This window comes from Pseudomonas syringae group sp. J309-1, assembly GCF_032582135.1.
GTDB classification, from domain to species: Bacteria; Pseudomonadota; Gammaproteobacteria; order Pseudomonadales; family Pseudomonadaceae; genus Aquipseudomonas; species Aquipseudomonas quasicaspiana.
In genome coordinates this window covers 1-47,553 of sequence record NZ_JAWHNU010000033.1, presented here as the reverse complement: position 1 = coordinate 47,553, position 47,553 = coordinate 1, and the positions used below count along the sequence as shown (strand labels likewise).

General features: G+C 56.5%; 45 protein-coding genes and 1 tRNA gene. 19 read left to right on the top strand and 27 right to left on the bottom strand.

Going from position 1 to position 47,553, the window contains the following annotated elements:
- Positions 1 to 205: 205 nt before the first annotated feature.
- The 8 genes from RX972_RS17785 to RX972_RS17750 all read right to left on the bottom strand — a co-directional run bounded on the left by RX972_RS17785 (position 206) and on the right by RX972_RS17750 (position 9,574).
- Positions 206 to 1,090 carry an ABC transporter permease subunit gene (locus RX972_RS17785; protein WP_027900691.1) on the bottom strand — a complete coding sequence of 295 codons (885 nt, stop codon included), beginning with the start codon at positions 1,088 to 1,090 and terminating at the stop codon, positions 206 to 208.
- Positions 1,087 to 2,007, bottom strand: coding sequence for an ABC transporter permease subunit (locus RX972_RS17780; protein ID WP_122397864.1), 921 nt, complete (start codon positions 2,005 to 2,007; stop codon positions 1,087 to 1,089). Before RX972_RS17780 ends, RX972_RS17785 begins: the two co-directional genes overlap by 4 nt.
- Entirely contained in the window at positions 2,004 to 3,146 is a 1,143-nt protein-coding gene (gene potA, locus RX972_RS17775) for a polyamine ABC transporter ATP-binding protein (protein WP_027900693.1), read from the bottom strand. The genes RX972_RS17780 and potA overlap by 4 nt, the downstream gene beginning before the upstream one ends.
- A gap of 56 nt (positions 3,147 to 3,202) precedes the next feature.
- On the bottom strand, positions 3,203 to 4,297 hold the full coding sequence (locus RX972_RS17770; RefSeq protein ID WP_122397865.1) for a polyamine ABC transporter substrate-binding protein: 1,095 nt from the start codon (positions 4,295 to 4,297) through the stop codon (positions 3,203 to 3,205).
- A 233-nt stretch (positions 4,298 to 4,530) separates the two neighbouring features.
- Positions 4,531 to 5,628 (bottom strand): polyamine ABC transporter substrate-binding protein, encoded by a 1,098-nt coding sequence (locus tag RX972_RS17765; protein WP_027900695.1) that lies wholly within the window; start codon positions 5,626 to 5,628, stop codon positions 4,531 to 4,533.
- A gap of 195 nt (positions 5,629 to 5,823) precedes the next feature.
- The gene (locus tag RX972_RS17760; protein ID WP_316877500.1) at positions 5,824 to 7,188 is read right to left on the bottom strand and encodes an aspartate aminotransferase family protein; all 1,365 of its coding nucleotides are present in this window, start codon (positions 7,186 to 7,188) and stop codon (positions 5,824 to 5,826) included.
- A 216-nt stretch (positions 7,189 to 7,404) separates the two neighbouring features.
- Positions 7,405 to 8,763 (bottom strand): glutamine synthetase family protein, encoded by a 1,359-nt coding sequence (locus RX972_RS17755; RefSeq protein ID WP_027900697.1) that lies wholly within the window; start codon positions 8,761 to 8,763, stop codon positions 7,405 to 7,407.
- A 34-nt stretch (positions 8,764 to 8,797) separates the two neighbouring features.
- A complete protein-coding gene (locus RX972_RS17750; protein WP_316877509.1) occupies positions 8,798 to 9,574 on the bottom strand; it encodes a gamma-glutamyl-gamma-aminobutyrate hydrolase family protein in 777 nt (258 codons plus the stop codon).
- A 275-nt stretch (positions 9,575 to 9,849) separates the two neighbouring features.
- Here RX972_RS17750 and RX972_RS17745 point away from each other — a divergent pair, with 275 nt between their 5' ends.
- Both RX972_RS17745 and RX972_RS17740 read left to right on the top strand, forming a co-directional pair.
- Positions 9,850 to 11,226: a glutamine synthetase family protein gene (locus tag RX972_RS17745; RefSeq protein ID WP_099267909.1), complete on the top strand. Its 1,377-nt coding sequence runs from the start codon at positions 9,850 to 9,852 to the stop codon at positions 11,224 to 11,226.
- Positions 11,227 to 11,437: 211 nt separating this feature from the next.
- Positions 11,438 to 12,082 carry a TetR/AcrR family transcriptional regulator gene (locus tag RX972_RS17740; protein WP_316877499.1) on the top strand — a complete coding sequence of 215 codons (645 nt, stop codon included), beginning with the start codon at positions 11,438 to 11,440 and terminating at the stop codon, positions 12,080 to 12,082.
- Between the two features lie 3 nt (positions 12,083 to 12,085).
- On the opposite strand, the gene RX972_RS17735 is transcribed toward RX972_RS17740, so the two are convergent.
- Complete coding sequence (locus tag RX972_RS17735) at positions 12,086 to 12,973, bottom strand: LysR family transcriptional regulator (protein ID WP_316877498.1); 888 nt, start codon at positions 12,971 to 12,973, stop codon at positions 12,086 to 12,088.
- Between the two features lie 733 nt (positions 12,974 to 13,706).
- On the opposite strand from RX972_RS17735, the gene RX972_RS17730 reads away from it, so the two are divergent.
- Entirely contained in the window at positions 13,707 to 14,546 is an 840-nt protein-coding gene (locus RX972_RS17730) for an alpha/beta hydrolase (RefSeq protein ID WP_316877497.1), read from the top strand.
- Between the two features lie 275 nt (positions 14,547 to 14,821).
- On the opposite strand, the gene RX972_RS17725 is transcribed toward RX972_RS17730, so the two are convergent.
- From RX972_RS17725 to RX972_RS17695, 7 genes are all read right to left on the bottom strand, one after another.
- Entirely contained in the window at positions 14,822 to 15,037 is a 216-nt protein-coding gene (locus tag RX972_RS17725) for a molybdopterin-binding protein (RefSeq protein WP_020291765.1), read from the bottom strand.
- A gap of 38 nt (positions 15,038 to 15,075) precedes the next feature.
- On the bottom strand, positions 15,076 to 15,891 hold the full coding sequence (ssuB, locus tag RX972_RS17720; RefSeq protein WP_027902266.1) for an aliphatic sulfonates ABC transporter ATP-binding protein: 816 nt from the start codon (positions 15,889 to 15,891) through the stop codon (positions 15,076 to 15,078).
- A complete protein-coding gene (ssuC, locus tag RX972_RS17715; RefSeq protein ID WP_027902267.1) occupies positions 15,888 to 16,685 on the bottom strand; it encodes an aliphatic sulfonate ABC transporter permease SsuC in 798 nt (265 codons plus the stop codon). Before ssuC ends, ssuB begins: the two co-directional genes overlap by 4 nt.
- Positions 16,686 to 16,712: 27 nt before the next feature.
- Positions 16,713 to 17,678, bottom strand: coding sequence for a sulfonate ABC transporter substrate-binding protein (locus RX972_RS17710; RefSeq protein ID WP_316877496.1), 966 nt, complete (start codon positions 17,676 to 17,678; stop codon positions 16,713 to 16,715).
- Positions 17,679 to 18,018: 340 nt separating this feature from the next.
- Entirely contained in the window at positions 18,019 to 18,657 is a 639-nt protein-coding gene (locus RX972_RS17705; protein ID WP_316877495.1) for a peroxiredoxin, read from the bottom strand.
- A gap of 167 nt (positions 18,658 to 18,824) precedes the next feature.
- The gene (locus RX972_RS17700; RefSeq protein WP_316877494.1) at positions 18,825 to 20,204 is read right to left on the bottom strand and encodes an OprD family porin; all 1,380 of its coding nucleotides are present in this window, start codon (positions 20,202 to 20,204) and stop codon (positions 18,825 to 18,827) included.
- Between the two features lie 897 nt (positions 20,205 to 21,101).
- Positions 21,102 to 21,542, bottom strand: coding sequence for a hypothetical protein (locus RX972_RS17695; RefSeq protein ID WP_316877493.1), 441 nt, complete (start codon positions 21,540 to 21,542; stop codon positions 21,102 to 21,104).
- Here RX972_RS17695 and trmL point away from each other — a divergent pair.
- Positions 21,541 to 21,996 carry a tRNA (uridine(34)/cytosine(34)/5-carboxymethylaminomethyluridine(34)-2'-O)-methyltransferase TrmL gene (gene trmL / locus RX972_RS17690; RefSeq protein ID WP_027898931.1) on the top strand — a complete coding sequence of 152 codons (456 nt, stop codon included), beginning with the start codon at positions 21,541 to 21,543 and terminating at the stop codon, positions 21,994 to 21,996. The genes RX972_RS17695 and trmL overlap by 2 nt on opposite strands.
- Before the next feature lie 342 nt (positions 21,997 to 22,338).
- On the opposite strand, the gene secB is transcribed toward trmL, so the two are convergent.
- Genes secB through RX972_RS17675 form a run of 3 tightly spaced genes read right to left on the bottom strand, consistent with a single transcriptional unit; the run spans position 22,339 to position 23,540 of the window.
- The gene (secB, locus tag RX972_RS17685) at positions 22,339 to 22,827 is read right to left on the bottom strand and encodes a protein-export chaperone SecB (RefSeq protein WP_027898930.1); all 489 of its coding nucleotides are present in this window, start codon (positions 22,825 to 22,827) and stop codon (positions 22,339 to 22,341) included.
- 49 nt (positions 22,828 to 22,876) lie between these two features.
- Positions 22,877 to 23,125, bottom strand: coding sequence for a glutaredoxin 3 (grxC, locus tag RX972_RS17680; RefSeq protein ID WP_027898929.1), 249 nt, complete (start codon positions 23,123 to 23,125; stop codon positions 22,877 to 22,879).
- Between the two features lies 1 nt (position 23,126).
- Positions 23,127 to 23,540, bottom strand: a complete 414-nt coding sequence (locus RX972_RS17675) for a rhodanese-like domain-containing protein (RefSeq protein ID WP_027898928.1) — start codon at positions 23,538 to 23,540, stop codon at positions 23,127 to 23,129.
- A gap of 206 nt (positions 23,541 to 23,746) precedes the next feature.
- Between RX972_RS17675 and gpmI the strand changes: the two genes are divergently transcribed.
- The 4 genes from gpmI (at position 23,747) to RX972_RS17655 (ending at position 28,905) form a co-directional block, all read left to right on the top strand.
- A complete protein-coding gene (gene gpmI, locus RX972_RS17670; protein WP_316877489.1) occupies positions 23,747 to 25,279 on the top strand; it encodes a 2,3-bisphosphoglycerate-independent phosphoglycerate mutase in 1,533 nt (510 codons plus the stop codon).
- Positions 25,280 to 25,422: 143 nt separating this feature from the next.
- A complete protein-coding gene (locus RX972_RS17665; RefSeq protein WP_316877487.1) occupies positions 25,423 to 26,757 on the top strand; it encodes a murein hydrolase activator EnvC in 1,335 nt (444 codons plus the stop codon).
- Positions 26,758 to 26,787: 30 nt separating this feature from the next.
- The gene (locus tag RX972_RS17660; protein WP_099267902.1) at positions 26,788 to 28,110 is read left to right on the top strand and encodes a S41 family peptidase; all 1,323 of its coding nucleotides are present in this window, start codon (positions 26,788 to 26,790) and stop codon (positions 28,108 to 28,110) included.
- Positions 28,111 to 28,113: 3 nt separating this feature from the next.
- The gene (locus RX972_RS17655) at positions 28,114 to 28,905 is read left to right on the top strand and encodes a divergent polysaccharide deacetylase family protein (RefSeq protein ID WP_316877483.1); all 792 of its coding nucleotides are present in this window, start codon (positions 28,114 to 28,116) and stop codon (positions 28,903 to 28,905) included.
- A gap of 166 nt (positions 28,906 to 29,071) precedes the next feature.
- Here RX972_RS17655 and RX972_RS17650 read toward each other — a convergent pair whose 3' ends face one another.
- Positions 29,072 to 29,848 (bottom strand): substrate-binding periplasmic protein, encoded by a 777-nt coding sequence (locus RX972_RS17650; RefSeq protein ID WP_255879106.1) that lies wholly within the window; start codon positions 29,846 to 29,848, stop codon positions 29,072 to 29,074.
- Between the two features lie 209 nt (positions 29,849 to 30,057).
- On the opposite strand from RX972_RS17650, the gene RX972_RS17645 reads away from it, so the two are divergent.
- Positions 30,058 to 31,563, top strand: coding sequence for a serine protease (locus RX972_RS17645; RefSeq protein WP_316877480.1), 1,506 nt, complete (start codon positions 30,058 to 30,060; stop codon positions 31,561 to 31,563).
- Positions 31,564 to 31,841: 278 nt separating this feature from the next.
- On the opposite strand, the gene hisF is transcribed toward RX972_RS17645, so the two are convergent.
- From hisF to RX972_RS17615, 6 genes are all read right to left on the bottom strand, one after another.
- A complete protein-coding gene (gene hisF / locus RX972_RS17640) occupies positions 31,842 to 32,612 on the bottom strand; it encodes an imidazole glycerol phosphate synthase subunit HisF (protein WP_316877478.1) in 771 nt (256 codons plus the stop codon).
- A 204-nt stretch (positions 32,613 to 32,816) separates the two neighbouring features.
- Positions 32,817 to 33,554 carry a 1-(5-phosphoribosyl)-5-[(5-phosphoribosylamino)methylideneamino]imidazole-4-carboxamide isomerase gene (gene hisA, locus RX972_RS17635; protein ID WP_027898921.1) on the bottom strand — a complete coding sequence of 246 codons (738 nt, stop codon included), beginning with the start codon at positions 33,552 to 33,554 and terminating at the stop codon, positions 32,817 to 32,819.
- A gap of 103 nt (positions 33,555 to 33,657) precedes the next feature.
- Positions 33,658 to 33,912, bottom strand: a complete 255-nt coding sequence (locus tag RX972_RS17630) for a DUF2164 domain-containing protein (RefSeq protein WP_095092668.1) — start codon at positions 33,910 to 33,912, stop codon at positions 33,658 to 33,660.
- Complete coding sequence (gene hisH, locus RX972_RS17625) at positions 33,912 to 34,550, bottom strand: imidazole glycerol phosphate synthase subunit HisH (protein WP_316877473.1); 639 nt, start codon at positions 34,548 to 34,550, stop codon at positions 33,912 to 33,914. Before hisH ends, RX972_RS17630 begins: the two co-directional genes overlap by 1 nt.
- Positions 34,550 to 35,143: an imidazoleglycerol-phosphate dehydratase HisB gene (gene hisB, locus RX972_RS17620; RefSeq protein ID WP_027898918.1), complete on the bottom strand. Its 594-nt coding sequence runs from the start codon at positions 35,141 to 35,143 to the stop codon at positions 34,550 to 34,552. Before hisB ends, hisH begins: the two co-directional genes overlap by 1 nt.
- Before the next feature lie 308 nt (positions 35,144 to 35,451).
- A complete protein-coding gene (locus RX972_RS17615; RefSeq protein WP_027901316.1) occupies positions 35,452 to 37,113 on the bottom strand; it encodes an OFA family MFS transporter in 1,662 nt (553 codons plus the stop codon).
- A gap of 255 nt (positions 37,114 to 37,368) precedes the next feature.
- On the opposite strand from RX972_RS17615, the gene RX972_RS17610 reads away from it, so the two are divergent.
- From RX972_RS17610 to RX972_RS17565, 10 genes are all read left to right on the top strand, one after another.
- Complete coding sequence (locus tag RX972_RS17610; protein ID WP_316877470.1) at positions 37,369 to 37,767, top strand: acetyl-CoA sensor PanZ family protein; 399 nt, start codon at positions 37,369 to 37,371, stop codon at positions 37,765 to 37,767.
- Between the two features lie 108 nt (positions 37,768 to 37,875).
- A complete protein-coding gene (locus RX972_RS17605; protein WP_316877468.1) occupies positions 37,876 to 40,095 on the top strand; it encodes an AsmA family protein in 2,220 nt (739 codons plus the stop codon).
- Positions 40,096 to 40,226: 131 nt separating this feature from the next.
- Entirely contained in the window at positions 40,227 to 41,294 is a 1,068-nt protein-coding gene (gene mutY, locus RX972_RS17600; protein ID WP_316877466.1) for an A/G-specific adenine glycosylase, read from the top strand.
- A complete protein-coding gene (locus RX972_RS17595) occupies positions 41,291 to 41,563 on the top strand; it encodes an oxidative damage protection protein (RefSeq protein ID WP_027901312.1) in 273 nt (90 codons plus the stop codon). Before mutY ends, RX972_RS17595 begins: the two co-directional genes overlap by 4 nt.
- 101 nt (positions 41,564 to 41,664) lie before the next feature.
- Positions 41,665 to 41,740: transfer RNA gene (locus tag RX972_RS17590), tRNA-Phe, on the top strand.
- A gap of 201 nt (positions 41,741 to 41,941) precedes the next feature.
- A complete protein-coding gene (locus RX972_RS17585; RefSeq protein ID WP_316877462.1) occupies positions 41,942 to 42,493 on the top strand; it encodes a hypothetical protein in 552 nt (183 codons plus the stop codon).
- A gap of 7 nt (positions 42,494 to 42,500) precedes the next feature.
- Positions 42,501 to 43,241 (top strand): DUF1828 domain-containing protein, encoded by a 741-nt coding sequence (locus RX972_RS17580; RefSeq protein ID WP_316877460.1) that lies wholly within the window; start codon positions 42,501 to 42,503, stop codon positions 43,239 to 43,241.
- Positions 43,242 to 43,498: 257 nt separating this feature from the next.
- On the top strand, positions 43,499 to 43,981 hold the full coding sequence (locus RX972_RS17575) for a hypothetical protein (RefSeq protein ID WP_316877458.1): 483 nt from the start codon (positions 43,499 to 43,501) through the stop codon (positions 43,979 to 43,981).
- 219 nt (positions 43,982 to 44,200) lie between these two features.
- Positions 44,201 to 45,733 (top strand): amidase, encoded by a 1,533-nt coding sequence (locus RX972_RS17570; RefSeq protein ID WP_316877456.1) that lies wholly within the window; start codon positions 44,201 to 44,203, stop codon positions 45,731 to 45,733.
- A gap of 593 nt (positions 45,734 to 46,326) precedes the next feature.
- Positions 46,327 to 46,704 carry a hypothetical protein gene (locus RX972_RS17565; protein ID WP_316877454.1) on the top strand — a complete coding sequence of 126 codons (378 nt, stop codon included), beginning with the start codon at positions 46,327 to 46,329 and terminating at the stop codon, positions 46,702 to 46,704.
- Positions 46,705 to 46,754: 50 nt separating this feature from the next.
- On the opposite strand, the gene RX972_RS17560 is transcribed toward RX972_RS17565, so the two are convergent.
- The gene (locus RX972_RS17560) at positions 46,755 to 47,282 is read right to left on the bottom strand and encodes a hypothetical protein (protein ID WP_316877452.1); all 528 of its coding nucleotides are present in this window, start codon (positions 47,280 to 47,282) and stop codon (positions 46,755 to 46,757) included.
- Positions 47,283 to 47,553 lie beyond the last annotated feature (271 nt).

Genomic DNA, 47,553 nt, shown 5'->3' with positions numbered 1-47,553 from the left:
ATCAACGGCGAGTACGTGCCGCAGCATCTGAGCGAAGAGGATGTGGCGAAGAATGCCCAAGGTACGTTGAGGTTGGTTCCAGGTAACTGATTTGTGGGAGCTGAGCTTGCTCGCGATTGGGCTGGACGCGATCTAAAGTGAACCGCATTCATCCTCATCGCGAGCAAGCTCGGCTCCCACAAGGTCACCTACATGCTGAAGATCATCACACCGGCGCAGCCGCGCGGCGTGGGTCGGGTTGTTTGTAGCTATCAGCCGCGCTTTCTTCGATGGCTTGCTGGATGGCTTTCTTGCGCTGTTGCTCGGCACGGCGGCTGAAGAACCAGACCAGGAAAGTTGCGCACGAAACGGCCAGCAGAATCAGGCTCGCGACGGCGTTGATTTCCGGCTTCACGCCCAGGCGTACAGCGGAGAAGACTTCCATCGGCAAAGTGGTCGAACCGGGACCAGAGACAAAGCTCGCCAGTACCAGATCGTCCAGCGACAGGGCGAAGGACATCATGGCCCCCGCCGCCAGCGAAGGCGCGATCATCGGGATGGTGATCAGGAAGAACACCTTCCAGGGCCGCGCCCCAAGGTCCATGGCGGCCTCTTCGATGGACAAGTCCAGCTCACGCAACCGCGCCGAAACCACCACGGCCACATAAGCCGCGCAGAACGTGGTGTGAGCGATCCAGATGGTGACGATGCCGCGCTCTTGCGGCCAGCCGATCAACTGGGCCATGGCCACGAACAGCAGCAACAGCGACAGACCGGTAATCACTTCAGGCATGACAAGCGGCGCTGTCACCAGCCCACCGAAAAACGTGCGGCCTTTGAAGCGTGTGATGCGGGTCAACACGAACGCTGCCATGGTACCCAGCGCTACCGCTGCAATCGCCGTGTACGTGGCGATTTCCAGAGAGCGCATCACCGAGCCCATCAGTTGCGAGTTATCCAGCAGCCCGACATACCAGTGCACCGACCAGCCACCCCAGACCGTCACCAGTTTGGAGGCGTTGAACGAGTAGATGACCAGAATCACCATCGGCGCGTAGATAAACAGCAGGCCAAGGACCAGCATCATGTTCGAGAATCGAAAGCCTCTCATGCCCTGCCCTCCAGCTCTTTGGCCTGACTGCGGTTGAACAGAATGATCGGCACGATCAGGATCAACAGCATGATCACCGCCAACGCCGAAGCCACCGGCCAGTCACGGTTGTTGAAGAACTCTTGCCACAACACGCGGCCAATCATCAGGGTCTCCGGCCCACCCAGAAGCTCAGGAATAACAAATTCACCAACCACCGGAATGAACACCAGCATGCAACCCGCAATGACGCCGTTCTTGGACAGCGGCACGGTGATCTTCCAGAAGCTGTTGAAGTTACTCGAGCCCAGGTCAGACGCCGCCTCAAGCAGGCTTGCGTCATGTTTAACCAGGTTGGCGTACAGCGGCAGGATCATGAACGGCAGGTACGAATACACCACGCCGATATAGACGGCCAGGTTGGTATTCAGGATCTGCAAAGGCTCGTCGATCAGGCCCAGCCACATCAGGAACGCATTGAGCAGCCCGTTATTGCTGAGGATGCCCATCCACGCGTACACCCGGATCAGAATCGCGGTCCAGGTCGGCATCATGATCAACAGCAACAGCACGGTTTGCAGTTCCTTGCGTGCGGTCGCAATGGCATAGGCCATCGGGAAGCCGATCAACAAGCACAGCAAGGTGCTGAAGAACGCCATTTTCAGCGAGCCCAGATACGCCGAAATGTACAGATCATCGCCTGTCAGCAACGCGTAGTTGGCGAAGTTGAGGATGACCTCGAACTTCTGCTCGGCGTAGCTGAAAATTTCGGTGTAGGGCGGAATCGCCACGTCAGCTTCAGCGAAACTGATCTTGATGACGATCAGAAACGGCAAGGCGAAGAACAGGAACAGCCAGAGGAACGGTGCCCCAATGACGAGCTGCCGGCCGTTGGGGGTTATCCGCCCCAGAGCACGCTTGATTTTGCGTATCTTCATGAGCGCAATACCACGCCGCTGTCGTCTTCCCACCAGACAAACACTTCATCGCCCCAGGTCGGTCGTGTGCCTTGGCGCTCGGCGTTGGCAACGAACGACTGCACCAGCTTGCCGCACGGCAGTTGCACGTAGAACACCGAATGGCCGCCCAGATACGCGATGTCGTGGACTTTGCCCCGCGACCAGTTGTATTCGAAGCTCGGCTGCTCAGTGGTGACCAGCAGTTTCTCCGGACGCAACGCGTAGGTGATGTGCTTGTCTTCCACCGACGTCGTTACGCCGTGACCGACGTAGATATTGCGCTCCAGCTCGGGGCTGCGAATCAGGGCATGACCTTCCATGTCCTCGATCACTTCGCCTTCGAACAGGTTGACGTTACCAATGAACTCGCAGACCAGACGGCTGGTCGGGGTTTCGTAGATATCGATTGGGCTGCCGATCTGAGCGATCCAGCCCAGGTGCATGATCGCGATGCGCTCAGCCATGGTCATGGCTTCTTCCTGGTCGTGGGTCACCATCACGCAGGTCACGCCGACCCGCTCGATGATCTCCACCAGTTCCAGCTGCATCTGCGAACGCAGTTTCTTGTCCAGCGCGCCCATCGGCTCGTCGAGCAACAACAGCTTGGGTTTCTTCGCCAGAGAACGAGCCAGCGCCACCCGCTGACGTTGACCGCCAGACAGTTGATGAGGCTTGCGACGCGCGTACTGGGTCATCTGCACCAGCTTGAGCATTTCAGCCACGCGCTCGGTGATTTCGGCTTTGGGCAGCTTGTCCTGCTGCAGGCCGAACGCGATGTTCTGCTCCACCGTCATGTGCGGAAACAGCGCGTAGGACTGGAACATCATGTTGATCGGACGCTCGTACGGCGGCATGTCGGTGATATCGACGCCATCGAGGAAGATCCGCCCTTCTGTCGGCCGCTCGAAACCGGCCAGCATGCGCAGCAGCGTTGACTTGCCGGAGCCGGAGCCACCCAGCAAGGCGAAAATCTCGCCCTTGTTGATTTGCAGGGACACGTCGTCCACGGCAATCGTCTCATCGAATTTCTTCGTGACCCGATCGATTTTGACCAGCACCTGCTTGGGTTGCTGATCGCCTTCGAGTGATTTCTTGTAGGCGCCGGAGGCAACTGCCATGGGTGAAACTCCCAACTGGTTTTGCAGCCCGGTCTGCATGACCGGGCGCGGGGGCTTTATTTACCGGATTTGATTCGGGTCCAGCTGCGCGTCATGACACGCTGAATCTTCGGCGGCAGCTCGGAATTGACGTACAGGCGCTCCTGCACTTCCTTGGACGGATAGACCGCCTCATCTGCGCGAATGTCCTTGTCCATGAATTCGTCGGAAGCCGGGTTCGGGTTGGCGTAACCCACTTCGTCACTCACTTGCGCGATGACTTTAGGCTCGAGCATGTAGTTGATGAATGCGTGGGCCTGCTTGGTATTTTTCGAGTCCGCAGGGATCGCCAGCATGTCGAACCACAGGTTGCCGCCCTCTTTCGGGATGCTGTAGGCGATGTTCACGCCCTTGCCTGCTTCCTCTGCCCGGGACTTGGCCTGGAACACATCGCCCGAGAAACCGGCCGCTACGCAGATATCGCCATTGGCCAGATCGGTGATGTATTTAGAGGAGTGGAAGTAGGTCACGTAAGGACGAATCTCCATCAGCTTGGCTTCGGCCTTTTTATAGTCGGCTTCGTTCGTGCTGTTGGGGTTCAGGCCCAGATAATTGAGCATCGCCGGGAGCATTTCATCGGCAGAATCGAGCATGGCTACGCCACAGCTCTGCAGCTTCTTGATGTTTTCAGGTTCGAACAGCACCGACCAGGAGTCGATCTTGTCGACACCCAATACCGCTTTGACTTTCTCGACGTTGTAACCGATGCCGTTGGTGCCCCACAGATACGGCACAGCGTACTGGTTACCCGGATCGTTTTTCTCCAAACGCTTGAGCAGCGCCGGGTCGAGATTCTTGTAGTTCGGCAGCTGGCTCTTGTCGAGCTTCTGGAACGCGCCCGCTTTGATCTGCTTGCCGAGGAAGTGGTTGGACGGCACGACAACGTCATAGCCCGTGCGGCCCGCGAGCAGCTTGGCTTCCAGGGTTTCATTGGAGTCGAACACGTCGTACATCGGCTTGATGCCGGTGGTTTTTTCGAAGTCTTCGAGGGTGGTTTTGCCGATGTAATCGGACCAGTTATAAATATGCACGGTGGGTGCGGCGTGCGCTGCGACGGTAGCTGTCAGCGTGGCGGCGGCGAGCATGGATTTGGCAAATAAAGAAATAGACACGTGAACAATCCTTTTTGAGGTGGGGTCTGGTGCCCGTGTCGGAAAGTTGAGCAGATCAGGTCGGAAAAATCCGGGGGCGCAACTTACCGTTGTTGACCGCGTATCGCAAAAAAACTTTATGTGACAGTGCCTTGGACTTACCTGTAGGAGCTGCCGAAGGCTGCGATGCAATGTCTCTGACACACCGCTATCGCAGCCTTCGGCAGCTCCTACAGGTTTTCCGTCAGCCGGGATTATTTACCCGACTTAATCTTGGTCCAGCTGCGGGTCATGATCCGCTGGGTGGCGGCTGGCAAGTCAGCGATGGCGTAAAGCTTGGCAAGCACATCAGCAGGTGGGTAAACACCCGGGTCGCTGGTGATGTCTTTATCGACCAGGGCCGTTGCCGCCGAGTTACCGTTCGGGAAGCGGACTTCGTTGGTGATCTCGGCCATGATTTCCGGCTGCAGCAGGAAGTTCATGAACTTGTAGGCACCGTCGACGTTTTCCGCGTCTTTAGGGATTGCCACCATGTCGTAGAAGCTGCCAGCACCTTCTTTCGGAATGTTGTAGCTGACTTTCACCTTGCCACCGGCTTCTTCAGCGCGGGATTTGGCCTGATAGATATCGCCCGAGTAACCCACGGCGACGCAGATGTTGCCGTTGGCCAGGTCGGAGATGTATTTCGAGGAGTGGAAATAGCCAATCGAAGGACGGATTTTCATGAACAGCGCTTCGGCTTCAGCCAACTGTTTCTTGTCCTGGCTGTCGGTTGGATAACCGAGGTAGTGCAGGGCAATCGGCAGCATTTCGGTTGGCGAATCGAGGAAGCTGATGCCACAGGATTTCAGCTTCGCGGCGTTCTCTGGCTTGAACAGCAAGTCCCAGGAATTGACCGGAGCGTCGGCACCCAATGCGGCTTTGACTTTGTCCGGGTTGATACCGATACCAATCGAACCCCACATGTACGGGAAGGCGTGCTTGTTGTCCGGGTCGCTGACCGACACGGCTTTGAGCAGGTCGGTGTTCAGGTTTTTGTAGTTGGACAGCTTGGACTTGTCCAGCGGCTGGTAAACCCCGGCTTTGATCTGCTTGGCCAGGAAGTTGTTCGACGGCACGACGATGTCGTAACCGGACTTGCCGGCAAGCAGCTTGGCTTCCAGGGTTTCGTTACTGTCGAACACGTCGTAAACGACTTTGATGCCCGACTCTTTTTCGAATTTGGAGATGGTGTCCTTGGCGATGTAATCGGACCAGTTGTACACGTGCAGCACTTTGTCGTCGGCCTGCGCAGCAGCGGCCACGACACCCATGAGGGACAAAGCGAGGAGGGTCTTGCCAAATTTCTTCATGTGTACAACTCCAGTGTTATTAGGTAGCGGCTTCTAGCCATTAGTCTGGCAATTTCCGGGGCACGCTTTCAAGCTTTCATGTGGGAGCCGGGCTTGCCCGCGATAAGGCTGGACGCGGTTCACTTTAGATCGCGTCCAGCCTTATCGTCCGAATGCGGCCCAGACCAAGCCCGGCTCCCACAGTTCAAGACCGGCCTAACCTTGCAGCTCAGCCAGCGTCAGATCCAGGCACTTGCGGGCTTTCTCGACCAACTCATCAATTTCCGCAAAACTGATCACCAGCGGTGGCGCGATAATCATGGTGTCGCCTACAGCCCGCATAATCAGGCCATTGTTGAAGCAGAAGGTTCGACAAATCATGCCAGCCCCTTTGCCGGTGTAACGCTCGCGGGTTGTCTTGTCCTTGACCAGCTCAATAGCCCCCAAAAGACCCACACCACGGACTTCACCCACCAGCGGATGATCGCTCAGCTCACGCAGACGTTTCTGCAAGTATGGTGCCGTTTCCGCATTGACGCGCTCGACGATTTTCTCTTCGCGCAGGATGCGAATATTCTCCAGCGCCACGGCCGCAGCCACCGGATGCCCTGAATACGTAAAGCCGTGATTGAAGTCGCCGCCTTCGTTGAGCACCGCCACCACATCGTCACGCACAATCAAACCGCCCATGGGGATGTAACCCGAGGTCAGGCCTTTGGCGATGGTCATCATGTCCGGCTTGAGGCCGTAGAAGTCGCTACCAAACCACTCACCCGTACGGCCAAACCCACAGATCACTTCGTCGGCGACGAACAGGATGTCGTACTTGTCGAGGATCTCTTTGACCTTAGGCCAGTAGGTATCAGGTGGCACGATAACGCCGCCCGCACCCTGAATTGGCTCGGCAATAAACGCACCGACGTTGTCCACGCCCAGTTCGAGAATTTTCTTCTCCAGTTGCTCGGCAGCCCAGATACCGAACTCGTCCGGCGTCATGTCACCGCCTTCACCAAACCAGTACGGCTGCGGGATATGCACGATGCCCGGGATCGGCAAGTCGCCCTGCTCGTGCATGTAGGTCATGCCACCCAGGCTTGCGCCCGCCACCGTAGAGCCGTGATAACCGTTAATCCGACTGATGATGGTTTTCTTGTTCGGCTGGCCTTTGATTGCCCAATAGTGGCGAACCATGCGCAACATGGTGTCGTTGCCTTCCGAGCCGGAACCGGTGAAGAACACATGGTTCATGCCTTCAGGGGCGATTTCGGAGATAACTTTGGCCAACTCCAGCACCGGCGGGTGAGCCGTCATGAAGAACAGGTTGTAGTAAGGCAGTTCGCGCATCTGCTTGGCGGCTGCATCGGCCAGTTCTTCGCGGCCATAACCGATGGCGACACACCATAGGCCGGACATACCATCAAGGATCTTGTTGCCCTCGCTGTCCCACAGATAAACCCCGCTTGAGCGGGTGATGATCCGCGGGCCAACCTCTTTGAGTTGCTTGTAATCGCTGAACGGGGCCAGGTGATGCTCACTGCTCAAGGCCTGCCATTCGAGGGTTTGCGGGTTTTTGGAACTCATTACACAACTCCATATGCTTTTAGCTTGTAGTGCTTAAGAGCATCCAAGCTGGAACACGGTTTTGATGTGGGAGCGAGGCTTGGTCTGGGCGGCATTCCGACGATAAGGCTGGACGCGATTCACTTGAGTCCGAGGTGTTCTTATCGTCGGAATGCCGCCCAGACCAAGCCTCGCTCCCACAGGTCCAGCGTTCACTTCAGATTTGGGTGCCTTGTATCAAACCGCAAACAGCAGGAACTCGCGCTCCCACGAACTGATCACGCGTTTGAAATTTTCATGCTCGGCACGTTTGACCGCGACGTAGCCCTTGATGAATTTCTCACCCAGGTATTTCTCGACGGTCTTGCTGTTTTCCATCCGCTCCAGTGCATCTTCAATGGTCAGCGGCAGACGCAGGTTGCGCCGTTCGTAACCACGGCCGACGACCGGAGCGCTCGGGTTGATGTGTTCAACCATCCCAATGAAACCGCACAGCAGACTCGCGGCAATCGCCAGATAAGGGTTGGCGTCGGCGCCGGGCAAGCGGTTCTCCACACGACGGTTCTGCGGGCCGGCATCCGGGACACGTAAGCCAACCGTACGGTTTTCTTCGCCCCACTCAACGTTTACCGGTGCGGAAGTATCGGGCAGGAAGCGGCGGAACGAGTTGACGTTGGGCGCGAACAGCGGCAACAGCTCGGGAATCAGCTTCTGCAAGCCGCCGATGTGCTGCAGGAACAGCTCGCTCATGGTCCCGTCTTCGTTGGAGAAAATGTTCTTGCCGGTCTTGATGTCGATGATGCTCTGGTGCAAGTGCATGGCGCTGCCAGGCTCGCCCGTCATCGGTTTGGCCATGAACGTCGCTGCGACATCGTGCTTGAGGGCAGCTTCGCGCATGGTGCGCTTGAATACCAGAATCTGATCGGCCAGCGACAAGGCGTCACCGTGACGGAAATTGATTTCCATCTGCGCCGTGCCGTCTTCATGGATCAGCGTATCCAGGTCGAGATTTTGCAGTTCGCACCAGTCGTAGACGTCTTCGAACAGCGGATCAAACTCGTTGGCTGCTTCGATGGAGAACGACTGACGACCTGTCTCAGGACGCCCGGAGCGCCCGACTGGCGGCTGCAACGGGTAATCGGGGTCATCGCTGCGCTTGGTCAGGTAAAACTCCATCTCCGGCGCAACAATGGGCTGCCAGCCTTGATCGGCGTAGAGCTTGAGGACTTTCTTCAAGACGTTACGCGGTGACAGCTCAATGGGGTTGCCCTGCTTGTCGTAGGTGTCATGGATGACCTGCGCGGTGGGCTCGATGGCCCAGGGCACTACATAAACCGCGTTGGCATCCGGACGGCAGAACATGTCGATGTCTGCCGGGTCGAGCAATTCGTAATAGATGTCGTCTTCGACGTAGTCACCGGTTACCGTCTGCAGCAATACGCTCTCCGGCAAGCGCATGCCCTTCTCGGCAATGAATTTGTTGGTGGGAGAAATCTTGCCGCGAGTGATCCCGGTCAGGTCGGCAATCATGCATTCGACTTCGGTGATCTTGTGTTCTTTCAACCAATCGGTGAGCTGGTCGAGGTTGGTACTCATAAATACCTCAGGTGGTCAGAGTCCTGATCGCGAATCAGGCGTTATTTGACGCATCGGCGTCGCGTTGTAGTGCTCGTTTACGGCAGGCATCGCCAAACGCCTGGAAGATGACAAGGTAATCAGGGTTCGCTGTAACTTGCCACTCGGGATGCCATTGCACGCCCAGCGCAAATCCCGGACTGTCCTGGACCGAGACGGCCTCAATCAAGCCATCGGGCGCGAGGGCCTCAACCCGCAGACCCGGTGCCAGACGCTCGATACCTTGTCCATGAATCGAATTGACGCGGATTTCACTCGCCAGCCCCAATGCATCCAGCACACCACCCTGCTGAACGCGCATGGAATGACTGGGCGCGTACTGGACTTCTACCGTTTCATTGTCGGGTTCACGATGATCCATGAAGCCTTCAGTTTCATGGACACGCTGATGCAGGCTGCCACCAAACGCCACATTCATCTCCTGAAAACCACGGCAAATGCCTAAAACCGGAACACCAGCTGCCACGGCAGCACGAATAAGCGGTAAGGTGGTGCGGTCGCGTTCGGGATCATGAGCAGTACCCGGCGCACTGGCTGGGCCACTATAGTGGCAGGGTTCGACATTGGAAGGCGAACCGGTGAACAGCAGTCCATCGAGACTGGAAAGAATGTCAGCGGGGTCCAGCAAGGGGCCAAGTGAAGGCAGAATCAACGGCATGCCCTTGGCAGCCACTGCTACCGCGCGGACATACTTGTCGCCAGAAACATGATAAGCATGATGACCGATCTGCTTGGTGCAGGCGGTGACGCCGATCAAGGGCAGGCGTGACATGGGACCCCCGTGTTGTTGCTGTTCTGGGTTGCAATCGAGCTTAGCCTTGTTCGTTTTTTTACACAACAGGCCTTTAGAAATCGAACAGGCACCGTGAAAGCCCCGTAATCCGTAGCCTTCCGCTGTCAAATACTTGCCCTGAATTGCGGCAAAAACGGCCTTTTTGCGCCCTTTCGGGGCAAGGGAAGGCTCTATTGACTTCATCATGGCTTTCGGATTGACTGAAACCCGTAAAGCTCAATGATTGATATTTTTAACAACAAAGGTGTTGCATCATGTCGGTACCCCCGCGTGCCGTTCAGCTTAACGAAGCGAACGCGTTCCTTAAGGAACATCCTGAGGTTCTGTACGTTGACCTTCTGATTGCAGATATGAATGGTGTGGTGCGCGGCAAGCGCATTGAACGCACCAGCCTCCATAAGGTTTACGAGAAGGGCATTAACCTGCCTGCCTCTTTATTTGCCCTGGATATCAATGGCTCGACGGTCGAAAGTACCGGCCTGGGTCTGGACATCGGTGATGCTGACCGAATCTGCTATCCAATCCCCGACACCCTGTGCAATGAGCCTTGGCAGAAGCGCCCTACCGCGCAATTGTTGATGACCATGCACGAACTGGAAGGTGACCCGTTTTTCGCTGACCCGCGCGAAGTGTTGCGCCAGGTCGTGACCAAGTTCGACGAAATGGGCCTGACGATTTGCGCCGCTTTCGAGCTGGAGTTCTACCTGATCGATCAGGAGAACGTGAACGGCCGTCCGCAACCACCCCGCTCCCCGATTTCCGGCAAACGCCCGCACTCGACACAGGTCTACCTGATCGACGACCTCGACGAATACGTCGACTGCCTCCAGGACATTCTGGAAGGTGCCAAGGAGCAAGGGATTCCTGCTGACGCCATCGTCAAGGAAAGTGCTCCGGCCCAGTTTGAAGTCAACCTGCATCACGTTGCCGACCCGATCAAAGCGTGCGACTACGCGGTATTGCTCAAGCGCCTGATCAAGAACATCGCCTACGACCATGAGATGGACACCACCTTCATGGCCAAGCCTTACCCGGGCCAGGCAGGCAACGGCTTGCATGTACACATCTCGATCCTGGATCGCGATGGCAAGAATATCTTCACCAGCGAGGATCCCGAGCAGAACGCCGCGTTACGTCATGCCATCGGCGGTGTGCTCGAGACCCTACCGGCACAGATGGCGTTCCTTTGCCCGAACGTCAATTCGTATCGCCGGTTTGGTGCTCAGTTCTATGTGCCCAACTCCCCGAGCTGGGGCCTGGATAACCGTACCGTGGCCGTACGAGTACCAACCGGCACTGCCGACGCGGTGCGTATCGAGCACCGTGTTGCGGGTGCCGACGCCAACCCTTATCTGTTGATGGCTTCTGTTCTGGCGGGCGTGCATCACGGCCTGACCAACAAGATCGAACCAGGCGCGCCGGTATCGGGCAACTCTTACGAGCAGAACGAACAAAGCCTGCCCAACAACCTGCGCGATGCTTTGCGGGAGCTGGACGACAGTGAAGTCATGGCGAAGTACATCGATCCTAAATACATCGATATCTTCGTCGCCTGCAAGGAAAGTGAGCTGGAAGAGTTTGAACACTCCATCTCCGACCTTGAGTACAACTGGTACCTGCATACCGTTTAACGACTGATGTGAACAGTAAAAACGCCGCATAACCGAAAGGTTGTTCGGCGTTTTTTTGTGTGGAGCTTGCTCCGTCTCAACCGCCCTCTTCGTCAATCAATGAGCTCCAACAGATGTGCGATGTGATCCCCGGGGGAGCGAATTCATTCGCGAAAGCATTGGATTCATCACCGCTGTACAATCTCCGCAGCCCCGCCCACGAGATCGCCACATGACCCGCCCTGTCACGCCCCGCAAACCCCGCGCAGCCAGTCAGGCCCGGATCGACTCGATCCTCGATGCCGCACGCGAGTTGCTGGCAGCTGAAGGTGTCGCAAGCCTGTCGATCTACAGCGTGGCCGAACGGGCACAGATTCCGCCGTCATCCGTTTACCACTTTTTTGCCAGTGTTCCCGCCCTGCTGGAAGCACTGACGGCTGATATCCACGCTGCCTTTCGCGCCAGCCTGCAAGCGCCCATCGAACACAACTCGCTCAAGAACTGGCGTGACCTGTCACGCGTCGTCGAACAGCGCATGCTGGACATCTACAACGCCGACGCGGCTGCTCGTCAGTTAATCCTCGCCCAGCATGGCCTGACCGAAATCACTCAGGCGGATCGTCAGCACGACATCGAACTGGGGCACTTGATGCTCGAGGTCTTTGAGCGACACTTCGCGCTGCCGGTATTACCGGGCGATGTTGACGTGTTCGCCCTGGCCATGGAGCTGGGCGACCGGGTGTACGCGCGCTCCATGCAACTGCATGACGAAATCACCCCACGCATGGCGGAAGAAGGGATGCGGGTGTTTGATGCGTATATCGGGCTGTATTTACCGCCCTGCCTGCCGAAAAGAGAGCAGCCCCTGACGGCTTGATTTTCACGCAGGAGTCGGCGACTCGTCCCGGACACGCGTCAACGTCTGCGCCAGCATCTGCTGCAATGCCTGTAATACCGGATCGTGCTTGCGCTGGCTAAAACGCAACACGTTAGCCACTTCTGGCAACGGCATACTGCGCTCGAACAAATGATTGATCTCGACGCGTTTATCGACATTGCTCGCCGTCACCAACCCGATGCCCAGGCCCGCCGATATGGCCGACAACACGCCCTCAGTCGAGGGGCACTGCACCGCCACCTTGCAGCGAATGCCTGCTACCTGAAGACGATCCTGCGCCAGATTGCCGTAGAAACATCCTGCCCCGTAAGTCACGAGAGAAACCGTCGTGTCAGGGCTGTATTCCCAACCGGCAGGCACGCACCAGTTCAGCCGCTCACTCCACAGCAAGTGATCCTCAGTACTCAACCCGTGAGCGAAATCCTGATGCAAGGCCAGATCCAGCGTGCCGTTGATCAACGACTCGCGCAGCGCCTGACTCTGCTCGACGACGACACGAACGTCGACATTGCCGTGCTGCCTGGAGAACTTCGCCAATATCGGTGACAGCTGGGCGAGCGAAGCCTGCTCGGTTACGCCCAGTCGGACAGTGCCTTCAAGGGTAGATGGCGCAAACAGCGCCAGCGCTTCGTCGTGGGAATTGAGGATGCGCCGCGCATGAATCAGCAACTCGGCACCGTCGCTGGTTGCAACCAGACGCTGACCTTCACGACAAATCAGCGGACGTCCGAGCTGTTTCTCCAATCGCTTGATCTTCCAGCTGACCGCCGACTGAGTGAGGTTCAGGCTTTCGGCTGCGCGGGTCACACTGCCCAGCTCGACAATGCTGCGTAGAGCCCGGAGTACGTCGATGGGGAGGCGTTGATTCATGTTTTCTTGTGGTTACCCAAGTGTGTGGGAGCAGAGCGTGCTCGCGATGCAGGCGACGCGGTGTGGCATCTAAACCATGGTGTCCTTATCGCGGGCAAGCCCGGCTCCTATCAAACATCACTCCAATAATGGATTTGAAACGCGGACCTTGTAGGAGCTAACTTGTTGGCGAAGCGGAATTTCTGACGATGCGGGTCCGACGTCTCGCCAACAAGTTGGCTCCTACAGGTCACCCGTTTGCTGCGCGACAGCGCGGTGTCAGGGATACCGGGACATCAAACATCCCTTCAATAATGGATTTGAAACACGGACCTTGTAGGAGCTAACTTGTTGGCGAAGCGGAATTTCTGACGATGCGGGTCCGACGTCTCGCCAACAAGTTGGCTCCTACAGGTCACCCGTTTGCTGCGCGACAGCGCGGTGTCAGGGATACCGGGACATCAAACATCCCTTCAATAATGGATTTGAAACACGGACCTTGTAGGAGCTAACTTGTTGGCGAAGCGGAATTTCTGACGATGCGGGTCCGACGTCTCGCCAACAAGTTGGCTCCTACAGGGTCATCCGTTTGCTTAGCGACAGCGAGGTGTCAGGGATACCGGGACCACTCCCACAGAGAATGCAGAACATCAGCATGACAAAAATCGAATTCCAGAAGCATAAGTTGTCATTGGCGTCATGAAAACCCCTTCGATACGCTGAATCCGTCATCAACGTCTCGGAGACCTCGCTCATGAACAATCCGCTGCTCAATCAACAGGTGATCATCGACGGGCGACGTATCGCCACTGGCTGCCACGGCGAAGGGCTGCCGGTTGTCCTGCTGCACGGCACGCCTGCGCACTCGATCATCTGGCGCAACGTCGTCCCCGAACTGGTGGCTGCCGGGCTGAAAGTGCACCTGTTCGATCTGCTGGGTTTTGGGGCATCAGAGTTTCCGCAAAACCAGGACACGTCAGTAGCAGCCCAACGGATCCTGTTGGAACAGTTGCTGGATCACTGGGGGCTGAAGCGCACGCATGTGATCGCCCACGACATTGGTGGAGGCGTTGCGCTGCGGTTGGCAATCGAAGCACCTGAACGCTTCTTGTCCCTGACCATTGCCGATATCGTCAGCTATGACTCGTGGCCATCTGCAAGCTGGCAGCACATCCGTGCGCACTACGCAGAACACGCCGTAATGGACGCAGACGAACACCGGCAATTAATGATCCGCCAACTGCGTATGGCGGTTTTCAATAAGAGCATCATGGAAGGCGAGTTGCTTGAGGCTTACCTGGCACCGATCACCGGCCTCATCGGCCAGCAAGGCTTTTACAAGAATCAGGTCGCGCATTACGACTCGCGCTACACGGAAGACTTCGCGCAACGCCTGCCCGAGCTGAACATTCCGGTGCAGATCCTTTGGGGTGCCGAAGATGAATGGCAGCCATCAAGTTACGCCCACCGCTTGCACGGCGACATTCCCGGCTCGACGCTGCAGCTCATCGACAATGCGGGTCATTTTCTGATGGAAGATCAACCGCTGATGTTCGCCGAGAAGGCCAGTGCGTTTATCCACAAACACGGATGAGTTTTCCGTCGCCACCGCGCTATGGTGCGGCAACTCGGTTCAATGTGGGAGCGGTGCTTGCCCGCGATAAGGTCGACGCGGTCTGAAGGCTAAATCGCGGTGTTCTTATCGCGGGCAAGCACCGCTCCCACACAAACGCGTCTATTCAGTGGTTTATATTTTGTGTTTGATGGGACCAAGCCAGGCGAAGTGTTTGTTGTTAGATATCGCGGTGTCGCCAGAAGCAAAAAACCCCGGAGGGCATTCACCGTCCGGGGTTGTTTTTTGCGCATCGGTCACAGCTTGGCGATGGAAACCTCGGTGGATTTCACGAACGCGATCACTTCACTGCCTACCACCAGCTCCAGCTCTTTTACAGAGCGGGTGGTGATGACGGAAGTCACGATACCCGAAGCAGTCTGCACGTCGATTTCCGACAGTACGTCGCCTTCGACGATTTCCTTGATGGTGCCTTTGAACTGGTTACGAACGTTGATGGCTTTAATAGTCATGATGATCTTCCTGTGTGGGTTTGATGGCTAACGGTCGGTTAATTGGCCCAACGCAGTTGCGTAGGCAGCGGTGAAACGGGATCAGGTTCAGGAGGCGAGCCAGGCAACGACAGCACTCGTTCGAGCACTTGCGCTTCCAGGTTGGCCAGACGGTGCGAGCCGCGGGCACGTGGGCGTGGCAAATCAACCAGCAAGTCCAGGCCGATACGCCCTTCCTCGATAAGAATCACGCGATCAGCAATCGCAACGGCTTCGCTGACGTCATGGGTCACCAACAACACGGTGAAGCCATGTTTGCGCCAAAGGTTTTCAATCAGTTGCTGCATCTCGATGCGGGTCAAGGCATCCAGCGCACCCAGTGGCTCATCGAGCAACAGCAGGCGCGGCTGGTGAATCAACGCACGGGCCAATGCCACACGCTGCTTCTGCCCACCGGACAATGCCGCCGGCCACTCCTCGGCACGTTCGGCCAGGCCCACCGCCTCAAGAGCTTCCAGCGCTTTACCGCGCCAGTCTCCGCTGAGACCTAGGCCGACGTTGTCGATGATCTTCTTCCAGGGCAATAGACGCGCTTCCTGGAACATGAGGCGCGTGTCTTCACGGGCGTCAGCCAATGCACCAGAACCCGCCAACAGTTGCCCGGCAGTTGGCTTGTCGAGCCCGGCCAGCAAACGCAGCAGCGTACTTTTGCCACAACCGCTGCGGCCGACCACGGCAACGAACTGCCCGGCCGGAATGTGCAGATCGATGTTCTTCAACACTTCACGGCTGCCGAACGCTTTCTTCAGCTGTTGAACCGCCAGAGGGATGCCGCGCAGCAGATGCGCGGGCTGTTGCTGTTTCAAGCTGCTCATGCGGCACCGCCTTTAGTCACTTGATAGGCCGGGTGCCAGCGCAGGCAAACGCGCTCCAGACCACGCGCAGCCAGGTCGGCCAGCTTGCCCAATATTGCGTACAGCACGATGGCCAGTACCACGACGTCCGTTTGCAGGAATTCCCGGGCGTTCATTGCCAGGTAGCCAATACCGGAGCTGGCAGAAATGGTTTCAGCGACGATCAGCGTCAACCACATAAAGCCCAATGCGAAGCGCACGCCGACCAGAATCGAAGGCATCGCCCCTGGCAGAATCACATGCCAGAACAGACCGAAGCCGGACAAACCATAGCTGCGGGACATCTCGACCAGCGCGGGATCAATGTTGCGAATCCCGTGATAAGTATTCAGGTAAATCGGGAACAAGGTGCCCAATGCGACCAGAAAGACCTTGGCGGTTTCGTCGATGCCGAACCACAGAATCACCAGCGGGATCAGCGCCAGATGAGGGATGTTACGGATCATCTGTACCGAGCTGTCCAGCAGGCGTTCGCCCCATTTCGACAGGCCGGTGATAAAACCCAGTGCCAGGCCAATGCCGCCACCGATAGCGAAGCCGACGCCTGCGCGCCAGCCGCTGATTGCCAGATGGGTCCAGATTTCACCACTGGAAACCAGATTGACGCCCGCCTCTATGACCGCGCTCGGCGCAGGCAGAATGCGGGTGGACAGCCAGCCAGCGCTGACCGACAGCTGCCAGATAGCCAGCAGCAGAATCGGCAGAGCCCAAGGCGCGAGGCGCTGGATTGTTCGTTGCGAAGCACTAGTGCTCATGGAGTTGTCTCCTCAGGGTCCGACTGATTACGGCGCTTTCGCGACAGCGGCGGGCGGCGTCCAGACCACATCCGCGATGTTCAGCGGCTTTGGAATCAACTTGAGCTGATAAAACGTATCAGCGATTTTTTGCTGCGAGGCGACCACTTGCGGCGTCAGGAACAGCGCCCCGTAGCCTTGGCGTTTGACCGACGTCAGGGTGATATCCGCAGGCAGACCGAGCAGTGGAGCAACCTGTTTGGTCACCTCTTCAGGGTGAGCCTTGGACCACTCACCAACTGCGCGAACTTCTTCAATCAGCGCCTGAACGACTTTCGGGTTTTTCTGAGCATAAGGCTTGGTCGCCAGATAGAACTGGTGGTTATCCACAATCCCGGTGCCATCGCGCAGGGTTTTCGCTTGCAGTTGCTGCTCGGCAGCTGACTGGTAGGGATCCCAGATAACCCAGGCATCAACGCTGCCACGCTCGAATGCCGCGCGGGCATCGGCTGGCGGCAGGAACACAGTCTGGATATCGGTGTATTTCAGGCCAGCATCTTCAAGGGCTTTGACCAACAGGTAATGCACGTTGGAGCCTTTGTTGAGGACGACTTTCTTGCCTTTGAGCTCTTTGACGGAAGTGATCGGTGAGTCCTTGGGTACCAGAATCGCTTCGCTGGTCGGCGCGGGAGGCTCGTAAGCGACATATACCAGATCAGCACCCGCGGCCTGGGCAAACACCGGCGGCGTTTCGCCCGTCACACCAAAATCAATGGAGCCGACGTTCAGACCTTCAAGCAATTGAGGGCCACCGGGAAACTCGGTCCATTGCACTTGCACGCCTTGCTCGGCCAGACGCCTCTCCAGCGTGCCTTTGGCCTTGAGCAGCACCAGCGTGCCGTATTTCTGATAACCGATACGCAAGGTCTCGGCCTGAGCCTGGGTGACAGCGCCGAAGGCGACCGCTGCGGCAAACAGAGCGACCAAACCTTGACGCAAAATAGCTGTGCGCATGGCGCGCTCCTTTGCTAATTCAGTGGCACCTGCTGGCCCGTTGGCGGACGAGTAAGGTGTGAGAGTTTTGTTGAATTGCAGTGACCATATCAGTGATTTTTTATATCCATAAATCTTATTTTTTCATTTGGTTATTCTTTAAATGCATATAAGGACATATGGTGCATTTACTTGTGGGAGCGGTGCTTGCCCACGATAAGGCCCACGCGATCTAAAGTGAATCGCGTCCAGCCTTATCGCGGGCAAGCACCGCTCCCACAGGAGAAAGTGTTTAATCCCAAGAATAAAAAAGGGCCGACGAATCGGCCCAAGCTAACCCCATCTGTCGTGGAAGGGTGATTCAGCGATTAGGCTGTGGCGTCAGACGCAGGTACGGTTTGACGGCTCTATAGCCTTTTGGAAAGCGTTGCTTGATCTCGTCTTCATCCTTGAGCGAAGGCACGATCACCACGTCATCACCGTCGACCCAGTTAGCGGGCGTGGCGACTTTGTGATTGTCGGTCAGTTGCAAGGAGTCGATGACCCGCAGAATTTCGTTGAAGTTGCGACCGGTACTGGCCGGATAAGTGATGGTCAGACGCACCTTCTTGTTCGGATCAATCACGAACAGAGAACGCACGGTCAGGGTTTCACTGGCGTTCGGGTGGATCAGGTCGTACAGCTCGGACACCTTGCGATCCGCGTCCGCCAGGATCGGGAAATTGACTCGGGTGTTCTGGGTTTCGTTGATATCGTCGATCCACTTCACGTGGGAATCGACCGGGTCAACCGAGAGCGCAATGGCCTTCACTCCGCGCTTGGCAAACTCGTCCTTGAGCTTGGCGGTGAAGCCTAATTCGGTGGTACAGACCGGGGTGAAGTCAGCGGGGTGGGAGAACAACACGCCCCAGTTGTTACCCAGCCATTCGTGAAACCGGATACGACCTTCGCTGGAATCCTGTTCAAAATCAGGGGCGATATCGCCAAGTCGCAAGCTCATGGATGTGGCTCCTTATTGTGATGTTTGCTCATTCATTGAAGCCACTTTGCGCCCCTTCGTTAGAAATTAAAAAGAATAGATAACGCTTTGAATATAGCGTTTGGAGATATCAAATTTCAGGCAAAAAGAACCCCGCCGAAGCGGGGTTCCTTTTCAACTGACCAGGCTTATTTGAAAGCGTAGGTGTAGTTGAAGATAACGCGAGTTTGGTCAGCGTCGGTGGCGCCGGCCAAGTCTGCATCAGCACGGTACGAACCATGACGAACAGTGGTGCCAAAGCCTTTCAACGGGCCGCTCTGGATCACGTAGTCAACGCGCACGTCGCGTTCCCACTCAGAGAACTCGCGCCCCACGGTTGCGCCGGTGCCCTTGATGTCGTCACCGTGCAAGTAGGCAATCGCAGCCTTCAGGCCAGGAACGCCAACGCGAGCGAAGTCATACTGGTATTGACCGAAAGTGGTATTGGTGCCAGCGCGGTTGAAGGCGCTGATCATTGAGTCAGTAAACAGGTAGAAGCTAGAGCCACCGTTACCTTCGTTACGACCATTGCTCCGGCCATTGTTAGTAACGTTGCCACTGCTCATGTAAGCAATGCCGCCGTCATCACCAACTTGCTGATGGCCGACCATGAGGGAGTGGCCGCCCAGGGCGTAGGTGAACATCGCAGACCAAGTCTGGTTATCCACTTCGCCAGCGTTCTTGGCGTAGCCGCCATTGTTGTTGAACGCGTAGCCAGCTTCGCCGTTCTTGCCGTCCTTGCTGCTGTTGAAGTAACGAAGGTCGGTTTTGAACGACTGATCTTCACCAAGAGGCAGGACGTGTACCAGGCCAAGGAAGTGTTGCTTATAGAAGTCTTCCAGGTTGGCGTAGTAGTACTGCAGGGTCAGGTCTTTGGTAACTTTCCAGTCGCCACCAGCGAAGCTGAAGTTGTTGCTGTCTTTGTAGGCACCAGTGCCGGACATGCCCATGCCGCTCCAGTTGCTGGAAGCGCGACCGATGACTTGGCTCAGACGACCAGCAGTAAGGGTGACGTTGTCGATTTCTTTCGAGGAAACGATACCGCCTTCAAAGGCCTGCGGCAGCAAACGACCATCGTTGGAAACGAGAATTGGCAGGTTTGGAGCCAGAGCGTTACCCAGGCGCAGTTCTGTTTTCGAGAAGCGGGCCTTGGCGTTAGCGCCGAGACGGGTCCACTCGTCAACGGACTTGGCAGTAGCTTGGTTGTCCTTGGTAGCGAAGTCTTCGCTAGGCGAAATGGCACCGTTTACACCGTGATGACCACGACCACCATCCAGATGGACACCCACCAGCGCTTGAACGTCAAGACCGAAGCCGACTGTGCCTTGCGTGAAACCAGACAGGTAGTCGAATTTCAGACCCGTTGCAGTTTCTTCGGTACGGTTACCAGTGCCTTCACGTGGGTCGTTGTTGAAATACAGAGTACGCGAACTAACGGACGCTTTGCTGTCTTCAATAAAACCTGCTGCACCGGCCTGCTGAGCCATAACGCCGAAGGCTACAGCCATGGCCAGAGTGGACTTCTTCATGAATCGCTCCTCGTGAATCTTAATTTTTTATAATTTCTGGTGCCGAGGCCCTGGGACGCTCTGACCCAAAAATTTACGGTTAGCGCTAAACCCGACCGAAGCCAATGGTTAATCAGCGCCTCAAGACCAATGACCCACCGGTCACGGTGGTCGCAGGGTAGTGAACATTTAACAAATCGAAAAAGAATTATTACTGATCTTTTAAGACCTGTCGGTTATATGTCACATACCATGTCGGATCCATCCGTCATTGAGTGTATCGAGCTGTTTCACTAATTCCTAAATAATATTTCACTGCCGTTCGTCAGATCATTCTGACTGGTCGAACGGAAAGCAAAAAGCGACCGGCCTGCTCTCTGGAATCAGCCCACCCAAAACAGCTCAACAACCACTCAAATCCCCGCAATCATTGAGGCGCAGAGGGTACATCACCGATTGTTACAGTTGTCATCACCCGGATGCAGCCCCGTAAAATTTGTTCTGAGAAAAGTTTGAAACGGCCGTTTCAGGACCATCTGTCGGCCGATTTTGGGGCTGCGGGAGGGCACCTGACAGCGAGCGCGGCGAACAAAATCGGGAAATTGTTGTCGTGCGGCGTAATTGGGAAACGTTAAAACCGTGCATCCAACGCCAGGCTTGCACCATAACGAAGCGGTTTTCGAGCTCGGCAAAACTCAGGCCCATCCCGACACGGCAGCCTTAATGGACGCTGAACACACATTTGATAAGTGAATGAAACACTCGATAAGCCCGAAAACACGGGCTTGGGGGGCACGAAACAGGACAGGCAAATATTTTTGAAAGCAGAAAATTTCAAAACTGGCACGACGCCTGCAATAGGTTACGTATCACCAGTTTTGGGGACCTTGGTACAGGCAGGCCGGGGATTCCCCTCTTTTATTCCTCTCGGAGACTGACCTCCAGTCTCCAGCGCCCGTCCAGCTCCGCACCGCGCAAGTCGCCGTGCAGAGGATGGGCCGCCAGCAGAGTCAGCAGCAAATCCTTCTTGTCCCGCTCCAGCTTCCAGCGCACATCCTTCCCGTTGACCTTCAATTGCCCTCTCCACGGCTGACCTTTGGCCGCAAAGCGCATGGCGAACGTTCCGTCCACATGCTCAGGCACAACCTCAGGTTCACGGTTGAACCACAAGGCAAGCCCGGTCGGCTGTTCCTCTATCTGCAGCAGTTCCAGCGGAGTCGGCTCGGTAAGACGCCCGATCATCAAGCCGACCAACAGCCCGACAATTGCCAGCGAACCCAGAACCTTTGGCCACAGCTTCGGCCGCGGGTCCTCTTCAGGGGTAGAATGCTCCCCATTCTTCAGCTCGGAGCCGTGCATGTTTCACGTCATCCTTTTTCAACCAGAAATTCCGCCGAATACCGGCAATGTCATCAGGCTGTGCGCCAATACCGGCAGCACCCTGCATTTGATCGAGCCCTTGGGCTTCGAACTGGATGACAAACGCCTGCGCCGCGCCGGGCTCGATTATCACGAGTTCGCCACTTTGCAGACCCATCCCGACCTCGCCAGTTGCCTGGAAAGCATCGGTCATCCGCGGCTGTTTGCTTTTACCACAAAAGGCTCTCGCCCCTTCCACGACGCCAGCTTTCAGGAAGGTGACGCTTTCCTGTTCGGCCCGGAAAGTCGCGGCCTGCCGGCTGAAGTTCTGGATGCCCTGCCCTCCGATCAGCGACTGCGCTTGCCGATGCGTGAGGGTTGTCGGAGCCTGAATCTGTCCAACACCGTTGCCGTGGCAGTGTATGAAGGCTGGCGGCAGTTGGGATTCAAGTAGACGTGGTCTTTCCCTGTGGGAGCGAATTCATTCGCGAAGGCGGGTGTGTCAGTCACCATCATCGGAGCCTGACTCACCGCTTTCGCGAATGAATTCGCTCCCACACAGACTGTGTGAAAACCCTCAGACAAAAACAAACTGCGCGCGCTCACGTGAAATCTTTAAAAGTTTGTGTGGGTCACAGACCTCAAACTCACGTAGGAGCGCGGTTTTTTGAGCGTTTTTTAGCCAGCTAATTGGCTCGTGAGGTTTTCACACAGCCTGCACAGGTCATATTCCAACGCCTTCATAACCCACAAAAAAGCGCCTCAAAAGGCGCTTTTTTGGGTCCAGCTAAAACACTTACTGAACAGTAGGTGTTTCGCCAGCAGCCTGCATGCGCTGCAGTTCTTGCGCGTACAGGGCATCGAAGTTCACCGGGGACAGCATCAGCGCCGGGAAAGAACCACGGACGACCAGGCTGTCGATGGTTTCGCGAGCATACGGGAACAGAATATTCGGGCAGAAAGCACCCAGCGTATGGCTCATCGAACCTTGATCCAGGCCTTTGATCAGGAAGATGCCGGCTTGCTGCACTTCAACGATGAAAGCCACTTCGTCACCGTTGTTGACGGTAACCGACAACGTCAGCACCACTTCGTAGAAATCACCTTCCAGCGGCTTCTGACGAGTGTTCAGGTCGAGGCTGACGGTAGGCGTCCATTCCTGACGGAAGATTGCAGGGCTTTTTGGCGCTTCGAACGACAGGTCGCGAACGTAGATACGCTGCAGCGAGAATTGCGGAGCATCTTCTTCGTTGGTAGCGGTGCCGTTTGTCGGTTGATCAGTCATCTCGGGTCCTTTTAACGTTTAAGTTCTGGAAAGAGGGTTGGAGTCAGGCTCAGAGCAGCTCATCAAGCTTGCCGGCGCGCTCCAGGGCAAAAAGATCGTCGCATCCACCTACATGGGTCGTACCGATCCATATCTGCGGAACAGAGGTACGGCCGGATTTTTTCACCATTTCGGCGCGAACTTGCGGCTTGCCATCGACTCTGATCTCTTCGAAAGCCACATGCTTGTTCTGCAACAATTGCTTGGCGCGAGTGCAGTAAGGGCAATAATCGCTGGAATAGACGATGACTTCAGCCATTTCACTTCACCAAAGGCAGATTATCTGCGCGCCAGGTGGATACACCGCCGGACAGCTTGGCAGCCGTAAAACCGGATTTGAGCAGCTCGCGCGCGACGGAGCCAGCCTGCTGGCCCATTGCGTCGACGATGATAAGAGTCTTGGCCTTGTGCTTTTCCAGCTCGCTGGTGCGGGTCAGGACCTTGTCGTTCGGGAAGTTCAGGGCACCTACGATGTGACCTGTGGCGAAATCCTTGGGGGAGCGGATATCGATGATCACGGCCTGATCCTTGTTGACCAGCGCGGTCAGTTCACCTGTGCTCAGGCTGCGACCGCCCTTGCTCAATTCGTAGGCGATCAGCATCCCCAGCAAAATGATGAAAGCGCCAGTGATCAAATAGTGGTTGGTAGCAAAAGCAAGCAGGTGCTGAAGCATCAGTAGGTTCCAGGGCGTTAAAATGTCGGCCAGTATACACAGCAGCCAAGGTCGGCCAAAGCCCGTCAGACAATGAGGTCGATCAAGCCCATACGACATCGCGCCAGAACCGATAACTCCGGTATCGCGGCTCGCAATTGCAGATCAACAGCCCCTAAAATGCCGATCTGTTCTTCAACTTACTTTTTCAGCCACGAGTGGGATCTATGACTACCACGCCAAAACCTTTGGTCCTGATCATTCTGGACGGCTTCGGACACAGCGAGAGCCATGAGGGCAACGCCATTCTGGCAGCCAAAATGCCGGTCATGGACCGCCTGTACAAGTCGATGCCTAACGGCCTGATCTCGGGTTCGGGCATGGATGTCGGTCTACCGGACGGTCAGATGGGCAACTCCGAAGTCGGCCACATGAACCTGGGTGCCGGGCGCGTGGTTTATCAGGATTTCACTCGAGTCACCAAAGCCATTCGCGATGGCGAGTTCTTCCAGAACCTCACTATTTGTAGCGCAGTGGATAAAGCCGTTGGTGCAGGCAAGGCCGTACACATTCTCGGCCTGCTGTCGGACGGTGGCGTTCACAGCCATCAGGATCATCTGGTGGCCATGGCAGAACTGGCGGCCCAGCGCGGCGCAGAAAAAATCTACCTGCACGCCTTCCTCGACGGTCGCGATACGCCACCGCGCAGCGCGCAGAAATCCCTCGAACTGCTGGACTCCACTTTTGCCCGCCTGGGCAAAGGCCGGATCGCCAGCATCATTGGTCGTTACTTCGCCATGGACCGCGACAATCGTTGGGACCGTGTATCAGCGGCCTACAACCTGATTGTTGATGCTGCATCGGAATTCAACGCCGCCAGCAGCGTGGCAGGCCTCGAAGCGGCCTATGAGCGCGGCGAAAACGATGAGTTCGTCAAAGCCACAAGCATTGGTGACAAGGTCACAGTGGAAGACGGCGACGCCGTGGTGTTCATGAACTTCCGTGCCGACCGTGCCCGGGAAATCACCCGTGTATTCGTCGAAGACGATTTCAAGGAATTCGAGCGCGCCCGCCAGCCGAAGGTCAACTATGTGATGTTGACCCAATACGCAGCGAGTATTCCTGCGCCGTCCGCGTTTGCAGCAGGCAGCCTGAAAAACGTGCTGGGTGAATACCTGGCCGCCAACGGCAAGACCCAACTGCGCATCGCGGAAACCGAAAAATACGCGCATGTGACCTTCTTCTTCTCGGGCGGCCGCGAAGAAGAGTTCCCGGGCGAAGAACGCATCCTGATCCCGTCGCCGAAAGTCGCGACCTACGATCTGCAGCCTGAAATGAGCGCGCCGGAAGTCACCGACAAAATCGTCGATGCCATCGAGCACCAGCGTTATGACGTGATTATCGTCAACTACGCCAACGGCGACATGGTGGGCCACAGCGGCATCATGGAAGCAGCAATCAAGGCTGTTGAATGCCTGGACGTTTGCGTAGGGCGCATCACCGAAGCGCTGGAAAAAGTCGGCGGCGAAGCCTTGCTGACGGCTGACCACGGTAACGTCGAGCAAATGACGGACGACCACACCGGTCAGGCGCACACCGCGCACACGTCCGAACCCGTGCCTTTCGTTTATATAGGCAAGCGCAATCTGAAAGTGCGCGAAGGCGGAGTTCTGGCCGATGTCGCGCCAACCATGCTGAAACTCATGGGCCTGGAAAAACCGGAAGAAATGACCGGCCATTCGATCCTTGTTGACGCGTAAAAAAGCTCCAAACCGGCATGTCGCTTAGCCATATGCCGGTTTTTTATCTGTCAGGCCTCATACGAGGCGTTTTTTTTGCAGCGTGTGGCGGGCATACTAAGCCTGACACTTTTTTTCACAATTCCTCGGTATCGCCCACCCTCATGCTTCGCGCCTTGATCACCCTTGCTTTGATCTGCCTGCTCAATCCGGCGTTTGCCGACGATCAGCGGGCGCTCACCCAGAAACAGATTGACGCAGCGCGTCAGGATGTCACCGAGCTGCAAAAAGCGCTTGGCGACTTGCAGAAAGAGAAAGCCGGCGTCCAGAAGGACCTGCGTGGCACTGAAACCGAAATGGGTAAGCTGGAAAAGCAGGTCGAGGTCCTGCAAAAGGAACTAAAAAAGACCGAAGCCGAGCTCAATCGGCTGAACCAGGAAAAAAGCAAACTCCAGAGCGCACGCGTTGAGCAACAACGGCTGATCGCCATTCAGGCCCGGGCTGCGTATCAAAGCGGTCGTCAGGAATACTTGAAGCTGCTGCTCAACCAACAACATCCGGAAAAATTCGCCCGGACGCTGACCTACTACGATTACATGAGCCAGGCGCGCCTGACTCAGCTGCGCACCTTTAATGAAACACTGCGCCAGCTCGCAGGCGTTGAAAAAGATATCGACCTGCAACAGGCACAACTGCTGGTGCAGAAGAGCTCGCTGGAAACCCAGCACGAAGAACTCGACAAGGTTCGCCAGGAACGCCAGACGGCACTGGCCAAGCTAAATCAGGATTACAAGTCGCGGGATCAGAAGCTCCAGGCGCGACAGCAGGAACAAGCTGAGCTGGGCAAGGTTCTGAAAACCATTGAGGAAACCCTGGCACGCCAGGCCAAAGAGGCTGAAGAAGCCAGACAGAGAGCATTGGTCGCTGAGCGTGAGGCTGAAGAAAAACGTCAGCGCGAAGCACAGGCGCAAGCCAACAGCAGTAGCAAAAGCAGCAGCAAAAGCAGCAGCAGAACCGACAGCGATGATGCACCAAAACGTCCGGCCAAAGCGCCAGGCGCCATGGTTTCCAGTGCTGGCGCTTCATACGGCGGAGCTTTCTCTGCAGTCAAAGGCAAACTTCCCTGGCCCGTTGATGGTCGATTACTGGCACGCTTCGGTGAAGCCCGCGGTGATGACGCTCGTTCCACGTGGGACGGCGTAATGATCAGCGCTTCGGCGGGGAGTCAGGTTCATGCTGTGCACGGCGGTCGGGTGGTCTTCGCAGACTGGTTGCGCGGCGCCGGGCTTCTGGTCATTCTCGACCATGGCAACGGTTATTTGAGTCTGTATGGCCACAATCAGACATTGCTCAAAGCCGCCGGGGACATTGTTAAAGCCGGTGAAGCCATCTCTACTGTTGGCAACAGTGGTGGACAGGACACACCGGCGTTGTATTTCGCTATTCGTCAGCAGGGTCGCCCTAGTGATCCGGCCCAATGGTGCCGCACTCAAGGATAAGTCGGTTCCACCTTCAGGAGTTCGTTAGACATGCCGTATCTGTCCCGCCTCACCTCGCTGGCCCTGGCTATTGCCGTCGTTATCGGCGCTCCACTGGCTCAGGCTGCAGAAGTCAAAGCTGCGCCAGCCACTGCACCGGCTGCTGCGAACACCGCCAAAGCGCCTTTGCCGCTCGATGAGCTGCGCACCTTTGCCGAGGTCATGGACCGGGTCAAAGCCGCTTATGTCGAACCGGTGGACGACAAGACGCTGCTGGAGAATGCCATCAAGGGCATGCTCAGCAATCTCGACCCGCATTCGGCCTACCTCGGTCCGGAAGACTTCCAGGAACTGCAGGAAAGCACCAGCGGCGAGTTCGGCGGACTGGGCATCGAGGTCGGCGTCGAAGATGGCTTCGTGAAAGTCGTCTCCCCTATCGACGATACCCCGGCGTCCAAGGCGGGCATCGAGGCCGGTGACCTGATCGTCAAGATCAACGGTGCACCGACGCAAGGTCAGACCATGCAGGAAGCGGTCGACAAAATGCGCGGCAAGATTGGCGAGAAGATCACTCTCACGCTGGTTCGCGACGGCGGTAACCCGTTCGACGTGACGCTTGCCCGTGCGACGATTCAGGTCAAGAGCGTCAAGGCACAGATGCTGGAGAACGGTTACGGCTACATCCGCATAACCCAGTTCCAGGTCAAGACCGGTGACGAAGTCGGCAAAGCGCTGGCCAAATTCCGCAAAGACAATGGCAAGAAAATGAGCGGGTTGATTCTTGACCTGCGTAACAACCCTGGCGGCGTGCTGCAGTCGGCCGTTGAAGTGGCTGACCACTTCCTGACCAAGGGCCTGATCGTTTACACCAAGGGCCGTATTGCCAATTCCGAACTGCGCTTCTCGGCTGATCCGGCCGATGCCAGCGAAGGCGTACCGTTGGTGGTGCTGATCAACGGCGGCAGTGCTTCTGCTTCGGAAATCGTCGCCGGTGCCTTGCAGGACCAGAAACGCGGCATCCTGATGGGCACTGACAGCTTCGGTAAAGGCTCGGTGCAAACCGTGCTGCCACTGAATAATGACCGCGCCTTGAAGATCACTACGGCGCTGTATTACACGCCTAACGGTCGCTCGATTCAGGCGCAGGGCATCAATCCGGATATCGTGGTACGTCGCGCCAAGGTCACCAACGAAGCTGACGGCGAAGCGTACAAGGAAGCCGATCTGTTCGGTCACTTGGGCAACGGTAATGGCGGCGCTGACAAACCAACAGTCAAAGGTGCTGCCGCCAAGGCTCGCCCGCAGGACGATGACTTCCAGCTCAGCCAGGCGCTGAGCCTGCTCAAGGGCTTGAGTATCACGCGCGGCAACTAAACGATGCGTGTGCTCCTGTCTCGTTGGCTGCTGGCTGCATTTTGCGTAATTACTGGCGTTGCTCACGCAGCGCCGGCTACGCAGGCCAGCAAACCTCAGTCTGCTTTCCTGACACTGATCATTGATGACCTGGGCCAGAATCCGGCCCGGGATCAACGCGTGCTTGCCCTCCCCGGCCCCGTCACCTTGGCGATCATGCCGGATACCCCTCATGCCACCGAGTTTGCTCGTCAGGGGCATCGTGCTGGCAAGATCGTCATTCTGCACATGCCCATGGACCCGGCAACCGGTCCCTATGCGTGGCATCCCGAACTTCCCCTTGCCGAACTGGAAAGCAGGCTGAACGCTGCGCTGCTCAAAGTCCCCTATGCCGCCGGGATCAATAACCACATGGGCAGCCGCATGACCGCCGAACCGGTCGCCATGGGATGGTTGATGGCCGAGCTGCAGCGCCGTCACCTGTTATTCGTCGACAGCCGCACCAGCGCGAAAACCGTGGCGGCGGCCGAGGCGCAAAAAACAGGATTGGCCAGCGTGTCCCGGGATGTCTTTCTCGATGATGAGCGCACGCCTGAGGCCATTACCCGGCAACTGAAAATAGCCATTGAGCTGGCCCGCAAACAGGGCTCGGCGGTGATGATCGGTCATCCTTACCCGGTGACGCTCGACGTGCTGGAGCGCGAACTGCCGCGCCTCAAAGCGCAGGGCATCGAGTGGATCGACTTGCGCCAGATGATCAGCGTGCGGGGTAATCAGGCGACGGCTGCGCATGGCAAAAACGGGATTTACCGGTAAAAACCGGAATCGTTAAAACGGTAGGAGCGAACTTGTTCGCGAAGCGATATGTCAGGCAGCCCCTTATTGCGACTTGGCGGCGGCGGGGCTTAAATCCGTGCCATCGTTCTTCGCGAGCAAGCTCGGCCCCTACCATTGACCGCGCTCCAACATTAAAAATGCGGTGTTACCGGTACTGGGACAGGATCTTGTCCACAACCCCTTCCGCTCTTAGCTGGTCCAGCGACGCCTGCAACTTGTTCACCACTTCGTCCGGAGTCGCCTTGTTAAGCGCCAGATACAGATCAGCGTGATTGAACCGCAGCACGGTCTTGAGGCCGGTGACGCCTTCTATTCTGGCCAGATAAGGCCCTGTCGGATCGCCCGCTGCCCACAGGTCTATCTGCCCGTTGACCAGTTTTTTGGCATTGTCCTGATCGCGCAGCAACAGGATCGGGTTCAGCCCTTGGGCCAGCAGTCGCTCACCAATGGCGTCACCTTTATAAGCACCAATCCGGTAACCCTTGGCCTGCTCCAGGCTGGTCAGTTTGATAGGGCTATCGACACGGGCGAGCAGGATCCAGTCGTAGGAACCCACTGGTCCGACCCACTTGAACAGCTTTTCCCGCTCAGGCAAACGCGCTGTAGAAAACACCGCGTAGCCTGGCTTTTCCAGGGCCAGCTTGTAGATACGCTCCCAGGGGAACCGTAACGTCATGCTGTAGCTGATCCCTGCACGCTTGAACGTCTCGCGCACCACTTGCGCAGCGATGCCTTCAATGTTGCTTTCCTGAGCGAAGTTTTTGCCGTCGATTGCCATGTTGTAAGGCGGCAGATTTTCGGTCATCAGCACAATGGAGTCGCGTCCCGGTGCCTCAATGGCGTCATCGGCCAGTGCAGCCTCAGTGGCGCTAAAAACCAGAGCGCTGAAGGCCGTTAGGGCAATAAAACGAGATTTGAACATTGGCGCTCTCCATACGCTGACGGCAGACAGAGTGCAGCGCTCAAAAGCGCTTGTCCAGCACACATGGCGTATTGCCAACAGAGTGGCGCAAACAGATAAAAAAGATTTTCGATAATTATTTACTCCCGCGAGGGGGGAGGCTTCTGACTACCTGCCGGACAGAACTTCACCGCGAAATGAATCGCCGTGAACAACCGCAAAGGTCTGTCATGAATATCCAGATAACCGGCATCACAATCGCCGCCCTGCTCGCTTTCGCCCTATCACCTGTCGTGCATTCGAAAGATTATGGCAACGGACGCGAAAACCTCGCGCCTTCACTGCTGCTGGAAAACAGCAACGGCCAGAACGATCACTGGAAAGGCATAGGTCGCCTGATCATTAACGCTAGCCATCCAGACTCGCACTGCACGGCGACCTTGATCGATACTAGGGATCACGACACCGGCACGTCAGGCCCCGCTTATGTTTTAACCAGCGCCCACTGTGTCTCGTTTGACAGTCTGAACGTGGTGGCCAATCAAGCCAGCGACGGACACATCGACTTCAACTACTTTCACGACACTGCCAACGATCAACGGCGTTACGCGCTAAAGCAGGTCGTCTGGAGCCGCCTGCGCGGCCTGGACATGGCGATCGTCGAACTTGATGCCAGCCTGCAGACCTTGATGGACAACGGTATCCAGCCATTGCAGTTGAAGACGTCGACACCTGCAATAGCCGCAGAATTATTGATCGTTGGCGCACCGACTCAATACCCGGAGAGAGGCTTGCGGCTATCAACCTGCCGCCACGTGTCCATCGAAACGCTGATCGAACAACCGGCTATCCATCGAGGCTTCTATAAAGATAACTGCCAAGGGCTGAGACCTGGAAGTTCAGGCAGCCCATTGCTCGACCGCTATTCGAATGAAGTATTGGGAATTGTCTCTACCAGTACGGCGACCTCTATGCCTGAAAACCGCTGCATGGAAGACGCGCCCTGCGAGCTTAAAAATAGTCGGCCGCACTGGTCCGCAGGCACTAATTACGCCAGCCCGACTGCTCACTTGCAGCACTGCTTCGCTCAAGGTCTATTTAGGGCCAGCACCGCTGGATGTGATTTGATGCCAAGCGTCACCTTTAGCCAGAAACGGCCAACGGTGAATTATTACCAGCGGGTGAAATACGATGCAGACGGCAGCGCGACACTGCCCACTTGGCAATTCGCATTCAGCCTTGACCAACCGTTCTACCGCTACAAAACCGTGCGGGATCCACAACTCTGTGAAAGCCCGAACCATTACAGCGACGTAATGAGCGCAGAAGACGCACAGATCAACGACCCTGTAGGCGCAGAGCCAGGTATCTATCTGCTGTGTATCGTCGGCGTCGACTCATCCGAACAGTCGCCCACAGTAGCCATGATGAAAAGCCCGCTGGTAATCGCGACGGAAATTGCTGAGCCCGGCCCGACAAGAGCGCCGCAATTCGATATCACAAGGCAGAACAACGGAGATCACAGCATTCAGTGGCACTTTTCTAACCCGACCTTGAGCGCTTATGAATACAAGGCCGGAGCTGAATCAGAGACAAACTGTGATGAACCGGAGGGTTACGCGATCACCTTCGATGACGCGCTGATTGCCGCAAGTGGACAGCCAGTGAAGCTGTGCACCAAGGCATTTGATATGTCGGGGCAACGCTCAGCGCCAAGGATGGATTTGCTGCCCTGACACTGCACTATCACACTGCAAACGGAGAACTTGCGGAAGATTCTATGTTGGCCTGCAAACACAAATCCGTGGGAGCGAATTCATTCGCGAAGGGCCGGTACATCCGCAGTTGATGTATCGCTCGAAATGCCGCCTTCCCGGATGAAGTGGAGCGCCGCCCCGGTCGGTCCCACAGGCTCAAACCTCGCGGTGCTCGTGCGCTCCTGCAGGGACCGTGTGTGCAGCGCGACAGCGCGACGCATGGGCGACCGGGCAACTCCCTCAGAAACAGCGCGACCTCAGCGAACCACAATCCCGCGCGCGGCCATATAGGCCTTGGCTTCCGGTACGGTGTATTCACCGAAGTGGAAGATACTCGCCGCCAATACCGCGCTGGCGTGGCCTTCAATCACACCGTCAGCCAGATGCTGAAGGTTGCCAACGCCGCCCGAGGCAATGACCGGAATTCCCAGCGCGTCACTGATTGCGCGGGTTACGCCCAGATCGAAGCCGTTCTTCATGCCGTCCTGGTCCATGCTGGTCAGCAGAATCTCACCGGCACCGAGATCCTCCATCTTCTTGGCCCACAGCACAGCGTCCAGACCTGTCGGCTTGCGACCGCCGTGGGTGAAGATTTCCCAGCGCGGAGTTTCACCCGGCGGCGAGACCTTCTTGGCGTCGATGGCGACAACGATGCATTGCGCTCCGAAATGCTGAGCAGCTTCGGCAACGAACTCCGGGTTGAACACGGCAGCAGTGTTGATCGACACCTTGTCGGCACCGGCATTAAGCAGGTTGCGGATGTCCTGCACGGTGCGCACGCCACCGCCTACGGTCAGCGGGATAAACACCTGGCTGGCCATGCGCTCGACGGTATGCAGCGTGGTATCGCGGCCATCGACACTGGCGGTGATGTCCAGAAAGGTGATTTCGTCGGCGCCCTGCTCATCGTACAGACGCGCAATTTCAACCGGATCGCCAGCGTCACGGATGTTTTCGAACTTGACGCCCTTGACCACACGACCGTTGTCGACGTCCAGGCAAGGGATGATGCGTTTGGCCAGGGCCATGGGCTTAATCTCCGAAACAGATAACCATCGAACAACACACAACTGCTCGAACCAGACGTGTATCTCTGTGGGAGCGAATTTATTCGCGAAGTGGGCAGGCCTGAAAATAAATCAGGGGCTGACACACCGCTTTCGCGAATAAATTCGCTCCCACAGGTTCTGCGTCAATGCCATACAGCGAGGTATCAGGAAGTCAGAAGCGGTTTAGCGCTGGTAGCTATCGCACAACGCCTGAGCTTCAGCCACGTCCAGCGTACCTTCGTAAATCGCACGGCCTGTGATTGCGCCGATGATTCCCGGAGCCTTGGCATCCAGCAATGCGCGGATGTCGCCCAGGTTATGGATACCACCGGAAGCAATCACCGGTATCCGCGTCGCAGCAGCCAGCGCAGCCGTGAACGGGATATTGCAGCCCTGCATCATGCCGTCTTTGGCGATGTCGGTGTAAACGATGGCAGAGACACCGTCAGCTTCGAAACGCTTGGCCAGATCAATGACCTGCACAGTGCTGACTTCAGCCCAGCCATCAGTCGCCACAAAGCCGTCTTTGGCATCAAGACCGACAATCACTTTGCCAGGGAATGCGCGACAGGCTTCAGCGACAAACTCGGGTTCTTTGACGGCCTTGGTACCGATGATCACGTAGCTAACGCCCGCTTTCACGTAGTGCTCGATGGTCTCCAGCGAGCGAATACCGCCACCGATCTGAATCGGCAGGGTCGGATAACGCTTGGCAATGGCAGTAACCACATCGCCGTTGACCGGCTGACCTTCGAACGCGCCGTTCAGGTCAACCAGATGCAGACGACGGCAACCGCCCTCGACCCATTTGGCAGCCATGGCAACCGGGTCGTCGGAGAACACAGTGGAATCTTCCATACGGCCCTGGCGCAGACGCACACAGGCACCGTCTTTGAGATCGATAGCGGGGATGATCAGCATGCTTTTTCCTTCCTCAAAATAGCCACGAGCTGCAAGCCATAAGCTGCAAGCATGCGTCTATCACATTCAATTCTTGCAGCTTCAGGCTTGCAGCTGCTTCTAGCTATTTCTCGAGCGCCCAGAGGTCAATCTCGATGCTAGCAAATCGGTCATGGAGCACCTCCTGCACATCGGCAACCGCTTTGTTGTAATACAAAGGGGCGATTTCGGTGGTCAAAAACTCAAGCACTTCGGTCACCTCAAACGAGCCGAGCTCCAGTTCGAAGCGATCCAGAAACAACCGCTTGAGCTTGTCCACCGCAAGCGCCTCCTGGTCTGGATTCAACAACAGGATCGGTTGCTTTTTACCTCGGGCCATTACCAGCGACCGTCCCACGCGGCGAAGTTCTGCAGCAACTGCAGGCCATGGGTATGGCTCTTCTCAGGGTGGAACTGCACGGCAAAGCGCGAACCGTCAGCCAGCGCGGCGGCAAAGTCGACGCCATAGTGGCCGCGACCGACAACCTGACGCTGATTGGCCGCATCGATGTAGAAGCTATGCACGAAGTAGAAACGCGCCATCTCCGGAATGCTGTGCCACAGCGGGTGATCCACTGCCTGCGCAACTTCGTTCCAGCCCATGTGCGGCACTTTTAGGTGCGCGCCGTCTTCATGCAGATCCTTGCCGAAGAACTTCACCTGGCCGGGGAACATGCCGATGCAATCCACGCCGCCATTCTCCTCACTGCTGTCGAGCAAGGCCTGCATGCCAACGCAAATACCGAGAAACGGCCGATCCTGGCTGACTTCACGCACCAGCGAGTCGAAGCCCAGCCGACGGATTTCAGCCATGCAGTCACGAATCGCGCCGACACCAGGGAATACCACGCGGTCGGCTTCACGAATCACATTGGCGTCGCTGGTGATGTGCACCCGGCCAGCGCCAACATGTTCAAGCGCCTTGGCGACCGAGTGCAGGTTGCCCATGCCGTAATCGATGACTGCAACTGTCTGCATCAGAGCACACCCTTGGTCGAAGGCATTTGCCCGGCCATACGATCATCCAGCTCAACCGCCATGCGCAGTGCACGACCGAAGGCCTTGAAGACGGTTTCAATCTGGTGGTGAGTGTTGGTGCCACGCAGGTTGTCGATGTGCAGCGTCACATTGGCGTGGTTGACGAAGCCCTGGAAAAACTCCTGGAACAGGTCCACATCAAAGCCGCCCACAACAGCGCGGGTATACGGCACATGCATTTGCAGGCCCGGACGCCCCGAGAAGTCGATCACTACACGCGACAACGCTTCATCCAGCGGCACGTAGGCATGGCCATAACGACGGATGCCTTTCTTGTCGCCGATAGCTTTGCTGAAGGCCTGACCCAGAGTGATACCGACATCTTCCACCGTATGGTGATCGTCGATCTCAAGGTCGCCTTTGCAGTTGATATCCAGATCGATCAGCCCGTGACGGGCGATCTGGTCGAGCATGTGCTCAAGAAAAGGCACGCCGATATCGAATCGGGCCTTTCCGGTGCCATCCAGGTTGATCGAAGCGTTGATCTGGGTTTCCAGAGTATTACGCTCGACGTACGCCTTACGTTCGGCCATCACCAGCTCCGCAAAATCATTGGGCGAAAAAGGCGAGCATTATAGGCCCAGAACCGGCTGGCATGAAGCAAACAGAAGAAGGGAAAGAGAGAAGACGACGAATTACGGAGGGATGCTGCTTTTTGGTGCGAATAAATCGGGAGAATGTGGGAGCTGGGCTTGGTCTGGGCGGCATTCCGACGATAAGTCTGGACTCGATTCACTTTTGATCGCGTCGACCTTATCGTCGGAATGCCGCCCAGACCAAGCCCGGCTCCCACAGTACAGCGTTCCAACTTGAGGCCTGGGTTGCCGGCCTATACAGCTACTTAGTGGAACAACACCGCAGTCTTCTGCAGAGTGATCCAGACGCCCCACGCCAGCGGGATGCCTACAGCCAGCCAGGCGGCGATAGCCAGTGGTTTGCTGCCCGGATCGGCTTTCCACTCAAGAACAGTGGTGTGATCCGCGCCTTTATCCATACCGTAGGATTGCTCAACGGCCAGTTCTTCATCAGTCATGAAGTACTTGTCGGCCACCGGACGAACCAGCAGGTTGCAGATGAAGCCCAATACCAACAGGCCTGCCAGGATGTACAAGGTCATATCGTAAGCATCGGCACGGGCAACGCCGTGGCTCAGCTGATATTCACGCAGGTAGTTGACCAGAACCGGACCGAGGATGCCCGCCGCAGCCCAGGCAGTCAGCAGACGACCGTGGATCGCGCCAACCATTTGCGTACCGAACAGGTCAGCCAGGTAAGCCGGAACCGTCGCGAAACCACCGCCGTACATCGACAGGATCACGCAGAAGGCCGCTACGAACAGCGCGACGCTGCCCATGTGGCTCAGGCTTGGTACCAGCGCGTAGAGCAGGAAGCCCAGAGCGAAGAACACGAAGTAAGTGTTTTTACGACCCAGGTAGTCCGAGAACGAAGCCCAGAAGAAGCGACCACCGATGTTGAACAGACTCAACAGACCGGTGAAGCCCGCAGCGATGGCAGCGATCTGGCCCAACTGAACAGCATCAAGCTGGTTGAACGCCAGGTCGAGGCCCAGCAGTTTACCGGCGAACACTTCCTGCAGCAGCGGCGAAGCCATGCCGAGAATACCGATACCTGCCGAAACGTTGAGGCACAGCACCAGCCATACCAGACGGAATTGCGGCGTTTTCCAGGCCACACTTACGTGTACATGACGGTTGGTGATCATCGCGTTGCTGGCTTTCTTGACCGGTGCGGTCCAGCCTTCTGGTTTCCAGCCGGTTGGCGGAACACGGTAGGACAATGCGCCACCGATCATGAAGATGAAGTAGATCACCGCCATCACCACGAAGCTCTGCCAAACGCCCACGCCTTCAGGCGAAGCGAAATGGTTCATCAACGCTGCGGCCAGTGGAGCACCTACCATCGCGCCGCCACCGAAGCCCATGATCGCCATGCCGGTAGCCATACCGCGCTTGTCCGGGAACCACTTGATCAGGGTCGAAACCGGCGAGATATAGCCCAGCCCGAGACCGATACCGCCGATCACCCCGGAGCCGACCCACATCAGCCATATCTGGTGGGTATAAATCCCTAACGCAGATATCAGCAGACCACCACACCAGCACAATGCCGATACAACACCGGCCTTACGCGGGCCTGCGTGTTCCAGCCAGCCACCCCAGATGGCAGCCGAACAGCCCAGGAAGATGAAGAACAGGGTGTAGATCCAGCCCAGCATGGAGATGGGCCAGTCGCAGGCAGACGAGAAAATCTGTGCGAAGAAGCTCATATCAGGTGCACAGGCTACTGGAGCCTTGATGCCAACTGCCTTGGACAACGGCAGCCAGAACACGGAGAAGCCATACGCCATGCCGATGCACAGGTGGATAGCCAATGCCGCAGGTGGTACGAGCCAGCGGTTGAAACCCGGCTTGGCGATGATGCGCTCTTTGGACAAGAACGCAGGCTGTGCGGGTGAACCGCCCAACGCAGTGCTTGTACTCATTGTTATATCCCCAGAAAAGATGCTCACAAGGTGTCGACGTTCCACCCACAGCCTCCGTGCACGCAGGCAACGACCGTTTTATCGGCAGAGTTCCCGAATACGTGACAAATAGACGCACCGGATTAACGAACGGCGCGAGATTATCACCTGTCAATTAAAAAAAGGCGTTTTGACATCACTTTTTTTGACGCCAGCGCTCTGCCTCTTGTATTTAGGGCACAATCGCCGGTGCCGCCCGTCGCCAGAGGACATTTCATGCCTATCGTCGTTGAGTTTCTCCAGTCGGCCACCTATCAGGATCAGGCGGACTTGCAGAAGATTTACCGGGACGCACCCTCCTGGTTGTTCACGCCTTTTGCTGACGCGGTGCAACTGATCGAAAGCTGTCTTGAGGAAAATGCGCTCGTCGTTGCTCGCTTCAATGACCGACTGGTGGCTGCCGCCCTACTGAAACGTCACGAGGTGACCTGGGAGCTGTCGCACTTATGCGTGCGTAGCCCGACGCGCCGGAGAGGTTTCGCCGAACAATTGATCAACGAGGTGCAAAAGTCGGCCCGACAGTCCGGCTGCGAGCTACGCTTGCTGGCAACTGCCGAACCTCCCGAAGTCCAGGCTCTGGCGGCCAAACTTCAGATGTCGCTCGTGCTCTATTAGCCGAAAAAGCTGAACAGGGTAGCGCTTGAGGCATCCAAAGCCCTGCACCTGCGTCAGGAGGTTATACTCGCGGGCAAATTTTAAACGTTCGAATACAAGGACTCGCCCATGAAAGCGTTCGGCAAAATCCTGGGACTTTTTGTTCTCGGGCTGTTGCTGATCATCGTGGCTCTCGGCTTTGCCCTGACCCATCTGTTTGATCCCAACGACTATAAAGACGAGATTCGCCAACTGGCCCGTGACAAGGCGCACGTTGAACTGACACTCAACGGTGATATCGGCTGGAGCCTGTTCCCTTGGCTCGGCCTTGAGCTGCACGAAGCCAGCGTCGCGACCTTGAACAACCCGACCAAGCCCTTTGCCGATTTGCAGATGCTGGGCCTGTCCGTTCGTGTACTGCCGCTGTTGCGTCGCGAGGTGCAGATGAGCGACGTCCGCGTTGAAGGCTTGAATCTGAGCCTGAGCCGCGACGAAAACGGCCATGGCAACTGGGAAGACATTGGCAAACCGGCCACCCCTGACGTAGCCACCAGCACGCCGCCGTCAGATGGCGAACAGGCTCCGGCAGTCAAACCGGACAAGCCTTCCCAGCCGATCAAACTTGATATCGACAGCCTCACCGTGAACAACGCCCGGGTGGATTACGTCGATGCGAGCAAAGGTCAGTCGTTCACTGCAGAAAGCATTCAGCTCAGCACCGGTGCCGTTCATGAAGGCGCTGACATTCCGATCAAACTGACCGCATTCCTTGGCACCACTCAACCCGTGATGCGCGCCAAGACCGAACTGGTTGGTCAACTGCGTCTGGATCGCGCCCTCAAGCGCTACCAGTTTGGCGACATGCGTTTGTCCGGCGAAGCATCGGGCGAGCCATTGCAGGGCAAGACGGTAACCTTCGCTGCACAAGGCCAGCTCTTGGTTGATCTTGCGGCAAACGTCGCTGAATGGACCAACATGAAGTTGTCCGCCAACCAGCTACGCGCTCTGGGCGAGTTCCGCGCCCGCGATCTGGACAAAACCCCGCAAATCAGCGGCGCAGTGTCCGTTGCACCGTTCGACCTGCGGACGTTCCTCGACAGCGTTGGGCAGCCACTCCCGGCCATGGCAGAAGGCAGCCTGAGCCAGGTGGGCATGATCACCCGCATCAGCGGCACGCCAAACAGCGTGGCACTTGAAGAGCTGAACCTGAAAGTCGACGACAGTACTTTCACCGGCCGTGTCGCTATTGAAGACTTCGCCAAGCAGGCGCTGCGCCTGCAACTCAAGAACGACACCTTCAACGCCGATCGCTATCGCCCCGCGGAAAGCGAAGAGAAAAAAGGCGCGAGCGCGGCACGCAAGTCTGAAGTACAGAACAGCGAAGCCGCTGCCGTCGCTGGCGCGGGCACAACACCGCTGCCGGACCAGCCGACAAAAGCCGCCTGGAGCACCGCCAAACTGCTTCCTCTGGAGCGTATGCGCAAGCTTGATGTAGACGCCGACGTCAGCTTCGGCGCTCTTACTGTTGAGAAGCTGCAAATCCAGAATGCCGTACTGAAAACCCAGGCCCTGAATGGCGAGGTCAAGGTCGACAGTCTGCGCGGCGATCTCTACGGCGGCAACTTCGAGGTCAAGGGCAATCTTGATGTGCGCCCCGATGTGCCGTTGCTGAGCTTGCAGACGCGAGTCGACAAGGTCCCGGTCGAGCGCTTCCTGCAAAGTCAGGATCAAAATCCGCCCGTCAGAGGCTTGCTGACGCTCAACAGCAATCTGACTGGCAAAGGCAACAGCGAAAAAGCCCTGATCGACAGCCTGAACGGTACGGCCAGTTTCATGCTCACCAACGGCGTGCTGGTTAACGCCAACCTTGAGCAACAGCTTTGCCAGGGCATCTCGATACTCAACCGCAAAACACTCAGCGGTGAGCCTCGCGGCAAGGACACGCCTTTCAGGCAGCTCAACGGCAATCTGGTGTTCCGCAACGGCGTGGCCAACAACCCCGACCTCAAGGCCCAGATTCCAGGCCTGACTGTCAACGGCAATGGCGATGTGGACCTGCGCGTGCTGGGCATGAACTACCGCGTCGGCATCATCATCGAAGGCGACAAAACCGAAATGCCCGACCCGGCCTGCGAAGTGAACCCTCGCTACGTGGGTATCGAGTGGCCCGTGCAGTGTCGCGGCCCACTGGAACTGGGCGCCAAGGCTTGCCGTCTCGACAAGGAAGGCCTGGGCCAGATCGCCGCGAAAATGGCGGGTGACAAGATCGGCGAGAAGATCGAAGAAAAACTCGGCGACAAAGTCAGCCCGGAATTGAAAGACGCACTGCGCGGACTTTTCAAACGTTAAAGAAGCCCCCTCTGTAGGAGCTGCCGAAGGCTGCGATCGCGATCTCATGACAGACCGATTTCGCAGCCTTCGGCAGCTCCTACAAGGCTTAACCCCCTATAAAAATCAGCCAAATCAAAACCGGATCAGCAATGCAACCCGAGCAATTTTCCAGCGCTGTGCTTGATTGGTACGACCGCCATGGGCGACATAACCTGCCCTGGCAGCAAGGCATCACGCCATATCGGGTCTGGGTGTCGGAAATCATGCTGCAGCAAACCCAGGTCAGCACCGTACTGAATTACTTCGACCGCTTCATGGATGCCCTGCCCACCGTGCAGGCATTGGCCGAAGCGCCCGAAGACGAAGTGCTGCATCTGTGGACCGGCCTGGGCTACTACACCCGGGCGCGCAACCTGCAGAAAACCGCAAAGATCGTGGTCGCGGATCACGACGGCGAATTCCCGCGTGACGTGGAAAAACTCATCCTGCTGCCCGGCATCGGCCTGTCCACCGCCGGGGCTATTGCCAGCCTGAGCATGGGCCTGCGCGCGCCGATCCTCGACGGCAACGTCAAACGCGTTCTGGCGCGTTTTACGGCCCAGGAGGGTTATCCGGGGGAGCCGAAGGTCGCAAAACAACTGTGGGCCACCGCAGAGCGCTTCACGCCACATTCAAGGGTGAACAACTACACCCAGGCGATGATGGATCTCGGCGCCACATTGTGCACTCGCAGCAAACCGAGCTGTCTGCTATGCCCGCTGGAATCCGGTTGCGAAGCGCATTTGCTGGGTCTGGAAACTCGCTACCCCATCCCCAAGCCGCGCAAGGAAGTCCCGCAAAAGCGCACGCTCATGCCAATGCTTGCCAACCGCGACGGCGCGATTCTGCTTTATCGCCGTCCTTCTACCGGTCTCTGGGGCGGCCTGTGGAGCTTGCCGGAGCTGGATGACTTCGATGACCTTCAGCATCTGGCAGTGCAACACTCGCTGGAACTGGGCCAACATCAGGAGCTCCCAGGGCTGGTCCATACTTTCAGCCACTTTCAGTTGAGCATCGAACCGTGGCTTGTCAGGGTCGAGGAGTCGGCTCATCACGTGGCCGAGGCCGACTGGCTCTGGTATAACCTCGCCACCCCGCCGCGCCTGGGCCTTGCTGCCCCGGTGAAGAAGCTGCTGAAACGCGCAGCCGACGTATTGAACGCAGGAGAGTCGTCATGACCCGCACCGTAATGTGCCGCAAGTACAAAGAAGAACTGCCAGGCCTGGAACGCGCCCCATACCCTGGCGCCAAAGGTGAAGACATCTTCAACCACGTCTCACAGAAAGCCTGGGCCGACTGGCAGAAACACCAGACCCTGCTGATCAACGAAAAGCGTCTGAACATGATGAATGCCGAAGATCGCAAATTCCTCCAGACCCAGATGGACAAGTTCCTGTCCGGCGAAGAATACGCGCAGGCCGAAGGCTACGTTCCCCCCGAGAAATAAAGCGTTTCAAGCAGTGCGGGTCGTAAGCGACGGTAATAATTCAGATTTTTTTAAAAACATGCTTGACGACCCCCTGAAAAACACGTCTAATGCGCCCCGTTGCCCAGATAGCTCAGTCGGTAGAGCAGGGGATTGAAAATCCCCGTGTCGGCGGTTCGATTCCGTCTCTGGGCACCACTAATTGATTTCAGGTGGTGCAAGCATCACCTGAAAAATAAAGAAACCCGCCTAGTGCGGGTTTTTTTATGGCTGCGGTTTGCCGCCTGTAAATCGTAAAGCCTCACTCTTGCTCCCCCCTGCGTCTTCCCCTCAAGCCCTCCTCCCTATCGGGAAAAGCCACACGCCAGAAACGGAATGGACTGACAGCAAAATCCGGTCGTGCTCCGTATTCTGCTGGCCAGATTCATCGTCGCGCAATTCACCAAGCGAGGATCAAGCTGCAACCAACTATCGATATCGGTCCAGAGCATCAAAGAAATGGATGACATTGAGCTAATCAGGCTGCGCAAATCCTATGCAGGCGAGCTTTCATTTGAGGGGAAGGAGACCAACCTTGCCTTCAAGGTAATAGCGTTCCGCCCGGTCGATGAAGAAGGGTTGAGCATTCCGGGCCTGACCGTTGAAATCCACTTGCGAGTGGGCCTGACTGCGGACCGGTGCAAATATACGTTCACACTGTTCCGGCTGAGCAGGCAGAAAAAGCGGCGCATCTACCAATTGGAAGTCGTGCCAAAAGCAAAGCGATCACACAATGGGCCGCCACGGCTCTTTGGCCCGCACGAGCACCTTGGAGAATCCAAAATCCTGCCTGTACAAAGCGATATGGACTGCACAAACTACGTCGGATGGCTGGAGTTTTTTTGCACTAGAGTGAATCTCGCATTGGACGCGGCGATGCCCTTCCCATTTGGTGACGATAATGGAATGTAACTGGCTGATGAATAATCTGGGTTTTGAATGCAGGTCTGTTCAGGGACGGCATCACGGATCTGTGCTCGAGGTCGACACGTCATTCTCATTCTCAGATGGTGAGCCGGTTGCCTTCTACGTAATTGAGCACGGTAATGCGCTGGTACTTAGTGACAACGGCGACACCCTTGCGCACCTGACGGGGGTTGGCCTTGCTGTCGGCGACAAGCGTCGCTGGGCATCAATTCGTAACCGACTCGAGCTTTTCGAGATGGGTATCAGCGACGACGGAGAGATCAAGGCGTCCGGCCCCAAGGATAATGCATCCAGGCTTATAGCTCGCTACCTTGAGGGCATTCTTTCTGTCATTAACTATGAGAGGGAGTCGCTCTGCGCACCGGTTGACACCAATACCTTCATTGACGAAGTAGCGATGCTGTTACGCCAATGGAAACCGAACGCGAGGCTAACGTTAAATCCCAAGGTTCGAGGCATGTCCCAACGCGAACATCACTTTGATTTCCAACTCGACAACTTACTGGTCGATGCCATCAACCCGAACGCTAACGCCACAGGCGGCGTGATGCGCAAAGCCGGCGATGTCATCAGCAGTCCATACTCCGGCGGTCAGGATCTATTGGTCATAATTGACGACCGGGTTGACAGGGCGCTAGCCACTACGGAATGTGGAATCGTTTCGTCGCTAGTGAAAGCTGTTTTGTTTACTGACCTTGAGAAAAGAGGCCCCTCTTCAGAGGCGCAGCACTAAAGACCGGACTAGCAAGCTCCCGCTTAATAAAAGCGGCTGACGCACATCGCGACGAGGTAACGCGCCTTTAACCGGATAGCTTTCAGTCGATAACCCCGACGGGCTGTGGTCGCTCTTTAGGGGAATGAACGTCAGCGCCGCCAGCAACGAGTCTCTCTGCGTGCGGATGCTGTAAAAAAACACAGACCTTGGTGATTCACACCGTTCTGCGCTTCAATAGCGGCCTGTCATAACTCGCCGCAACAGGACTCATGCTCATGGCTTCGCCAGACAAACAGCAAAAACGCGCCCAACGGGCGAAAGCCAAGGCCAAGCAGAACCGCTCGCAAAAGCAGGGCAAAAAAGTGGTGCACCCGATTTTTGCATCGCCGCTGGTCGACCAGCCTTTCGATGACGTCGACATTGATCTGAGCACGTTCGACTTCAAAGACATCGTGGAAAACGGCTTTGATCCGGCTGACTTCGACGACCTGTTCCAGACCATGAAGCAAGCGCAGTCCATCAGCCAATTGGCGATGTGCGCCGTGTTCCTGCAATACCCGGTCCTTGCGCTGGTCATTGCCGAGGAAGACGAAGAGCAAGCCACTGACTTCATGATGGGCCTGCTGATCACCTACCGCGCAATGTTCCACGATGAAGACGAAGATGCCGCCATCGAATGGATCGGCAGCCCTGCCTTCCAGGCTGATTACAACGAAGCGTCGCGGTTGTTGATGGTGCGAGACCAGAAGGCTTCGTGATCCGAACCCAGAGCCATGGTTGTGTAGGAGCTGCCGAAGGCTGCGATCGCAGTGTGCCAGAAGAAATACTTTCGCAGCCTTCGCCAGCTCCTAGAGCAGTCTCGCACAGCAAAACCTCCCATGCCGAAACAGCAATAAATCATTCGAAAACTTGAAATTGTGGCAAGCCTCGGTCTGCTCTAGATTCGAGGCAACAATCACTGTTGCCAGGTATTCCGAATGCCCCGTCCTGATGAGCTTGTGGAAAAAACCGCTGTTGAGTTGCGCCGCCTGATTGGCAGCAAGCAGATTTCACCTGTGGAATTGATGGACGCGTGCATCGAGCGCATCGAGCGGATTAATCCTTACGTCAATGCTGTGACCGCCACCTGCTTCGATCAGGCCCGTCAGCAGGCGCGCGAAGCCGAGCAAGCGGTGTTGTCGGGGCAACCTCTTGGCTTGCTGCATGGCTTGCCGATTGGCATCAAGGATCTGGAAGCCACAGCGGGTCTGCTGACCACCTACGGCTCGCCACTTTACCGCAATAACATTCCGGCCAAAGACAACACACTCGTAGCCAGACTGCGAGCCGCCGGGGCGATTGTCACCGGCAAGACCAACGTGCCGGAAATGGGCGCAGGTGCCAACACCCGTAATGACGTCTGGGGCGCCACAGGCAACCCGTTCAACCCTGAACTCAATGCAGGAGGCTCATCGGGCGGCTCGGCTGCTGCACTCGCCACCGACATGCTGCCGTTGTGCAGTGGTTCGGACACGGGCGGCTCATTGCGCATCCCCGCAGCGAAATGCGGCGTAGTGGGCCTGCGCCCCTCTCCAGGCCTCGTACCCAGCGAGCGCCGTCTGCTGGGCTGGACACCCATCTCGGTCGTCGGCCCCATGGGGCGCACAGTGGCTGACACCCTGCTGCAACTGCAGGCCACGGCCGGTTTCCACGTAAGCGAACCGCTGAGCTACGAGGTCGACAAAAACCTCTTCAGCGCGCTGCCAGACGTTGACCTTGGCGCCTTGCGTGTCGGCTACACCGAAGACTTCGGCTGCTGCGACGTGGATGACGATATTCGTCAGGTGTTCCGCCGCAAAATCGACGCTTTGCGACCGTTGTTTCGCAGTTGCGATGAAGTGCAGATGGAGCTCGGTGAAACGGATCGTTGCTTCGACGTTTTAAGGGCTGAAAGCTTTGTGGCAGGCACTCGCGACGCATATCTGCGAGATCCTAACTCCCTGGGCGAAAACCCGCGCGCCAACTACGAAATGGGTATGCGGATGACCCTGGAAGACTGCGCTTGGGCCGCCACGGAACAGACCCGGATCTACCGCCGCTTCCAGGCGCTGTTCGAGGACTACGACCTGATACTGTCGCCCACCACGCCTGTGTCGCCATTCCCTTGGCAAGACCTTTACCTGAAGAGCATCAATGGCAAAGAACTGGCGAATTATTACCGCTGGCTGGCCCTGACCTATGTCGTCACACTGGCGACCAACCCTGCCCTGTCGCTGCCATGTGGCGTCGACCACAAAGGCATGCCATTCGGCCTGCAAGTAGTGGGCGCATTCCGCGCTGACGCCTATCTGCTGGCGTGTGGCGAGCAGATCGAGCGGGCGACCGCGAGCACCCCGGAACTGCAACGCCCGAGGCCGGACATCGACAAGCTGGTGCAGAGCCGAATTGACCTGAAATCCATCGTCACGGCGCCGCCGCTGGCTTCGGGTGAGACAGGGACAGTGAGTACAACCGAGGCGTCATCGGTTTAAACGCGGGACCTGTAGGAGCTGCCGAAGGCTGCGATGGCGGTGTATCAGGAGAAATGCTTCGCAGCCTTCGGCAGCTCCTACAGAAAATGCATTTCAACCCATTGATTTGCATTTTGCTGAATGAGAATGAGCTTGCTCGCGGTAGCGTCAATTCAGGCGATAAATTCGTGAGTGAAGAAACCAAATCACGAGCGCCAGCACAATTCACGTGGGAGCGAATTCATTCGCGAAGGGGCTGGGACATCCGCAGCCTCTGTGCCGCCTGAAATATAGCTTTCCCGAATAAATTCGGTCCTACCAGTCTTTCGCTGTATCAAACAAATAAATCACGACTAATGTCAGCCTGCAAAGGCCACTTTCGCGTGCGCACTATCCTTTCGGATAAACTTTCAGTTTAAGGGTTGATTTTCTAATCAGAAAAAGATTACGTGCAGTCACACCTCAAAAACGGAAAAGAATAAATACATGTAAGAAACATCCTACAAATAACGCTTCACATCAAAGAACCTTCCTACCTGCGGAATAAATTTCCCGCGCGGATTCGTTCGAATTCAATAACACAACTTCAACCGACTATATTAAGCGAGAACATTATGAAAAAGACATTATTGGCATCCCTTGTCATTCTGGCGCTGGCGTCACAAGCTGAAGCTGCGTGCCTGACTATCAGCAATCCTTACTCGGGTGTTATCCCTGCAAATGACACCGTAGTTTCCTATGGACCGGTCACAATCTCTAACGGACCGACCTGCCGTTCGGTTTTGATCGTATCCAGGGTTCGATCCGCAAATGGAGGTTTTGCCCCGATGATGCGAATTGAAAAACTGCAAGGCGGGCAGTGGCAGGAAATAGCCAAATCTTCCAGTGGACATATCGGACAGACTACAACGGCGGGCACTTTCAGGATCAGGCATGAAAATCCTTTGCAGACACCTTGGGCTTACAGCGGCAGCGTAGCCATAACACGATAAACTGCCTGTCAATGCGCCAGAGCAAGGGCGAAGGCGCATTGATCTGCAGGTCATGCCTGCTCGTTGATTGAGGGAAGGTTCTGTGCAGTTTTTATCAAATACGACAGTGCAGCCACCACGTGATTCGCATTACCAAGGCCACCCAGAAGTTGAATTGCATGCCTATCATTCTTCAACCCCTCCTTGACGGAAAAGTTAATATGATTTTGAAGCTGCTCGTAAATCAAGGGAATAGCGTTGAATTTCACGTCGCGATTTCGTGATTGTCCGTCAAATCCTGAATCCATATTTCCTTGAGACAAATATGAATACACAGTGTTATCGTTCAAACCCAGATTATTCAGCCCCGCACATAAACTACTCAATTCTCGCGTACTGATTGAAGTCATATACAGCCCCTCGAGAAGCGATTTGAGACCGTCGAGATCCACAATCCCGACATTCCTCATGATCTCTCGCGCAGCCTCGTCATCATTTACCGTGTATTCGTTCTCTACCATCTCTGGTTGTTTTATTTTGAATACATATTCCATTGGCACATAGGTGATTGAACCCGCACCGCTGATATTAATAGCCATCTTCATTTCCTTTTTGAGACAGATCAATATCTATATCGGCAAAAGAATGAATCACGCGCAGTTATATATCAGCCAATCTGAATGCCGGACTGGCCAAAGATGTAACTTAAGTTTCCTGGCAGCATTAAAACACTCACACTCCCATCGACAAGGAAACGACCTCCTAAACGCCCCCACAAAAAAGCCCGCATTGCTGCGTAATGCTGTTCACTTAAGCGGAGCAGCCTTACGGTCCACTGGGTACCGGGTTTTAGAAATCTTCACCGTCCTT

Bases quoted from the DNA above. Each gene is read 5' to 3' on its own strand.
- RX972_RS17725 (WP_020291765.1), bottom strand. From the start codon at position 15,037: ATGACTATTAAAGCCATCAACGTTCGTAACCAGTTCAAAGGCACCATC.
- RX972_RS17580 (WP_316877460.1), top strand. From the start codon at position 42,501: ATGAATAATCTGGGTTTTGAATGCAGGTCTGTTCAGGGACGGCATCAC.
- hisH (WP_316877473.1), bottom strand. From the start codon at position 34,550: ATGCAGACAGTTGCAGTCATCGATTACGGCATGGGCAACCTGCACTCG.
- RX972_RS17570 (WP_316877456.1), top strand. From the start codon at position 44,201: ATGCCCCGTCCTGATGAGCTTGTGGAAAAAACCGCTGTTGAGTTGCGC.
- RX972_RS17575 (WP_316877458.1), top strand. From the start codon at position 43,499: ATGGCTTCGCCAGACAAACAGCAAAAACGCGCCCAACGGGCGAAAGCC.
- RX972_RS17605 (WP_316877468.1), top strand. From the start codon at position 37,876: ATGAAAGCGTTCGGCAAAATCCTGGGACTTTTTGTTCTCGGGCTGTTG.
- RX972_RS17610 (WP_316877470.1), top strand. From the start codon at position 37,369: ATGCCTATCGTCGTTGAGTTTCTCCAGTCGGCCACCTATCAGGATCAG.
- RX972_RS17755 (WP_027900697.1), bottom strand. From the start codon at position 8,763: ATGAGTACCAACCTCGACCAGCTCACCGATTGGTTGAAAGAACACAAG.
- RX972_RS17660 (WP_099267902.1), top strand. From the start codon at position 26,788: ATGCCGTATCTGTCCCGCCTCACCTCGCTGGCCCTGGCTATTGCCGTC.
- RX972_RS17780 (WP_122397864.1), bottom strand. From the start codon at position 2,007: ATGAAGATACGCAAAATCAAGCGTGCTCTGGGGCGGATAACCCCCAAC.
- RX972_RS17675 (WP_027898928.1), bottom strand. From the start codon at position 23,540: ATGCTTCAGCACCTGCTTGCTTTTGCTACCAACCACTATTTGATCACT.
- ssuC (WP_027902267.1), bottom strand. From the start codon at position 16,685: ATGAGCACTAGTGCTTCGCAACGAACAATCCAGCGCCTCGCGCCTTGG.
- RX972_RS17560 (WP_316877452.1), bottom strand. From the start codon at position 47,282: ATGGCTATTAATATCAGCGGTGCGGGTTCAATCACCTATGTGCCAATG.
- mutY (WP_316877466.1), top strand. From the start codon at position 40,227: ATGCAACCCGAGCAATTTTCCAGCGCTGTGCTTGATTGGTACGACCGC.
- trmL (WP_027898931.1), top strand. From the start codon at position 21,541: ATGTTTCACGTCATCCTTTTTCAACCAGAAATTCCGCCGAATACCGGC.
- RX972_RS17645 (WP_316877480.1), top strand. From the start codon at position 30,058: ATGAATATCCAGATAACCGGCATCACAATCGCCGCCCTGCTCGCTTTC.
- grxC (WP_027898929.1), bottom strand. From the start codon at position 23,125: ATGGCTGAAGTCATCGTCTATTCCAGCGATTATTGCCCTTACTGCACT.
- ssuB (WP_027902266.1), bottom strand. From the start codon at position 15,891: ATGAGCAGCTTGAAACAGCAACAGCCCGCGCATCTGCTGCGCGGCATC.
- RX972_RS17595 (WP_027901312.1), top strand. From the start codon at position 41,291: ATGACCCGCACCGTAATGTGCCGCAAGTACAAAGAAGAACTGCCAGGC.
- secB (WP_027898930.1), bottom strand. From the start codon at position 22,827: ATGACTGATCAACCGACAAACGGCACCGCTACCAACGAAGAAGATGCT.
- RX972_RS17765 (WP_027900695.1), bottom strand. From the start codon at position 5,628: ATGAAGAAATTTGGCAAGACCCTCCTCGCTTTGTCCCTCATGGGTGTC.
- hisA (WP_027898921.1), bottom strand. From the start codon at position 33,554: ATGCTGATCATCCCCGCTATCGATCTCAAAGACGGTGCCTGTGTGCGT.
- RX972_RS17745 (WP_099267909.1), top strand. From the start codon at position 9,850: ATGTCGGTACCCCCGCGTGCCGTTCAGCTTAACGAAGCGAACGCGTTC.
- RX972_RS17565 (WP_316877454.1), top strand. From the start codon at position 46,327: ATGAAAAAGACATTATTGGCATCCCTTGTCATTCTGGCGCTGGCGTCA.
- gpmI (WP_316877489.1), top strand. From the start codon at position 23,747: ATGACTACCACGCCAAAACCTTTGGTCCTGATCATTCTGGACGGCTTC.
- RX972_RS17665 (WP_316877487.1), top strand. From the start codon at position 25,423: ATGCTTCGCGCCTTGATCACCCTTGCTTTGATCTGCCTGCTCAATCCG.
- RX972_RS17630 (WP_095092668.1), bottom strand. From the start codon at position 33,912: ATGGCCCGAGGTAAAAAGCAACCGATCCTGTTGTTGAATCCAGACCAG.
- RX972_RS17740 (WP_316877499.1), top strand. From the start codon at position 11,438: ATGACCCGCCCTGTCACGCCCCGCAAACCCCGCGCAGCCAGTCAGGCC.
- RX972_RS17785 (WP_027900691.1), bottom strand. From the start codon at position 1,090: ATGAGAGGCTTTCGATTCTCGAACATGATGCTGGTCCTTGGCCTGCTG.
- RX972_RS17760 (WP_316877500.1), bottom strand. From the start codon at position 7,188: ATGAGTTCCAAAAACCCGCAAACCCTCGAATGGCAGGCCTTGAGCAGT.
- hisF (WP_316877478.1), bottom strand. From the start codon at position 32,612: ATGGCCCTGGCCAAACGCATCATCCCTTGCCTGGACGTCGACAACGGT.
- RX972_RS17615 (WP_027901316.1), bottom strand. From the start codon at position 37,113: ATGAGTACAAGCACTGCGTTGGGCGGTTCACCCGCACAGCCTGCGTTC.
- RX972_RS17650 (WP_255879106.1), bottom strand. From the start codon at position 29,848: ATGTTCAAATCTCGTTTTATTGCCCTAACGGCCTTCAGCGCTCTGGTT.
- RX972_RS17655 (WP_316877483.1), top strand. From the start codon at position 28,114: ATGCGTGTGCTCCTGTCTCGTTGGCTGCTGGCTGCATTTTGCGTAATT.
- RX972_RS17735 (WP_316877498.1), bottom strand. From the start codon at position 12,973: ATGAATCAACGCCTCCCCATCGACGTACTCCGGGCTCTACGCAGCATT.
- RX972_RS17750 (WP_316877509.1), bottom strand. From the start codon at position 9,574: ATGTCACGCCTGCCCTTGATCGGCGTCACCGCCTGCACCAAGCAGATC.
- RX972_RS17700 (WP_316877494.1), bottom strand. From the start codon at position 20,204: ATGAAGAAGTCCACTCTGGCCATGGCTGTAGCCTTCGGCGTTATGGCT.
- RX972_RS17710 (WP_316877496.1), bottom strand. From the start codon at position 17,678: ATGCGCACAGCTATTTTGCGTCAAGGTTTGGTCGCTCTGTTTGCCGCA.
- hisB (WP_027898918.1), bottom strand. From the start codon at position 35,143: ATGGCCGAACGTAAGGCGTACGTCGAGCGTAATACTCTGGAAACCCAG.
- RX972_RS17695 (WP_316877493.1), bottom strand. From the start codon at position 21,542: ATGCACGGCTCCGAGCTGAAGAATGGGGAGCATTCTACCCCTGAAGAG.
- potA (WP_027900693.1), bottom strand. From the start codon at position 3,146: ATGGCAGTTGCCTCCGGCGCCTACAAGAAATCACTCGAAGGCGATCAG.
- RX972_RS17705 (WP_316877495.1), bottom strand. From the start codon at position 18,657: ATGAGCTTGCGACTTGGCGATATCGCCCCTGATTTTGAACAGGATTCC.
- RX972_RS17730 (WP_316877497.1), top strand. From the start codon at position 13,707: ATGAACAATCCGCTGCTCAATCAACAGGTGATCATCGACGGGCGACGT.